Genomic DNA, 57,671 nt, shown 5'->3' with positions numbered 1-57,671 from the left:
CGCCGGCACGGGCCACCGATGTGATCGGGGTGGGCCGGGCTCTGCGCCGCGGGCGGTCGCTGGTCAACTGCGAGGCCGACATCGTCGACCCGGACGGGCAGTTGCTTGCCAAGGCCCTCGCAACTTACAAGGTCGGATAGGTCCTGTCCCTCCGCGAGAAGACGCGAAAGCTCCCGCACGCTCGGCGTGTCGGGAGCTTTCGCGTCTTCTCGCGCTACAGGGTGACCTCTTCGAGCTTGCCGGTGGCAACGTCGAAGATGAACCCACGCAACGAGGTGTGCTTGGTGACGAACGGGCTGTTCTCGATGCGCCGCAACGACTGCCGGACGTCCTCGGCCAGATCCGGGAAAGCCTCGGCCGCCCACGGCGGCTTGACCCCGGTCTCCTCCTGGATGCTGCGCTTGAACTCGTCGTCGGTGAACGTCAGCATGCCGCAGTCGGTGTGGTGGATCAGGATGATCTCTTGGGTGCCCAGCAACCGCTGGCTGATCGCCAACGACCGGATCGCATCGTCGGTGACGACTCCTCCGGCGTTGCGGATGACGTGCGACTCGCCCTCCTTGATGCCCAGCACGCGATAGACGTCGATGCGGGCGTCCATGCACGCAAGCACTGCGATGTGTTTGCTCGGCGGCAGCGGCAATGGCCCCTTGAAGTCACTCGCGTAAGTGGCGTTGTTGGCCAGGTAGTCATCGGTAACCGTCACGCAGGTCTCCCTCAGTTCGCAGGACCGGATCTGCCAGCGGCCGGGCATACCAGCCAGAAGCGACGTGGATTTTAACAAGGTGATAGGCGAATTACACGGGTGCGGATCAGCGGGATCGCAATAGCTCCGAGCGCTACCCTGTCCCAATGCGGCACGGGAGTCGGACATGACGCGATTTCTCGCGCGCCGCTTGCTCAAGTACATCGTGCTGCTCGCACTGGCCACTTTTCTGACCTATTGCCTCACCTCCTTCGCGTTCCGGCCGTTGGACAGCTTGATGCAGCGCAGCCCGCGCCCGCCACAGGCCGTCATCGATGCCAAGGCTCACGACCTGGGTCTCGACCGGCCAATCCCGATCCGCTACGTGAACTGGGTTTCGCACGCCGTACAAGGCGATTTCGGCAAGACCATCACCGGCCAACCCGTGGCCACCGAACTGGGCCGCCGGATCGGAGTGAGCTTGCGGCTGCTCGTCATTGGATCGGTCGTCGGGACGTTACTGGGCGTGGCGCTGGGCGCTTGGGGCGCGATTCGGCAGTACCGACTCAGCGACCGCGCCGTCACGATGTTCGCGTTGCTGGTGATCAGCACGCCGACTTTCGTGATCGCCAACCTGCTGATCATGGGAGCGCTACGGATCAACTGGGCGTTGGGTATCCAGCTTTTCGACTACACCGGGGAGACATCACCGGGTGTAGCCGACGGAACCTGGGCCGCATTGGGTGACCGGCTGAAACACCTGGTGCTGCCATCGCTCACGTTGGCATTGGGTGCGGCCGCGGGTTACAGCCGCTACCAGCGCAACGCGATGCTCGACGTGCTCGGCCAGGATTTCATTCGCACCGCACGCGCCAAGGGATTGACCCGCCGCCGCGCATTGGTCAAGCACGGACTGCGCACCGCACTGATTCCGATGGCCACGCTATTCGCCTACAGCGTGGCCGGACTGGTGGCCGGGGCGGTGTTCGTCGAGAAGATCTTCGGCTGGCACGGCATGGGTGAATGGGCGATCCGGGGCATCGCCACCCAGGACACCAACATCGTTGCGGCCATCGCACTGTTCTCCGGCACCGTCGTATTGCTGGCCGGTCTGCTCTCCGACATCTTCTACGCGGCACTGGACCCTCGGGTGCGCGTCTCATGACCACGGTCCAGCAGATCGAGGAGACCGAGGCGACCTTCACTTCGCGCCGCACTCTGGTGCTGCGGCGGTTCCTGCGCAACCGGTCGGCGGTGGGCGCGCTGCTGGTGCTGATACTGCTCTTCATTGGCTGCTACACGCTGCCCGGGTTGCTGCCGTACTCCTACCAAGACCTGGATTTCAGTGCGCTGCTGCAACCGCCCAACACCCGCCATTGGTTGGGAACCAACGCCCTGGGCCAGGACCTGCTGGCCCAGACGTTGCGGGGGATGCAGAAGTCGATGCTGATCGGCGTCTGCGTCGCGGTGATCTCCACCGGAATCGCCGCGACCGTCGGATCGATCGCGGGCTATTTCGCGGACTGGCGCGACGGGGCGCTGATGTGGCTGGTCGACCTGATGCTGGTGATCCCCAGCTTCATCCTGATCGCGATTGTCTCCCCGCGTACCAAGAACTCGGCCAACATCTTCATGCTGGTCCTGCTGCTGGCCGGTTTCGGCTGGATGGTCAGCTCACGAATGGTGCGCGGTCTGACCATGAGCCTGCGCGAGCGCGAATTCATCCGCGCCGCACGGTATATGGGCGTCTCCAGCCGCCGAATCATTACCGGGCACGTGCTGCCCAACGTGGCGTCCATCCTGATCATCGATGCGGCGCTGAACGTCGCGTTCGCGATTCTCGCCGAAACAGGCTTGAGCTTCCTGGGTTTCGGGGTCCAGCCGCCGGACGTATCCCTGGGCACCCTGATCGCCGACGGCACCCAGTCGGCGACCACGTTCCCGTGGGTATTCCTGGTGCCGGCCGGGGTGCTGGTGCTGATCCTGGTGTGCGCCAACCTGACCGGTGACGGCTTGCGCGACGCATTGGATCCCGGCGCGAGCACCCTGCGGCGGGGTGGCGAATGAGCCCATTGCTGGAGGTGACCGACCTGGCCGTCACCTTCCCGACCGACGGCGCCCCGGTCACCGCGGTGCGGGGCATCAGTTATCACGTCAACCCGGGTGAAGTCGTGGCCATGGTCGGCGAATCGGGCTCAGGGAAGTCGGCCGCGGCAATGGCAGTGGTCGGCCTGCTGCCCGACTACGCCCAGGTGGGCGGTTCGGTGCGCCTGCAGGGCACCGAACTATTGGGGCTGGCCGACGACGCCATGTCGCGGTTCCGCGGCAAGTCGATAGGCACCGTCTTCCAGGACCCGATGTCCGCGCTGACCCCGGTTTACACCGTCGGCGACCAGCTCGCCGAGGCGATCCGGGTGCACCAGCCCGAGGTCGGCAAGAAGGCGGCGCAGCAGCGCGCGGTGGAATTGCTTGAGTTGGTGGGCATCTCGCAACCGCGACAACGCGCGCGAGCGTTTCCGCACGAGCTCTCCGGGGGTGAACGGCAACGTGTGGTGATCGCCATCGCCATCGCCAACGATCCCGACCTGTTGATCTGTGACGAACCAACCACCGCCCTGGATGTCACGGTGCAGGCGCAGATCCTGGAAGTACTCAAGAAGGCGCGCGACGTCACCGGCGCCGGCGTCCTGATCATCACCCACGACCTGGGTGTGGTCGCCGAGTTCGCTGACCGGGCGCTGGTGATGTATGCCGGGCGGGTCGTGGAATCGGCTGGCGTGAACGACCTGTACCGGGATCGCCAAATGCCCTACACGATCGGGCTTTTGGGCTCGGTGCCGCGCCTCGACGCCGCGCAGGGGACTCGGCTGGTGCCGATACCCGGCGCTCCCCCGTCGCTGGGCGGCCTGGACCCGGGCTGCCCGTTCGCGCCGCGCTGTCCGCTGGCCATTGACGAATGTGTCGCCGCCGAACCGGAGTTGATCGAGGTGGGCGCCGGTCACCGGGCCGCGTGCATCCGTACCGACCAGGTCGTCGGGCGCAGCGCCGCCGACATCTACGGCGTGAACGTCGATCGCGGCGGTGCTCAACCCGACGGCGCGACGATCGTCGTGCGCGTGCGCGATCTGGTCAAGACCTACCCGCTGACCAAGGGCGTGGTACTGCGCCGCAGGGTCGGGGAGGTCCGGGCCGTCGACGGCATCAGCTTCGATCTGCTGCAAGGCCAGACGGTAGGCATCGTCGGCGAATCCGGTTCGGGCAAGTCGACCACCTTGCACCAGATTCTGGAACTTGTTGCGCCGCAATCGGGCTCGATTGAGGTGCTGGGTGCGGACGTGTCGACGCTGAACACCGCAGGCCGGCGGGCGTTGCGGCGCAATATCCAGGTGGTATTTCAGGACCCGGTGGCCTCGCTGGACCCGCGGCTGCCGGTCTTTGAACTACTGGCCGAACCGTTGCGGGCCAACGGGTTCAGCAAGGGCGACACCAACGCCCGGGTGGCCGAGTTGCTGGGCATCGTAGGACTGGGCCGCGCCGACGCCAACCGCTACCCCGCCGAGTTCTCCGGCGGCCAGAAGCAGCGCATCGGCATCGCTCGCGCGCTGGCCTTGCAGCCCAAGATACTGGCCCTCGACGAGCCGGTGTCCGCACTGGATGTCTCGATCCAGGCCGGGATCATCAACCTGCTGCTCGACCTGCAGGACCGGTTCAGCTTGTCGTATCTGTTTGTGTCACACGATCTTTCGGTGGTCAAGCATCTCGCTCACCAAGTGGTGGTGATGTATCGCGGCACGGTGGTCGAGCAGGGCGACAGCCAGGAGGTGTTCGCCAATCCCCAGCACGAGTACACGCGCCGCCTTTTGGCGGCTGTCCCGCAACCGGAGCCGGGCCATGCCTGACCGCGGCCGGTGGTGGAAGACGCTGGCGGTGACGCTCAGCACGGTGGTGGCTTTGTCCGGTTGCTCGACCGATATCCCGACGACGCCGTCGGTCAGCGGAAGCGCGGTTTTGGGCACCAGTAGCGACATCAACCCGCAGGATCCGGCCACGCTGCGCGAGGGCGGCGACCTGAGGCTGGCACTCAGCGAGTTCCCGGCCAACTTCAATATTCTGCACATCGACGGCAACAGCGCCGAAACCGCCGGGATGCTCAAGGCCACGATGCCCAACGCGTTCACCATCGCGGCGGACGGTTCGACGACGGTCAACACCGATTACTTCACCAGCGTCGAACTCACCGGAACAGATCCGCAGGTGATCACCTACACGATCAATCCCAAAGCGGTCTGGTCCGACGGCACCCCGATCACCTGGCGCGACATCGCCAGTCAGATACATGCGATCAGCGGCGCGGACAAAGCGTTCGAGATCGCCTCCACCGGAGGCGCCGAGCGCGTCGCCTCGGTGACTCGCGGTGTCGACGACCGACAGGCCATCATGACCTTCGCCAAGCCGTACGCGGAGTGGCGGGGCATGTTCGCCGGGAACGGCATGCTGCTGCCGGCTAGTGTGACCGCGACCGCCGAAGCCTTCAATACGGGCTGGCTCGACAGACCCGGTCTGTCCGCCGGCCCGTTCATCGTGTCCAACCTGGACCGGGCCAAACAGCGAATCACGCTAACCCGCAATCCACGTTGGTGGGGCCGGACGCCGCGACTGAATACAATTACCTACCTGGTGCTCGACCCCGCTGCGTCCTTGCCCGCGCTGCAGAACAACACGATCGACGCCACGGGCGTCGGCTCACTCGACCAGCTGATCATCGCCGAACGCACCAAGGGCATCTCGATTCGCCGGGCGCCGGGGCCGAGCTGGACGCACTTCACCATGAACGGCGCAAAGGGATCAATCCTGGCCGATCCTGCGGTGCGGTTGGCGGTGTGCAAGGGGATCGACCGAAGAACGATCGCCGAAGTCGCGCTGCACGGCCTCACCAGTTCGCCGGTACCGCTGGACAATCACGTGTTCGTGGCCGGGCAGGCCGGATATCAGGACAACAGCCTGCCCTATGACCCCCAGCAGGCGAACCGCGACCTCGATGCACTGGGCTGGAAACGCAACGGCGAGTTCCGGGAGAAGAACGGGCAGCAATTGGTGGTTCGGTTACTGTTCTACGAATCGCCGAACGCCAAAGTGTTCACCCAGGTGGCCCAGCACAGCCTCGCGCAGATCGGGGTCAAGCTGGAACTCCAAGCTCGTTCTGGCAGTGGGTTTTTCAGCAACTACGTCAACGTGGGTGCATTCGATATCGCGCTGTTCGGCTGGCAGGGTGACGCGTTCCCATTGTCCGGGCTCACCCAGATCTACGCGTCTGACGGGGACAGCAATTTCGGCAAGATCGGTAGCCCACAGATCGATGCCGCCATCGAGCGCACACTGGCCGAGCTCGATCCCGCCAAAGCCCTCGCGCTGGCCAACGAGGTGGACCGGCTGATTTGGGCCGAAGGGTTCAGCCTGCCGCTGATCCAGTCCCAGGGCACGGTCGCGGTCCGCAGTGATCTGGCCAACTTCGGCGCGCGCGGGTTGGCCGACCTCGATTACACGGCGATCGGGTTCATGCGCTGACCCGGCGGCGGCGTACGGGCACCGCCGCCTCGACGGTGGCCGCCACGTCGATCGCCTTCCATAACAACCGCATCGGCAGGCGCGGCGGCAGCGCGTCGAGCTCGTCCGCCCGCCGGGCCAGCCCGTTGAAGTCGCCCCGGCAGACGGCGGCCGCGATGGCCAGGGCCGCGGGTTCACGGAAGTCCAACGCGGCGTGCCCCATGGTGGGGAGTCGCAGCAGGATCGCGTTGGGCAGCAGGGTCGCCACGCGTTCGGCAACGGCCATTGGTGTGACGAGGTCGCGTCCCCCGGCGATCACCACCGTGGGCCAACCGAACCGGGGCATCTCGGCCACCAGATCAAATGGTTCGGCCTCGAAAGACACTGTGGTGTCCATGGTTTCGGCCATCGCTACCGCGGGATCGAGCGGCAGCTCATCGGGCTCGGCGGCGTAATCGAGTTCGCGGAGCGCGATGCGATTGACCAGGTCGGGTTCATACCGGTACGGCGCCTTACGGCTCACACCCATGGTGGTCACCCGAACGATCGCCCGCCACAGCATCTTTCGCCCGGTGAGCAGCAGGTTGATCTGGTGCTCGAGCATGGCGACCCCGCCGTAGCCATAAATTGTGGCAGCGATCTGCCCGGCCGTCGGCGTCATCACCCCGTTATCCACCAGCCGGCGTATCTTCGGCGCCAACTTCCTGGTCTCCGGCGTGTCCCCGTCCAGCAGCACGCGACGCAACGCATCGCGGACCGAGGCGATGTCGTGATGTGAGAGCACCGGCGAATCCAGGATCATCGCGTGGACCCGGCCGGGATGCCGGACGCCTACCCCGGCCGCGATGTAGCTGCCGTAGGACGAGCCGAAGATGACGGCGGAGTCCACCTGGGCGTCGTCCAGCACCGCGGCCACGTCGTCGACCACCTGCTCGATGGTCAGCGCCTGCGGGGCAGGTCGGCGCCGGAATCGTCGTGCCGCGACATCCCCACCCCGCGGTGTTCGATCATGATCACGTCGAGTCCTGCGGCGGCGGCGCGCCGGCGAAACGCCTGGTAAAGCCGCATGGACGCGACGCCCGGCCCGCCCGGTATGACCACCAGCGGATGCGCCGACTTGTGACCAGTGCGCACGTAGTAGAGATCGAACTGCTCGTCGCTGCCCGGCGAGACCGGTCGGCGCACCGGACGCACCCCGGGCAGCTTTGCCAACTTGTTGTGTACCCGGCGCCGTTTGGCGTTCATCGTCATCGTCAGCGCCCCCTCATGGGTGCCATTCTGCCGATGGTCAACCGCGGATCAAGTCGGCGGCCTTCTCTCCGATCAAGACCGAGGGAGCGTGGGTGTGCCCGCGGACCGTGCTCGGCATCACCGAGGCATCGGCGACGCGCAGCCCGTCGACGCCGCGCACCCGCAACTGCGGATCCACCACACTCGCCTCGTCGTTGCCCATCCGGCAGGTGCCGAGCGGGTGGTACAGGGTGTGCGAGGACGCTCGAAGGGCCAGGTCGAGCGTGGCTTCGTCGAGTTCGGTGCTGTCGCGCGGTCGCACCACCTGCCCCAGCACGTCCCGCAGCGAGGGGGCCTTGGCGATCTCGGCGCACATATGCAGTCCGGCCATCATCGCGGCACGGTCCAAGCCGCCAGGATCGGACAGATAGCGCGGATCGATGATCGGCTTGTCGTGCGGATCGGCGGAGCGAAGCGTGATCTGTCCGCGGCTTTCCGGCGCAACCAGGATGGGCCCGAACACCACCCCGTGGCCGGCGGCGGGGATCAGGGCCTCGTCGTAGAACGGTGCCGGCGCAAAGATCAATTCAAGGTCGGGCAGCTCGAGATCAGCCCGGCTGCGGACGAATCCGTACGCCTCGCCCACGTTGGAGGTGAGCATGCCGCGCCGCCGCAGCAGATAGCTGAGGAGTTGTTTGGCTTTTTCGGCGCCGAACAGGCTGTCGTCATCGACGTCGAAACCCAGGGGTGTTACCAGGTGATCGAGCAGGTTCTGTCCCACCTCCGGCGCGTGGTGGACGATTTCGATGCCATGCTCGGCCAGGTGTTCGCGGTCGCCGATTCCCGACAGCATGAGCAGTTGCGGGCTGTTGACCGCGCCGCCGCACAGCACCACCTCGCGGCGCGCGTACACCACCGATGTGTGACCAGCGCGCTCGTACTCGACGCCGACCGCTCGGGTGCCGTCGAAGACGACCCGTGTCGCCGTCGCCTCGGTGAGCAGGGTGAGGTTCTGCCGGCTCATCGCGGGCTTCAGATACGCGTCTGCAGTGCTGTAGCGGGCACCCCGGCGCTGGGTGACGACGGTTTCGCAGAACCCCTCCGGCACAGGCGAATTGGGTTGGGCGGCCGGATACCCGCATTCACGTGTGGCGGCCAGCCAGGCGGCGGTCAGCGGGCGCGGACTGCGCTGACGGGAAATGTGCATCGGACCGGTGACGCCGCTGTCATCACCGCTGACGAAGTGCCATGCCGCGCTGACGTTCTCGATGCGACGGTAATATTCGAGGGCTTCGGCGGCGGACCATTCCGGTCCCGCCCGCTTGGCCCATTCGTCGTAGTCGGCGGCGAATCCGCGGACCCACATCATCGCGTTCATTGACGAACAGCCGCCCAGCACTTTGCCCCTGGGCCAGTAGATCTGGCGACCGTCGAGTTCGGGTTGCGGCTCGGTCAGGTAATCCCAGTCGACTTCGGTGCGAAACAACTTGGAGAAGGCCGCCGGAATGCCGATAAATCTGTTGGTGTCCCCTGGGCCGGCTTCCAGTGCCGCTACCTCGGTGGCCGGATCGGCGCTGAGCCGATTGATCACGACAGCACCGGCCGAGCCGGTACCGACCACTACGTAGTCGCGCTGAGTATCCATGACCTATCCCCGGTTTGGGCTGTGGGCCGAGTGTATGCCTGCCGGCGCGGAAGCACTACGCGCTGAGATCGATGCGATGCGCTCCCGTGACGCCGTCGTACCGGTGCGGATTGCAGGTGAGCACGAGAACCTGACCGTGGCTGCCTACGGTGTCGAATACCTGGCCCATCTTGGCCAACCGGTCCGGGTCGGTGAAGCCCAGCGCATCGTCGACCACGACCGGGACGGTGTCTTCCTTGGCAACCAGGGCCGCGCACGCCAACCGCGCCAGGATTCCAAGTTGTTCTTTGGCCCCGCCCGACAACGATTCGTAGGGCACGGTGACGCCGTCCAGCGTGCGGCTGAGGATGCACAGATCACTGTCGACTTCGATTTCGAAGGTGGGGCCGAACACCGGCCGGCCTAGCCGCTCGAGCTCTGCGCGGTAGGGCTCGACGTACCGAAGGCGGGTGGTATCGCGGTGTCGGCCCATCACGGTCCGCAGTAGGTGGGCAGACCTGGCGCGGCTGCCGACCCGGGCGTGCTCGCTAGTGGCGTGTTCGAGTTCGATCTCGGCGGCGTCGAGCTTTCCCTTTCGTCCTTCGCCGCGCAGCACTGCGAGCTCGATGCTCACCTGCCGCAACGCGTCGAGGGTCTGCGCGTGGCGGTCGCGCAGGGCCGTGACCTCTATTTCCGCTTCGGCGAGCTCGACGGCTGCCGCGTCCGGCGCGGCGGCGGCCAGGGACTGCCTGAGCTCGTCCCTGCGTCGCTCAGCGCTCTGCGCCGCCTGACGGTCGTTTTCGGCGGTTGCCGCCAGGTCGTCGTCGCTGACGGTTGACCGCTCTTGGGCCAACCGGGTGACCGCCGCGTCGAGTGCAGCGCGTTGCGTCATCACCTCGTTCTGCAGAACGGTTGCACGGGTTGTCATTTCGGCGAGCTGCTGGGCGGTGGCCGCGGCGCGTTGGCGGCTGGCATCACACTCGGCTTGCGCGGCCGCCCGGGCCGCCTCGGCCTCGTCCCGCTGTGCGCGGGCGGCGGCGGCATCGGCGGCGACCGGATCGGCGCCCGCCGGATGCTCGGCATGCAGCTGCGCGAGCCTCACCCGCAGCTGTTCGGCGTCTTCATCACCGCACAACCCGACCAGGGTCGCGGCCAACTGGTCGCGGTTGCGCTCCAGCTCGCGCCGCCGTTCGTCGACCGATCGGGCCGTCGCCAGGTCGGCGACACCACCGGCTGTTAACGCATCGGCCAGATCCTGCTGTGCGGCTTGGTGTTTCGCTCGAACATCGAGTGCGGTGGCGCCGGGGGTGACCCGCGCGGTGAGCACTCCGGTGACCTCGACATCGGTGGGACCGGTGGCGGTGATCGACAAACTTTCCCCGGTCGCCAGCGCCACTCGCCGACAATCGACAGCAAGCTCGATATCGGCCGCGGCGGTGAACTCGACTGTTGCGGAGATCAGTTCCAGTTGAGCGGCGACGCGATCGGCGGTAGCCGCGGCGTGTTCGATGCGGCGCAGCACCTCCGGCGTCAACATGATGGCGGACAACTCCTTGTCCGCCTCAACGCGCTTGTTCTCGATGTCGTCGATCTTGGCCAGCCGGGCTCTCAACCGGTCGGCCTCCTCGCGCGCGGCGACCCGATCCATGTCCCGGCGCGCGGCTTCGGTACGGTGCTGCGCTGCGGCCAGGGCCTCGACGGCGCCGGTGAGCGCGGCGTCACACGCCTGGGCCTCGCGAGCCGCCGCCGCCGCAAGCGCGGCCGCTTCCTCAGATTGCGTCACGAGAGCTGTGATAGCCGTTGCGCACGAATCAATTTCGCTGATCAATTCAAGCCGCGCGTTGTGCTTCGTGGTCGAGGCGGCACTGGTCGCGACGGCGGCGGCGGCGATCAAGGTGACCTCATGCACCTCGCCGGCCAGTGCCGCTATGCGGTCGGCGGCGGCCTGCGCGGCCGTCAGCCGGGGCTCCGCGGCGCGGCATTGCTGCGCCAGTTCGGCCGCCTGCCTGGTCAATTCGGCCTGGCAATGCACCCGGTCGTCGACCTCTGCCATTGCCTTGGTGCACTCCGACACCGCCGCTGTGGCCTCCTCCAGCCGCTTGACGGCGGCGGCCCATTCACCGGTCGGACGACCGGTCGGAGTGAAGTAGCGGGCGAACTCGGTGTCGATACGCTCGATCAGCAGCGGCTCGTTACCCGACAGGGCCGCTTCATCGCCGGCGGCCACGTCTAGCGCCCGGGACAATGCATCGCAACCGGACAAATCCACTGCGGCGGTGGACGCGGCCTGCAGTACGCGCTGGGCACGCCAAAGATCGATATCGACGGTCTCGGCCAGCATCGCGCGGACCCGTTCATGCGCCTCGTCGCCGGTGAGCTGTTTGCGGTGCGGCGCCAGCACCGTCAACTCCGTCTCACACTTCTTGTGAAACCTTTTGCGGTAAAGGAAACGATAAGGGCCGCTACTGATTTCGGCGGTCACTTCGGAACCGACGTCGGCGTTGGTCGGCTTGACCTGCTTCACATCCTTTTTGGTCGAGCGGTCCTTGGATTCCAGCAGGAGGTCGAGCGCTTCGATCATCGACGACTTGCCGATTTCATTGGCGCCGCAGACCACCACCACGCCGTGGTCGGGGAACTCGATCTCCCGGTGTGTGATGCCTCGATAGTTGGTGAGAACCAACCGGTGCAACCTCATGCCGCGCCCCGATCCGCCAGACGAAGTAGTAGCGCCAAGGCCCCCCTGGGCGTCGGCGGCTGCTTCGGCGTCCCCCCGCGCGTGCCGCGGCAACCAGCTCGTCGACCGCCGCGACCGCGAACCCACCGATACCGAGGCCGTCGAATTCACCGTCACCGGGCACCACCGTCAGTTCGGAATGGCTGTCCCACAGCCGCAATGACGCGAACAACCTGGTATACCGGTCCAGGCAGGTATCCAATGCCGCGCGGTCGGTGACCGTCAACGAGCCCTTGAGTGCCAGGCGTACGACCGTTCGGTCCTTATCGGGCAGCAGATCCAGGTTCAGGTCCAGATCGGCAACGCAGCGGCTGGTGTCAACGTCAAAGTGCAGCGTGACAAAGCGCCACCGCCCAACTCGCCGGGCTTGCACGGTGACCGCCCGATTCGGATCGTCCTCGTCGATGTCGACGATGAGGACATGGCCCGGATCTGCCTCGACGTCGTCGTAATTGGTGACCTCCGGCGAGCCCGAGTACCAGACACGCCCGGTGTCGCCGACCTGGGTACGGGAATGCTTGTCTCCGAGGGCAGCGTAGTGAATTGCACTGTCAGACAATGCTTTCTCCACCTTACCAAGCCGGATCAACGAAGGCTTATCCCGATCCGGGTCGAGCACGTCGACGCCCCCGTGCGCCACCAGCACCCGGGTGGCGCCGCCGGCAGACAGGCCGTCGAGCACCTCGGCGACCAGGTCGGTGGTGGGTGACTTCGACCGCCAAGGCGCCGCGACGATTTCCACGCCGGGGCGGACCTCGTGCACACCCGCGGCGTCAAGCACGACGACATTGTCGGGGCATTCGGCGGTGAACAACGGATTTGTGTAGACCGATGCCGCGTCCAGCGGGTCGTGGTTGCCCGGCAAGAGGTACACCGGAATTCCGATGGCGCGCATGGCTTCCAGAGACTGGCCGATGACCTGCGGTGCAAGCTGGTTGTGCTCGAAGACGTCACCTGCGACAACGACGAACTCCGCGCCCACTTCGGCGGCCAGCGCACCCAGGCCGGCCACCGCGTCACGACGCGCGGCCGAATAGCGCGGCTGCGCCTCGCCGGCAAGGAAGTGTCGGGTCATGCCCAGTTGCCAGTCGGCAGTGTGCAGGAATCGCATGGCGCGAACCCCCTTTCGTCAGCGTGGTTGTCATTGCATCGGGAGTGTAAGTGGGGGTCCCGACAAGTCCTGGGACCTCGGTCGGCAGGTCTGGCTTGTCGGGCTCGATTTTGGCGGGTTGATTCGTCCCACACTCGCCGCCACCGGCGGTTACCATCGCCCTGTCGCCGATTCGGGGGGCGACAGCTGTCGATGTGGCTCAGCTGTTGGAGGTATCGGTGTCGAACGTGACCGTGGGGCCGGTAGCTGTGATGGCTGCTGCTTCGGACTTGACGAATCTCGGCTCGACGATCAGCGCGGCCCGGGCGGCGGCGGCAACCTCAACGACCAGCGTGGTGGCCGCTGCCCAAGACGAGGTATCCACAGCGATTGCGGCGCTCTTCGGCAGCCATGGTCAGCAATTCCAGGCGATCAGCGCCCGAGTTGGGGCCCTTTACGACCAGTTCGTAGCGGCCTTGACGGGCGGCGCGGCCTCCTACGTCGAGGCTGAAGCCGCCAACGTGCTGGGGTTGATCCTTGGCGATCAGTCCGCAGCACTTGGCGCCGCAGCAGCGGCACCCGCGGCGGAAGGTGGGATATGGACGGTCTTCGAAAAGCTAGCTGAATTCCTTGGCAGAGCTGCAGGCGCACAAGTAGACCGGAACCTGTGGTTGCAGCGCGTAGGAAATGATCTGGCGAATACAGCGAGGCAGACTCGCCAGATATTAACTAGCGGTCTGCAGCTCGCCGCAAAGGACGGCATTAAGGTCTTTACCGACGGGAAGGACTTTCTTGTTTCCGGAGGCAAATTTGCGGGCCTCTATTCGGCCGAGCGATTCATTGAAAGGTTCGAAGATCCGCGTTGGCTCAGTGAAGTCCCCTGGCGGCGAGACTTTACCATCGACTTTGACCCGCAATATCTGAGAAGCCTCGTGGGACCAGAGGTCCAGGTGTTTGCCCGCGGCGAGGGGCTCGCCCAAAGCTACTTTACGAAGGTCGGCAACGAGATCTACCAAATCGAAACCGACGTCCAAGGCCAAGTTATCAGCCAGATCAATAAGACCACCGAACTGCTATCCAGGAACCTATTTGCAGATGCATCACTTTTAAGGGAAGTGGTCAAGGACGCCAATCGAGTGATTGCGGAAGCAGCGCAAGAGTCCCTGAGACAAACAGAAGAAGCATCAAGACGACTAGCAGAACAAGCCTTTAAACAAGCCCAGGGAGTTATTGAAGAAGCCCGACAAGAATTCTTCAGACAAAACAGGATGTATTTCTGATCAATTGAGCGGGCAGCTGGTCGGCGCAATGGCTTGCCGGTGTCGACCGTGGTGATTCCAGGAAGCCCTGGACTCAGCCATGCACGTCACTACCCGTACTCCGAAGACGACCATGGGGCCGTAGCGGCGCCGGATCGGCACTAGCTAACGTTTGTCCGATGGACGAGCGGCACCTCAACCTTGTCTTGATGCGGCACGCGAAATCGGCCTACCCCAGCGGGGTGTCCGACCACGATCGACCGTTGGCGCCACGGGGCACCCGAGAGGCCGCGCTGGCCGGCGACTGGCTACGCGCCAATCTGCCCGCCATCGACGCGGTGCTCTGCTCCACGGCTACCCGGGCCCGGGAAACCCTGGCGTCCACCGGAATCGACGCGCCCGTGCGCTACGCCGTGCAGCTTTACGGCGCCACACCCGGTGTCGTCATCGAACAGATCAACACCTTCGATGACGAGGTGAGCACCCTGCTCGTCGTCGGCCACGAACCTACGACGTCCTCGTTGGCGCTCATGCTTGCTGATGAGGACAGCAGCAGCACCGCTGCCGCGGAAGACATCGCGGAGAAATACCCCACCTCAGGCATTGCCGTGCTCAGCGTCCCCGGCCGCTGGTCACAGCTGGCGCCCGGCGGCGCGGCGCTGGTCGACTTCCACGTGCCGCGCTAGGCGTGATCGGCGAAACCCGATCCCCCGCTAGGCGTTCGTGGCCAGCGTCAGTTCCATCAGCTTGATCGCCTGCCCGCACGCATCAATGCCAGGCGCCTGCGGGTTGATCCACCAGCCCACCACCCCTGCCGCATCGCTGGCGACACCACACGACCCGTTGGGATCATTCGGCCGCATCACGATCGAGTCGATGCCCTGGATGGAACGCGTCTCGATCTGATACTTCAGGCCCTCGGCCACCTTGCGTTCGTTACTCAGGCTGCCCTGCTCGAACCAGAACCGGGTGATGTCGATCAGGCCGGCGGGGTTGGCCGCCTGCCACCGGCAGATGGCTCCCACGAACGTGCTCTGAATGTCCAGTGGATCGGCACCCACCGTCTTGGCCAGGATGTCAGTGGTCAGGACCTCGCACTCCTTGAGGAGGTTCGGGTACTGGCGCTCGGAATTGTCGTTGCGCGGCACACCGGCCCCGCCCGCCTTGACCGGCGTGCCGCCGACCGAGCGCGAGCAACCTGTCAGCACCATCAGCACGGCGACCAGCACCGCGACCACGACTCGCATACTCCGGCGGCTCATTTCGAATTCGCAATCGATTGCCGGGTCAATTCCTTGGCGATATCGCACGGTGGCGGGAAGGGCTTCTGGCTGAAGCTCACCGACCACTCGATGAAGTCGTCCTGGAACTGGATGCCCACTTCGCACAGCGAGTCACCCAGGCTGGGCTCGTTGCCCACCGCGATGAACCCGCCGTGCCCGTTGATGTTGATGTCTTCGACGCTGGCGCGCGACAACTCCTCGGTCTTCCGCTCGCGACCGATCGGGCTGCCGCGGTACCAGGAGAAGGAGAAGTGTGGCCCCGAGATACCGCCACCGGCCAGCCACTGGCAACCCACGGAGTTCTTGGCTGTGTTGACCAGTCCGGTGATCTTGGTCAGCTGCGTCACCGCCTCGTCGGTCACGCCGCCGCACTGCGGGAAGAATGGGCCGTGTTTGCCTTCGGCGTTGCCCGGCGTCGAGGGAACCGTCGCGCCCGGCTTGCTGTCACCGGAACTCGAACACCCGGAAAGTCCGAGAAGAATAGCCACCAAGACCAGTAAAGCCATCGGGACCGTCGTCAAATTACGCCGCACCACTACCTGGCCATTCCTGAGGCTGCTGCTGCTCCCACACGATGCACTGTAGCGGCAGCCCCACGGGTCAACCACCGACACGCCACCTGATCAGGCATTTCAGCAACCCGCGCCGCACCGGCCAGGCTCGTCGGTACTGCGGGCTACCACCGGCCCGGTATGCGACAGTTACCCAATGCTCCTGGCACTGCTGCGCCAGTACATCCGGCCATACCGCCGGCTGGTAGCCGCGCTGATGGTGCTGCAGTCGATCAGCACCCTGGCCTCGCTGTATCTGCCCACGGTCAACGCCGCGATCATCGACGACGGCGTCTCGCAGGGCAACACCGCGGCCATCGTGCGGTTGGGCGGCGTGATGCTGGTAGTCACCGGCCTGCAGGCGCTGTGCGCCGTCGGCGCCACCTATCTGGGCTCCCGCACCGGGACGGGCTTCGGCCGCGACCTGCGGGCGGCGATGTTCGAACACGTCATCACCTTCTCCGAACGGGAGACCGCCCGCTTCGGAGCGGCGACGTTGTTGACTCGCAGCACCAACGACGTCCGGCAGATTGTGTTCCTGGTGCAGATGACGGCCACCGTGTTGGTGACAGCGCCGATCATGTGCGTCGGCGGCGTCGTCATGGCCATCCACCAGGAGGCCGCGCTGACATGGCTGCTGCTGGTCAGCGTGCCCGTCATGGCGGTCGCCAACTTCTGGATCATCTCGCACATGCTGCCGCTGTTCCGCAGCATGCAGCGCCTGATCGACGGCATCAACCGGGTGTTGCGCGACCAACTCTCCGGTGTCCGGGTAGTTCGGGCATTCACCCGCGAGAACTTCGAAAGGGACAAGTTCGCGAAGGCCAACTACGCGCTGTCGAACGCCGCGCTGAGCGCCGGCAACTGGCAGGCGCTGATGCTTCCGGTCACCACCCTGACCATCAACGTGTCCAGCGTCGCCCTGATCTGGTTCGGTGGGCTGCGCATCGACCGTGGCCAGATGCAGGTCGGGTCGCTGATCGCCTTTCTCGCCTACTTCGCCCAGATCCTGATGGCCGTGCTGATGGCAACGATGACGTTGGTGGTACTGCCCCGCGCGTCGGTGTGTGCCGAACGCATCACTGAGGTGCTGTCCACCAAACCTGCCGTCCAGAGTCCCCAGCAGCCCGACTTCCCCCAGCGGGGAATCACGGGGGTGGTGCGGCTGGACGGCGTCACGTTCACCTACCCCGGCGCGGACTTCCCTGTGCTGCAGGATATTTCGTTCACCGCGCGGCCGGGGACCAGCACCGCGGTCGTTGGCAGCACCGGGTCGGGCAAGTCGACGCTGGTGTCGCTGATCTGCCGGCTCTACGACGTCAGCGACGGCAGCGTGACCGTCGACGGCGTCGATGTCCGCGACTACGACACCGAGCGGCTCTGGTCGGCGATCGGCCTGGTACCCCAGCGCGGCTACCTGTTCAGCGGCACCGTCGCGGACAACCTGCGCTATGGCGCCGCCGACGCCACCGATGAGCAGATGTGGGATGCATTGCGTGTCGCCGGGGCGGAGGATTTCGTGCGCCCGCACGGGTTGCAGATGCGCGTCGCTCAGGGCGGGATCAACTTCTCCGGCGGGCAGCGTCAACGGCTGGCGATCGCGCGGGCGGTGATCCGCCGCCCCGCCATCTACTTGTTCGACGACGCGTTTTCCGCGCTCGACGTGCACACCGAGGCGCGGGTGCGCCGCGCGCTGCGAGAGGAAGCCGCCGACGCAGCTACAGTCATTGTCACGCAACGCATTTCGACTGCAGCCCAGGCGGATACGGTAATCGTCGTGGATGACGGGAGAATCGTCGGGTGCGGCAGCCACCAGTCACTACTAGTCGACTGCCCCATTTATGCCGAGTTCGCCGCCTCGCAGTCGGTGAACACCGTCCTCGGCGGTGCGCAATGACCGCGCCGATGAACGCCCGGCCGCGCGGGGCCGCGCCGGCGCCGCCCAATATGCGCTCACGCGATTTCCGGGGATCGGCAGCGCGGCTGATACGCCGGCTGGCCCCACACCGTCGGCTGAGCCTCGGGGTGATCGCGCTGGGCATCGCCGGCACCGGGATCGGCGTCGTCGTCCCTCGAATCCTGGGCCACGCAACGGATCTGCTGTTCAACGGCGTGATGGGACGACAATTGCCGGCCGGCATCACCAAAGCACAGGCCGTCGCGGCCGCAAGGGACCGCGGCGACAACACCTTCGCGGACCTGCTGTCCGGGATGCACGTGGTGCCGGGCGAAGGCGTGGACTTCGGTGCGGTGTTGGGCACATTGGCACTGGCGCTCGGTTTGTATGTGCTTGCCGCTCTGTTGCTTTGGTCGCAAGCCCGGCTTTTGAACGTCACGGTGCAGCGGACCATCACCAGGTTGCGGGCCGATGTGGAGGACAAAGTGCACCGCCTGCCGCTGTCGTATTTCGATCGACAGCCGCGGGGTGAACTGCTCAGCCGGGTCACCAACGACATCGACAACATGCAGGCGTCGCTGTCGATGACGATCAGCCAGATGGTCACGTCGATCCTGACGGTGGTGGGGGTACTGGCGATGATGGTGTGGATCTCGCCGCTGCTGGCCCTGATCACGGTGCTGACCGTGCCGCTGTCACTGTTGGTCACACGAGCGATCACCCGGCGTTCGCAGCGGCTGTTTGTGGCGCACTGGACCAGCACCGGGCGCCTCAACGCCCATATCGAAGAGACTTACAGCGGCTTCACGGTGGTCAAGACGTTCGGCCACCAGGCCGCCGCGCGCGAACAGTTCCGCAAGCTCAACGGCGACGTCTACCGGGCCAGTTTCGGCGCCCAGTTCTTCTCCGGCCTGGTGGCACCAGCGACGGGGTTCATCGGAAACCTCGGCTATGTCGGAGTCGCCGTAGTGGGTGGCCTGCAGGTCGCGACGGGGCAGATCACCCTCGGCAGCATTCAGGCGTTCATCCAGTACGTCCGGCAGTTCAACACTCCGGTGGGCCAAATCGCCGGGATGTACAACACCCTGCAGTCCGGCGTGGCCAGCGCCGAGCGTGTCTTCGACCTGCTCGACGAGCCCGAGGAGGCCTCCGAACAACGCTCGACCCCGGCCGAGACGGGATCCGGCCGGGTCGAGTTCGATCATGTCGGCTTCGGCTACCAACCGGGCCTCCCGGTGATCCACGACCTGTCCCTGGTGGCCGAACCCGGCAGCACGGTGGCGATCGTAGGGCCGACCGGCGCCGGGAAAACCACGCTGGTCAATCTGCTGATGCGGTTCTACGAGGTCGACTCCGGCCGCATCCTCCTCGACGGCGTCGACATCGCCACGCTGGATCGGCAGGCGTTGCGATCGCGGATCGGCATGGTGCTGCAGGACACCTGGTTGTTCGACGGCACGATTGAGGAGAACATCGCCTATGGACGGCCCGAAGCCACCGCGGACGAGATCGTCGCGGCGGCGAAGGCGGCCTATGTCGACCGGTTCGTGCACAGCCTGCCCGCCGGCTATCGGACCCGGGTCAGCGGCGATGGCGGCAACATCAGCGTCGGGGAAAAGCAGTTGATCACGATCGCTCGGGCGTTCCTGGCTCGGCCCCAGCTGCTGATCCTGGACGAGGCGACCAGCTCGGTCGATACCCGCACCGAGTTACTGATCGCCCGGGCGACCCGAGAACTTCGCCGTGATAGGACGAGTTTCATTATCGCCCACCGTCTTTCGACCATCCGTGACGCCGACCGGATCGTCGTGGTGGATGCCGGCCGGGTCGTCGAGCAGGGCAGCCACGCCGAATTGATCGCCCGGCGCGGCACGTACTACGAAATGACGCGCGCCTGATTCGACTCGGCATCACCGGTCGCTCGTTAAGCTCGGCAGTCGGCCAACATTAGGAGATGCCGATGAAGCTTTCGCCTCGCACCGTTGCCGCCGCCGCGCTTGCGATCGTCGTCGCCCTGATCGGGGGCTGTGGTTCCAACGGCTCCGACGGCGCCAAATCTCCCGGAAGCACAGCTAACGTCACCAACGGCGAAGCCGCAACACTGCTCAAGCAGGCCGCCGACGTGATGCGCAAGGTGACCGGCATGCATGTCAAGGTGGCGGTCCAAGGCGATGTGCCCAACATCCGCGTTACCAAGCTCGAAGGTGACGTCTCGAACACGCCGCAGACCGTCGCCACCGGAGTCGCCACAGTCCAGGTCGGCGAGAAGAGCGAGGAAGCCAAGTTCGTCTACGTCGACGGTCACCTCTACTCCGACCTCGGACAGCCCGGCTCCTACACCGACTTCGGCAACGGCGCTTCGATTTACAACGTGTCCGTTCTGCTGGACCCCAATAAGGGTCTGGCAAATCTGCTGACCAATTTGAAGAACGGGTCGGTGGCCGGCAGCCAGCAGGTGAACGGCGTCGCAACCACCAAGATCACCGGAAACTCCTCCGCGACCGATGTCGCGACCCTTGCCGGTACCCGTTTGACCGACGAAAGTGTCTCGACGGTGCCGACAATCGTCTGGACGGCCTCGGACGGCTCTTCCCACCTCGTCCAGATTCAGATCAATCCGACCTCGAACACCTCGGTGACGCTGACCATGTCCGATTGGGGCAAGCAGGTCACCGCCACCAAACCCGTCTAGCGCCGGCTCCTGGAAAGGACTTTCCCATGACGACGAAGACCACCCGTCGGCGACGGCTAGCCAGCGCTGTCGCCCGCGTGGCTGCCGCCGCCGCCGTGACCGTCGCACTGGCTCCCACCGCGCAGGGCGCCGATACCTACGGCGCTATCGCTTACTCCGCCAACGGTTCGTGGGGACGATCGCACGCCTACCCGACCAAGGCGGCCGCCGAGGCGACGGCGGTGAAGTCCTGTGGTTACTCCGATTGCAAAGTGCTGACCACCTTCACCGCGTGCGGCGCGGTCGCGGCCAAAGACCGCGAATACCAGGGCGGTACGGGGCCCGACCTGAGTGCCGCCATGAAGGACGCCCTGAGCAAGCTCAGCGGCGGATACGTCGACACGTGGGCCTGTAACTGACGCGTCGAGATCGCTCCAAGAATTCGTAAAGATAACGAATAGGCCAACGTCAGAACCTTTTCTCAACGAGCCACTCCGCCTCCCGCGGGATGGCGAACCACTGAGAAAAGGACGAGACGATGAAACGCTTCACCATCCCCTCGGTGGCTAAGACCGCCCTCTTCGCCACCGTCTCCGCCGCCGTCGCGCTGGGACTCGCCGCACCGGCCGAGGCTTTCCCCACCAGGTCCGGAACGACCATGTACGGCGACCCGGCGGCCGTCGCCAAGTACTGGCGCCACCAGAAGTACGACGACTGCGCCATCATGTCCGGCGCCGACGTGGTGGGTCAGATCACCGGCGACCTTCCCTCCGAGCGGTCCATCATCAAAGTCGCCCAGAACACTCCGAGCGTCGTGCACCCGGGTTCGATCTACCTCAAGCCGGCCGACAAGAACGACCCGAACTCGGGTATGGGCACCAACCCGGGTGACCTGCCAACCCTGTTGGCGCACTATGGAATTCATGCTGCGAACACCGACGCGGACAACGCAGGCAAGACCGGCCTGGCCACCGGAATGGAAGCTCTCGAGGAATACCTGGGCAGCGGCCGCGCAGTGATCGTCGGGCTCAACGCCGAGATGATCTGGAACCAGCCGGTCGAGAACACCGGCGCCGATGGAGAACCCCGGGCCGACCACGCCGTGGTGGTGACCGGTGTCGACACGGCCAACGGCATCGTGCACCTCAACGACAGCGGCAGCCCGAAGGGCAAGGACGAGCAGATTCCGATGGCCGTCTTCGTCAAGGCGTGGGCCACCAGCCACAACTTCATGACCGTCACCGACGAGACACGCAAAGTCTCTTAGCGCCAGGGCATTTGACGGTAACCCTTTCATTGAGACATCGAAAAGGTCTGCCTCGCAACCCTTTTGCACCACCCTTCGCGGAAGAGAAAGAACGAACGACATGACGAACAGGATCGCCAAGACCACCGTGCTGACACTGGTGGCCGGCGTCGTCACCCTGGGCTTGGCCACACCGGCCGCGGCCTCCGCGGGCGGCATCATGTACGGCGACCCAGTCGCGGCGGCCAAGTGGTGGCGCTACCAGACATATGACGACTGCGTGCTGATGGCCAGTGCCGATGTGGTCGGTCAGATCACCGGCAGCGAGCCCACGGAGCAGGACATCATCAATGTCGCGCAGTCGACACCCAGCACCGCGCACCCCGGCTCTATCTACATCACGCCGGCCGACGGCCAGCACCCGGACTCGGGCAACGGCACCAGCCGCAGCGACATCCCGACGCTGCTGGGGCACTACGGCATCGGCGTGACGACCACCGACGCGGACCGGGCCCCGAAAAGCGGCATCGCCACCGGTATCGATGCCCTCAAGCAGTACCTCGGCAGCGGTCACGCGGTAATGGTCAGCGTCAACGCCGAAATGATCTGGGGTGACCCGATTGAGAACACGGACGACGACGGCAACCCGGTATCTGACCACTCCGTGGTGGTCACCGGCGTCGACACCGCCAAAGGCGTGGTGCACCTCAACGACAGCGGTACCGCCAAGGGACGCGACGAACAACTACCCCTGGACCTGTTCACCAGGGCATGGGCAACAAGCCACTACTTCCTCGTCGTCACTGACGGGAAGGTCAAATGAGAACCGCAAACCCCTGCGGAACAACACATTTGGCGCCAGCCGCCGATAATCGTCTTGGCGGGGCGGCGTTTGAGTCACCGACCTGTCGGTCTCGGATCGCCCAGGATGCACCAACTTCCCGCCACTATGCCGCAGAATGACAGACGCACCCCATAGACAAGACCCATATGGACCAGGAAACAATGACGAGAAGGGCGCCGTACTGGCACCTCGCTATCCGAAGGCATCGGAAGGCCGCGGAGGACCCTGAATGGCTGGTAGCGCAATGACGGACACACGTCTCGAGTTCGGCGTGCTCGGACCACTGGAGATGAAGATCGACGGCACGCTGGTGCCGTTGGGCACACCCAAGCAACGGGCGGTGCTGGCCATGCTGGTCATCAACCGCAACCGGCCGGTCGGGATCGACGCACTGATCACCGCCCTGTGGGAGGAATGGCCGCCGTCCGGCGCGCGGGCCAGTATCCACTCCTACGTGTCGAATCTGCGCAAGCTGGTCAGCGGTTCCGGCGCCGACCCCCGCGTGGTGCTGGCCGCGGCGCCGCCGGGGTACCGGCTCACCATCCCCGAAACCACCTGCGATCTGGGCCGATTCATCGCCGAGAAGACAGCAGGCGTGCACGCCGCGGCGGCCGGCCGGTTCGAGCAGGCCAGTCGCCACCTGTCGGCGGCGCTGGGCGAGTGGCGCGGTCCGGTGCTAGACGACCTGCGGGACTTCCAATTCGTCGACTCCTTCGCCACCGCCCTGGTCGAGGACAAGATCCTTGCGCACACCGCCAAGGCGGAGGCCGAGATCGCCTGTGGGCGAGCGTCGGCGGTCATCACCGAACTCGAGTCGCTGACGGTGGAACATCCCTACCGGGAACCGCTGTGGGCGCAGTTGATCACCGCCTACTACGTCAGCGACCGCCAGTCGGATGCGTTGAACGCCTACCGCCGGGTCAAAACCACGCTCGCCGACGACCTGGGCATCGACCCCGGTCCGACACTGCGCGCGCTGCACGACCGGATCCTGCGCCAGGAACCCTTGGACGCGAAGCAAAACGCCAAGGTCACTGCCGTCGGCACAGTCACGGCGCTTGACCAGCGCACCAACGCCGCGCGCCAAAAGGTGGCCGCCTACCTGCACGAAATCGCCACGGGCCGCGACTACCCGTTGCGCTCGGCGGCCACCCGGATCGGCCGCCTCAGCGACAATGACATCGTTCTGGACAGCGCGAACGTAAGCCGTCACCACGCCGTCATCGTCGACACGGGAACCAACTTCATCATCAACGACCTGCGGTCATCGAACGGCGTTCATGTGCGGCACCAACGGATCCGGGTGGCCGCGACGATCAGCGACGGCGACCACATCGGAATCTGTGATCACGAGTTCACCTTCCGGATTGCCGCGCAGACGCAAGCCTGACGTTTGCCCGCTGAGTGTCAAAGCGCGCTCGGCGCAACGCGATTCCGGGCCACTTTTGGCTGCTCCGGCGGTGTCACACCCAGCGGGATGATCGGCCCGCACAGCGCAATTTCCGCGCGATGACGACCACCGCCCAGTCGGCCGCCTTATTGGCAAGCGCCCACCGTGCCGATTACCGTCATGGTTGCTGTACCCGTGGTTGCGTTCGATGCGGTACGTGGCGGCTGTTGATAGTGTCGGCGGGATTCGGGTTGGTGGAGGAGGAGCGGCGATGAGCGAGGCATCAGACTCGCGGGTGGGCACGACGTTCGGGCCCTACCATCTCAAGCGGTTGCTGGGCCGCGGTGGGATGGGCGAGGTCTACGAGGCCGAGCACACCGTCAAGGAATGGACCGTGGCCGTCAAGCTGATGACCGCCGAGTTCAGCAAGGACCCGGTATTTCGCGAGCGGATGAAGCGCGAAGCCCGCATCGCCGGCCGACTGCAAGAACCCCACGTCGTGCCGATCCACGACTACGGCGAGATCGACGGCCAGATGTATCTGGAGATGCGCCTGGTCGAAGGCACCGACCTGGACAGCGTCCTCAAGCGCTTCGGCCCGCTGACCCCGCCGCGCGCGGTGGCCATCATCACCCAGATCGCCTCGGCGCTGGACGCCGCCCACGCCGCCGGCGTCATGCACCGCGACGTCAAACCCCCCAACATCTTGGTCACTCGCGACGACTTCGCCTACCTGGTCGACTTCGGCATCGCCAGTGCCACCACCGACGAGAAGCTGACCCAGCTGGGCACCGCGGTAGGCACCTGGAAATACATGGCGCCCGAACGGTTTTCCAACGACGAGGTCACCTACCGCGCCGACATCTACGCCCTGGCCTGCGTGCTCTACGAATGCCTGACCGGTGCTCCGCCGTACCGCGCCGACAGCGCGACCACTCTGGTCACCGCACATCTGATGGACCCGATTCCGCAGGTGAGCAGCCAACGTGCCGGCATCCCCAAGGCCTTCGATGCGGTGATCGCCCGCGGCATGGCCAAAAAGCCCGAAGACCGCTACGCCAGCGCCGGGGACTTCGCCCGCGCCGCTCACGACGCGCTCAGCGACCCGGACCAGGACCACGCCGAGAACATCCTGCGCCGCAGTCGCGAGTCCACGCTGCCCGGCACCGCAGTGACCCCGCCGCCGTCCGGCCCCGGCAGCGGCCCGCTGCCGAGTGCTCCGCAGTATTCGCCGCCGCCGGCCTACGGTGACCCGATCGGGTCGGGACCGTTGCAGCGCCAGGGCCCGCCGAGCCAGCCCTCCTGGGGGCCGCCGGCCAGCGGGCCGATTCCGAGCCAGAGCCCGCCCCCGCAATCTCCGCAGTACTTCCACAGTGGTAGCTGGGGCGGCACGCCGCCCGGCGGCCAGCCACCAACCGGTTCCGCCGCCTGGAACCAGGGCGGTCAACCGCCGGGCGGTAAACGCAACCCCTGGCCCATCGTGGCGGCCGCCGCGGCGGTGGTGGTCGTTCTCGTCGTCGCCGGCATCGGTATCTGGTATGCCACGAAGCCAGGCGACAACCACAACGCGGACGACACCACCACAACGTCCCCGTCCAGCACGACTACCACCACCGCGAAGAGTTCGCCGACCACGACTCCCGGCGGCAGTCCGCAGAGCAAGCTGCTATCGATGCTGCCTTCGGGCTATCCGTCCGGGACGTGCACACCCACGACGCCTAAGCCGAACAGCGTCTGGACCAACACGATCGCCATGCTCGACTGCGGTCAGAACACCAACCAGGGCGGCCCGAGTCGCGCGATCTACGGCTTGTTCCCGAACCTGGCCACGTTGAAGTCCGCTTTCAACGACGACATCGCGGCCGTCCAATTGACGAATTGCCCGGGAGAGGGACCGTCCCCGGACGGGTGGCACTACGACCGGGATCCGACTGTGACGGCGGGGATGATCGCCTGCGGCACCTACAAGAACCACCCGAACGTCATCTGGAGCAACGAAGGCAAGTTGATGCTGAGTGACGTGTTCGGAGATCCCGCTACCCTCGAAGACCTGCACAATTGGTGGGCCAAGTACGGCTGACCAAACCAATTGGCAGACCGTTGTTTTGGCTCCCTGGCGCTCCAAATGGCAGGTAGGGCAACGGTATTGAGAGCTGGCGGGCGAGCCTTGGTTGGGGGTATCAGCGATGGGCACTGCGCCGGACTCGCGTGAGGGCTCTACATTTGGGCCCTACCGACTGAAACGACCGCTGGGCCGGGGCGGAATGGGCGAGGTCTACGAGGCCGAACACACCATCAAGGGTTGGACCGTCGCGGTCAAGCTGATGTCGGAAAGCGTCAGCAAGGATCCGGTGTTCCGCGAGCGGATGAAGCGCGAGGCGCGCATAGCCGGGCGGCTGCAGGAACCCCACGTGGTACCCATCCACGACTACGGTGAGATCGACGGTCAGCTGTTCTTGGAGATGCGCCTCGTAGAGGGCACCGACCTCGACAAGCTGATCGCCCGCGAAGGTCCGCTGCCGCCGTCCCGGGCGATCGCGATCATCACCCAGATCGCTTCGGCGCTGGACGCCGCGCACGCCGCCGGCGTCATGCACCGCGACGTCAAACCCCCCAACATCCTGGTCACCCGCGACGACTTCGCCTACCTGGTCGACTTCGGCATCGCCAGCGCCACCACCGACGAGAAGATCACCCAGCTGGGCACCGCCGTCGGCACCTGGAAATACATGGCGCCCGAACGGTTCAGCAACGACCAGGTGACCTTCCGGGCCGACATTTACGCGCTGGCTTGTGTCTTGTACGAGAGCCTCACCGGTAGCGCGCCGTACCAGTCCGACAATGCCGGCGTCCTGATCAGCGCCCACATGAACAATCCGATCCCCCGGCCGAGCGCCGCCCGGACGGGAACGCCGCGAGCGCTGGACGCGGTGATCGCTCGCGGCATGGCCAAGAAACCGGCCGATCGGTATCCCAGCGCCGGTGGGCTGGCCCTCGCCGCGCAGCAGGCGCTCAGCGAACCCGACCAGGACCAAGTTGCCGACATCGTGCGGCGCAGCCAGGAAGCGGTCCTGCCGCCACCACCCGTCGAGCCCCGGAAAGCCGGGCACCGACCCGCCCCGCCCCCGCCTCGACCGGCCCCGCCACAGCCTCCACCGGCCCCGCCACAGCCTCGACCGGCCCCGCCGCAGCCTCGACCGGCAATGCATCCCGGCCCGTCCGGTCCGATCCCGCGCCAGCCTGGCGTGCCAGCAGCGCCGCCCGGTTACCCGGCGCGCAGCCCGGTCCCCTTCGGAGGCTTCCAAGGCGGTCCGCCGCCGCAACAACCTTTCGCCGGGCCGATGCCTTGGCACCCGGCGCCGCCGCGGCGCCGCAACACGTGGGAAATCATTGCCGCAGTGGTTGCGGTCATCCTGATCCTGATACTGGTCGTGCTCGGTATCTACGCGGCCGCCGAAGCCTCCGGCACCACGACGACGACACTCTCTCCGCCCGGCAAACCTGTGACTCGTAGCGCTCCGGGGCCCGCAAGAGGAATGATTCGGGGCAGCTTGGTCGGCATACCGGAGGCTTTGCATGGACGACACGGCGGGGACGGCGGTTTCTGAGCTGGCGCGCCTGGAGCTGCGCGGGGGTGGTCGGACGTGGCGGGTGACGCCGGATCGGGTGTGGACGCTGGGGCGTTCCAGTGAGGTGGATATCCGGTTGGAGAATCCGCGGATCTCGCGGGTGCATGCGGTGTTGGAGCCCTCGCCGGGGGGGTGGGTGCTGGTCAATCGCAGCAGTAACGGGATGTTCGTGGCCGGGCAGCGGGTGGAGCGGTTGACGATCAGCGGGCCGGTGGGTGTGGTGTTGGGGTCGGTGACCTCCGGGGAACTGCTCGAGGTGCAGCCATTGGGCAACGAGACAGCGGCGGTGGGGCCGCCCTCGATCGGGGAGGTGACCACCCAGGTGGTGCAGGTGCCGCTGCCCCCCGCTGCGCCGAGTGAGGGCGGTGACGGTTTGGAGGCCACCTCGGTGCTCGACATCAGTGGCCCAGTGCCAGCACCTGGGGGGCAGGTCGGGGGGCAGACCGGGTCGGTACGGACCCCGACCGCGGTACACACCATGGACGCGGTGGTGGTCAGCATCGGGCGCGCCCCGGAGAACACCGTGGTCCTCAACGACCTGCTGGTCTCGCGACGACACGCCTTGCTGCGCCGCTCGGGTCAGCGCTGGGAGTTGATCGACAACCACAGCGCCAACGGCACCTACGTCAACGGCACCCGCATCACCCGCGCGGTGATCGGACCCGACGACATCGTGGGCATCGGCCACCAACTGCTGCACCTATCCGGCGACCGGCTGGTCGAATACGTCGACACCGGCGACATCTCCTATGAAGCCACCCACCTAGGCGTGCAAACCCCCAAAGGCAAAACCCTGCTGGCCGATGTCAGCTTCGTGCTGCCCCAACGCAGCTTTTTGGCCGTGGTGGGCCCCTCAGGGGCCGGCAAATCCACCCTGCTGGGCGCCCTGACCGGATTCCGCCCGGCCACCGCGGGCACCGTGCGCTACGACGAGCGCGACCTCTATGACAACTACGACGAACTGCGCCACCGCATCGGTTTCGTCCCCCAAGACGACATCCTGCACACCCCGCTGACCGTGCGCCGCGCCCTGAACTACGCCGCCCAACTACGCTTCCCCCACGACGTCAGCGCCGCCGAACGCCAACAACGCATCGACGAAGTCCTCACCGAACTCGGCCTGATGACCCAAGCCGACCAACGCATCGACAGCCTGTCGGGCGGACAACGCAAACGCACCAGCGTGGCCCTGGAACTGCTGACCAAACCCTCCCTGCTGTTTTTGGACGAACCCACCTCCGGGCTAGACCCCGGCTATGAGAAATCGGTCATGCAAACCCTGCGCAGCCTGGCCGACGACGGGCGCTCGGTGGTCGTGGTCACCCACAACATCGCCCACCTCAACATGTGCGACCGGCTGCTGGTCCTGGCCCCCGGCGGCCGGCTGGCCTACTTCGGCCCACCCCAACAAGCCCTGGCCTACTTCAACTGCACCGACTTCGCCGACCTGTTCATCCTGCTCGAAAACGACACCACCACCGACTGGACCGCCCGCTACCACGACTCCCCCTTCCACGCCGCCTTCACCCCCCAACACCACCCCACCCCACCCACCACCACCATCACCACCACAACGACGAGCGGCAAAGCGAAAACCCCCGCCCAGCAAAGCCCCCTGGCCCAATTCACCATCCTGTGCCGGCGCTACCTCGCCGTCATCGCCGCCGACCGCCAATACGCCCTGTTCCTGCTCGCCCTGCCCCTACTACTGAGCCTGTTCACCTACGCCGTCCCCGGCGACGCCGGCCTCTCCCTGGCCAAAGCGATAGAGAAGGTGTCAACCCAGCCGGGCCAGCTGTTGGTATTGCTGATCATCGGTGGCGCGCTGATGGGGTGTGCGACCTCGATCCGCGAGATCGTCAAGGAACAGGCCATCTACCGGCGCGAGCACGGCATCGGCCTCTCCGGCAGCGCCTACCTCGCCTCCAAACTCGCTGTGCTGGGCGCGATTACGAGTGCACAGGGACTGATTCTGGGTTTTCTGGGCGTCGCCTTCTTGCCGCCACCGGACCAATCGGTGGTGCTGCCGTGGCCGCGGTTGGAGATCGCGGTCGCCGTGCTGGCGGTCACCGTCGTGTCGATGATCGTGGGGCTGCTGATCTCGGCGCTGATCGGCAACGCCGACCGCGGCATGCCGCTGCTGGTCCTGGTGGTGATGGCCCAACTCGTGTTGTGCGGCGGAATGTTCGGGGTAGACGACCGGGTTCCGCTCGAGCAACTGGCCTGGCTGTCCCCGTCCCGCTGGGCCTACGCCATGGCCGCGTCGACGGTAGACCTCAACGACCTGCACCGCACCGCCGGCGGCGACCAGGATCCGCTGTGGGACTACGACATCGGTAGCTGGTCGGTCGCCGCCGCGGCCTGCGCCGCGCAGGCGATCGGGTTGGTGATCCTGATCGTGCTCCGGTTGCGCCGCATGGGTCCGCAACGCAGGGCTAAGAATTAATGGACGGAATTAATGGACGGCGGAATTTGCGGACGGCACATCTAGCGCGCGGCTGTTGATAATGTCTGCCACATTGCGGGTTGACTGGGAGGATCAGCGATGAGCGATACGCAGGACTCGCGGGTGGGCACGACGTTCGGGCCCTACCATCTCAAGCGGTTGCTGGGCCGCGGTGGGATGGGCGAGGTCTACGAGGCCGAGCACACCGTCAAGGAATGGACCGTGGCCGTCAAGGTCATGACCGCCGAGTTCAGCAAGGACCCGGTTTTCCGCGAGCGGATGAAGCGCGAAGCCCGCATCGCCGGCCGACTGCAAGAACCCCACGTCGTGCCGATCCACGACTACGGCGAGATCGACGGCCAGATGTATCTGGAGATGCGCCTGGTCGAAGGCACCGACCTGGACAGCGTCCTCAAGCGCTTCGGCCCGCTGACCCCGCCGCGCGCGGTGGCCATCATCACCCAGATCGCCTCGGCGCTGGACGCCGCCCACGCCGCCGGCGTCATGCACCGCGACGTCAAACCCCCCAACATCTTGGTCACCCGCGACGACTTCGCCTACCTGGTCGACTTCGGCATCGCCAGTGCCACCACCGACGAGAAGCTGACCCAGCTGGGCACCGCCGTGGGCACCTGGAAATACATGGCGCCCGAACGGTTTTCCAACGACGAGGTCACCTACCGCGCCGACATCTACGCACTGGCCTGCGTGCTCTACGAATGCCTGACCGGCGGCCCACCCTACCGCGCCGACAGCGCCGGAATGCTCGTGACGGCGCACCTGATGAACCCCGTCCCGCAGGTCAGCACGCAGCGCGCCGGCATCCCCAAGGCCTTCGATACGGTGATCGCCCGCGGCATGGCCAAAAAGCCCGAAGACCGCTACTCCAGTGCCGGAGACCTGGCCTTGGCCGCTCACGAAGCGCTGAGCGACCCGGACCAGGACCACGCCGAGAAGATCGTGCGCCGCAGCCAGGAAGCCACGCTGCCGACTCCGCCGGCGGCGGGCTCACCGCCGACCATGGCGGCCACCATGGCGGCGCCGCAACCGCCGCCCGCGCCGGCAAGCATGCCGCAGTACGGTCCGGGCCAGTCCGGACCACTGCCGCAGCAGCACCCATCCGGACCCGGCGGCTGGGGGGCGCCAAGCGGCCCCATTCCCAGTTCGAGTCCACCCCCGCCGCAGTACCAGGGCGGCGGCTGGGGCGGCGGCCCGCCCGGGACACCGGCACCTCCGCAACATTCCGGCCCGGCGTGGCACCAGGGCCAGCCCACGAAGAAGCGCAGTCCCTGGCCCATCGTTGCCGCTGTGGGCGCCGTGCTGGTTCTGATCGTGGGCGGGCTGGGCATCTGGATCGCGACTCGGCCGGACGATAAGCCGAAGAAATAGCCCATTTCCGAGGAACGGCTGAGCTCGCTGCTATTGAGCGCTTCGGAGATCAATTCCGTGATGGGCTCGGCGACGATGACACCCGGGAAAGCCATCACCACCGTGGACAACACCGCGATGACCCTGTCGATCCCGGACTGCCAGGGTGCGATGTACACCAGCCAGGGCGCGGTGTACGCCGGTAGCGGCTATACCGGACTCAGCGGACTGGTGTTGTCCGAGCCCGGCGACGACTACGACCACTGGGTCAACCAGGCCACGATCAGCTTCCCCACCGCCGCCAAAGCCGAGGCCTTCATGGACACCTCGCTGAGCAAGTGGAAGAACTGCGCGGGCAAGACGGTCACGGTCACCAACAAGGGCAAGACCTACCGGTGGACATTCCACGAGGTGGACGGCTCTCCCCCGGAGATCAGCGTGCTGGACGTCCAAGAGGGTGCCAACGGCTGGGAGTGCCAGCGGGCGATGGCGGTGGCCAACAACATCATCATCGACATCAACGCGTGCGGGTACCAGATTACCGATCAGGGCCACCGGATCGCCGACAAGATCGTCGCCAAGGTCGACAACGAGGACTAGCGATCGCTAGCCGGACAGGTCGGGTCCTTGCGCCCGTAGGTCGTCGACCGCGGACATCGCGCTGCGCAGCTTGGCCAGCCATTCCTCGGTGTGCTCGCCGACCAGCTTGACCGACCAGGCGAGCGCGTCGGCACGTGATCGCGCGACGCCGGCGTCGACCAGGGTGTCCAGAACCTGGCGTTCCGGTTGCTTGAGTCGCGTCATGACCGGAACTGCGATGTGGGTGAACAGAATTCGTTTGCCGCCGACCTCGACTCCCCAAGACACCTTCCGCCCGTAGCGGTCCTGAGCCTCCTCGGCGATCGCCATCCGCTCCGGGCGGGTCTCCTCGCGGAATCGCGAGACCCGGCCCTCGGCGCGAGCGGGAATCTCGTCGCCCTCGCCGGCCTGCACGGCCGCCAGCTTTCCGACCACCGTGATTTCCTCGCGGTCGACGGTGACGGTCGGATCCCCGTCGAACCAGTCCTCCGGCAGCCGTCCGCCGAACCAGTCCGCGGCATCGCTGGCGTCAGGTTGTTCTGCTTGTTGCCAGCCGCCGGGGCGCCCGCCGCGTCGGCCATGGTGATGAAGTTTCATGATTACATCATTACAGCGTTACACCGATTACAAAAGAGTGTTCGCCGCCGGCGAATCCGCGCGTTCACCCAACGGTCGCCGACCGTTGCTATCGGGCCTGCACAGTTGTATTTTTGGTAGCGAAGCAGGCCCGGAAGCGACCGAATCTAAAGAGCCGGAAGACGGGTAAAAACCGGCCGCGTCAGACCCGCGTAAGACGGAGTCAGCAACGCCCCGCAGAGTCGCGCCGGGCCTGCCCATGTGTGCAGGCGGTTAGTCTTGGGCGCCTCGCCTGACCCGGTAAAGCTTCGATTCGCCCTTGATTCCCTTCAAACGTCGCCCGCCGGCGAACGACCACTCGAAACCGGCGTCATCGCCCCGCTCCTTCAAGGCATCCTTGACCGACTCGGCGACGAGCACCGTGCCAGGTCGCGCCGCGCCGGTGACCCGGCTCGCCGCATTGACCGGACTGCCGAACCAGTCGCCGGCCCGGCTGACGGCCATTCCGGAAGCGGCGCCGGCGCGCAGCCGCGGAAATGCGTCGTCGGTATCAACCATTTCAACCAGCTTCAAGACCGTGTCCAGCAACGGTGCCGGATCGGAGCAGATCAGCATCACCGCGTCGCCGATGGTCTTGATGAACCGGACCGGCGGCGTGGTGAGATCCCGGGCCAGCTCGGCCAGGCGGCCCGCGAGCTGACTCAACTCCTCGGCCGAGACCGCCTCACCGAGCTTGGTGAATCCGACGAGGTCGGCGAAGGCGACGGTGACCGGGCGGGCGCCCGGCAGCGGCTTGCCGGCAGCGCGCTCGCCGGCGTTGACCGCTTCGGTCTCCATCATGTGGCGCAGGTGCAGCAGCAGCATCTCCTGGATCATCGGGCCGAGCAGCGGCGCCAGTTCGCCCACCAGCGCCTTGGATCCCTGCGCAATCTGCAGCTCGGTGGCGCCGGGTCGCAGGATGGCCGCCAGCGCGGCGTAGCGCATGACCTCGGCTGCGTGGGAGAGCCCGTCGGACAGCACCCGCACCACGGCAAGCACTTGTTCGGGATCCACTCCCAGCTCTACGAACCGCTGGGCGTAGGCGGCGGCCTCACCATCGGCACGCATGTGAATCGCGGCGTCGGGGTCGTCCACGCTGGCCAGGCCGACGGCCCGCTGGACGCGCTGCAGCAGCTCCAGATCGATGCCGTGCCGTTCGCTGATCTCCCGCGCCGACACGTAGGTGCCGTCATCGCCGATCAGATGCCGAGACGCCAATAACAGGGGCGGGTTGGTGCTTCGGATCTCTTCAGCGCTAATGCCTTGTTCGAGTAGCCACTTCACCAGCTCCGCGCGCTCGGCGCGCGCCGAGCCTTCCAGACCCTCGAGGAGGTCGTCGATATTCGGCTCCGGCTGTTCCACCACCTGTCCCACGTTAGAGTGCCCGCCCGTCATCATGTGGAGGTGATGGGCACACCGCTGCTGCAGGGACTGCCGCCAGTCGTCGACGCCGACGCCGGCGTGCTGATCCTGGGCTCCTTCCCCAGTGTTCGGTCGCTGGCGGACGGTCAGTACTATGCCAACCCGCGCAACGCGTTTTGGCCGATCGTTACTGAGGTTCTCGGGTTCGATTGCACCGCACCATATTCCCGGCGCGTGGCGGCACTGCAGAAAAGCGGCGTGGCCTTGTGGGATGTGCTGCACAGCTGCCGTCGCGCCGGTAGCGCGGACTCCGCGATCGACCCGAAGTGTCTGGTGGTCAATGACTTCGGCGCGTTGTTCGCCGAATACCCGGCGATCACCCGGGTGTACTTCAACGGCGCGAAGGCGGCCGACCTCTTCGAGCGGCTCGTGCGGATAACCCCGCCGGGGTTCACCTTCACGCGGCTGCCGTCGACCAGCCCGGCCAACGCGATCCCGAGGGAGCGAAAGCTGGCCGCCTGGAAGGTGATCGGCCAGTCCGGCTGATCAGGACACCGGCGGGCGCCGGTGCGCCCATGGTCGGGCGGCTTCGATCTGCGCGGACAGCGACAGCAGCGTGGCCTCGTCGTAGGGCCGACCGATGAGTTGCACCGACATCGGCAGCCCTTCGTCGTCAAAATCCCACGGCACCGAGGCGACCGGTTGTCCGGTGAGGTTCCAGATCTGCTGGTACGGAACCCGTTGCGCCACAAGCATCAGCGTGGACACACCGCCGCGGCGCTGGTAGGCGCCGATCCGGGACGGCCCCGTCGCGGTGCCGGGCGTGACGACGACGTCGACGTCTTCGAAGATCGCTTGAATGCGGGCATTCAGCCCCGCTTCGGCGTTGCGCAACGCCGCCATCCGTCGATCCGAAAAGAACGAGCCAAGGTGCGCAATGGCGCGGGTGCGCTTTTCGAGCAGTTCCGGATTGGCCTGTGCGTCCGCGTCATCGCAGATGCCGCGCAGAAATCGGGGCAGATAGTTTGCATACAGCGAGGCCGGATAGTACGGATCCCGGATGACCACCTCGTGGCCGAGATCGCGCAGCAATGCGCCCGCCTGTTCGAGGGCTATCAGCTGCGCCTTGCCGACTCTGACCGGCAACGGTGTCGGCACCTTGGTGCTCAACGCGATTCGCAACTGGCCGGGCGGGCGTGTCGCCGCAGTGACAAACTCGGCTTCCGGGCCGGGCACCGTGCTGGTCGCATCCAGGATCAGCGCCGCATCCATCACCGATCGCGTGATCGGGCCGTTGACGCTCAAGCCCTGCCACGCCCCGTCGTGCGGTTCCAGCGAGATCCGGTCCCGGTGCGGCTTCAGTCCGAACAACCCGCACCACGTGGCCGGGATCCGGATGGAGCCACCGCCGTCGGATCCCAGCGCCACCGGAGCCAGACCGGCGGCGACCGCCGCAGCGCTGCCGCCGCTACTGCCCCCGGGCGTACGACGAAGATTCCACGGATTACGGGTGGCCCCGAACGTCATCGACTCGGTGAACGGCATGATCATCAGCTCCGGCACGGCGGTCTTACCGATGATGACGGCGCCCGCGGCGCGCAGCCGGCGGACCACCTCAGCGTCGTCGGTCACCGCCGGTCCGTGCGCTGCGCTGCCGTACGTCGTTACCTCACCGGCGACGTCGATGTCGTCCTTGATCGCGATCGGCACCCCCAGCAGCGGTCGCCGCTCGCCGGCGTCGATGCGCCGTTGGGCGATGTCGGCCTCGCGACGAGCGCCGTCGTAGCGCACCACGCGGTAAGAGCGGAGTTCGCTGTCGAGTCGCTCGATCCGTTCGAGGTAGACCTCGAGTAGCACCGGTGCGGTGATTTCACCGTCGGCCAGCATGCGCGCCTGTTCGGCCGCGCCGGCGAACGCGAGATCGCTAGGGTCCACTGCCGCAGCGTATCCCGCCCAGCCGCGACGCCCGCACGACCCGTACCGTGGCGATATGTCCTGCGTGTTCTGTGCGATCGCGACCGGCGAGGCCCCGGCCATCCGAATTTTCGAAGACGACGGCTACCTGGCGATCCTCGACATCCGACCGTTCACCCGGGGCCACACGTTGGTGGTGCCCAAAAAACACAGCGTTGACCTGACCGATACCCCGGCGGAGACGCTGGCCGGCATGATCACCATCGGCCAACGGATCGCGCGGGCGGCGCGCGCCACCGAACTGGCCGACGCGACGAACATCGGAATCAACGACGGTCGCGCGGCCTTTCAGACCGTGTCGCACATTCACCTGCATGTGCTCCCCCGGCGCGAGGGTGACAAGCTCTCGGTCGCCAAGGGGTTGTTGCTGCGCCGCGATCCGGATCGGGAGGAAACCGGCCGGATCCTGCGGCAGGCGCTCGCCGGCATCGACGCCGGCCAGTAGCCGATTCGGGCACCGGATCCGGGCCCGTAATAACGCCAGACGGCCGAGCAGCGGTTTATCCTGAGTGGACGCGCGGTGAAGCTCCCTTCTACTTCGCCTAGGTGTGCGTGCGTGCGAGCTGGAGCGGGCTAATGAAGCGCTGGACGGGACGACCGCGCCCGCTGTCCGGGCTGACCCGAGGGATCGGTTTGGCCGTCTTCGCCGGATACGGTCTGGCGGCGGCGCTGGTGGGCGCCTCGTCGTGGTTCGATTGGCACGGCCCGTATGCGACCCGTCCGGTCATCGGAGTCGTGACGGTGATCGGCCTGGTGTTCGCCAGCGGATGCGCCGGACGGGCGGCCCGTCACGCGCAGGGGCGCCGCAGCGCCGGCTGGCTGGCCATGTCCGTGGCTCTCGCCGGGTGGGCGGTCGGCGAGGTCATCTGGTCGGTCTATGACGTGCGACCGGAACTCGACCACGCCAGCCATCCGGCATCGGCCGAGATCGTGCTGCTGCTGTACCCGCTCGGGGCATTCACCTCCTTGCTGTTGCTTTCTGGTCCGGTCGGGCACAACTTCCGGCGCCTGTTCCTCGACGGCGTCATCGTCGCGACGTCGCTGTTCGTGGCGTCCTGGGTGTTCGTCCTGGACCGGTTGCTGCGCGAGGCGAGCGCCTCCGGGCCGACCACCCTGGTGCACATCTTTGCCGACGTGGTCCTGATGACGACGGCGATCCTGGCGCTGTCCCGGGGCCGCCCCGGCGGGCAACTGAGTGTCAACCTCGTTGCGGGTGCGGTCGTCACCATCGGTGTCGCCGACATCCTGGTGGTGTTCCAGACCGGGGTGGGCAGCTACCACACCGGCGAATTGGTCGACGTCAGCCGGGTGGCCGGGTTGGGCATGCTGGCACTGGCCGGCCTGATCAGCGTCAACGAAACTCCCACGGCCTCGACACAGGAGACGTCCTCACGGCTACGCCTGTGGTTGCCGTACATCCCGGTGCTGCTGGCGGCCGCGGTCGGGTTGGGCCACGCGCTACGCCTGATGCGGCACGGGCCGCTGCTGATCGGGGCGGGAATCCTGGTGGCTGCGGTGCTGGCCCGGCAGTTCGTGGTGCTGGTGGAAAACCAGGGCCTGCTCGCCGAGGTGGCCCGGGAAGCCTTCCGGGACAGCCTGACCGGCCTGGCCAATCGCGCCAACTTCCTGCATCAGCTGGAGCAAGCCGTCGCCCGCCGCGGCGCGGACGCCGCACCCATCGCAGTGATGTGCCTGGACCTGGACAACTTCAAGTCAGTAAACGATGCACTCGGCCACCCCGCCGGCGACGAGCTGCTGGTGCGGGTGGCGGGGCGGTTGACCACCGCCTTGGGCGAGGTTGGCACCGTCGCGCGGTTGGGCGGGGACGAATTCGCCGTGTTGATCGAGGGCCCCGTCGAAGATGCCGAGGCCGCGGCGCAGCGGGTCCTGGGATCCTTCGAGACCCCTATCGTGATCGACGGTGTCCCCTTGGCGGTCCGGCCGAGCATTGGGTTCACGGTGGCCACCGCCGAGTCGAGCTGCACCGTGGACGAATTGCTACGCCATGCCGATCTGGCCATGTACGCGGCCAAACGTGAAGGCGGACAATGCATCCGCAGCTTTGTGCCGGATCTGCCGCTGCCTTATGCGCTGCCCGAACTAGCCGGATCGGCGGACTTCAAAAGCAACCTGGAGAACGAATTCGACAGCGGCCGGATCCACCGGGGCGCCTTCGGCGCCGCGACCAGCTCGGCCAATATCACGGCACTCGCGCGCACCATCAGGCCGCCCGCGCCGGCACCCAGGCACTCTCCCGACCAGCCGCCCAATGTTCGATGGCCACCGGTGTGGGTTCGGATTTCTTTGGTGTGCTTGGCGATTGGGGTGATCGTATTTGCACAGTCCTGCCTACCGGACCCACGTGCCGATCACAGCCCGTTCTTCGCCGACGTCTTGTACCCGGGGCTTAACCTGTTCGCCGCGGCACTGATCGCGATCCGCGCATACCGGGTCAAAGCTGACCGCGCGGCATGGACGGTCATCGCGATCGGCATGGTGTGCTCCGCACTCGGTGACGTCCTCTACGTCCGGTTCGTGCCGGACGGACAATCCCCGTCCATCGCGGACCCGGCGTATCTGGCCTTCTATCCCCTCGCCTATATCGGTCTGCTGTTGCTGATGCGGACCCGCCTCAAGCGGGTTCCCGTCCCGGTCCGCCTGGACTCGGTGGTGTGCGGGTTGGCAATGGCCGCGGTAGCCGCGGCGCTAGCCGCCGGACCCATCCACGCGGCCACGGTCCGGGCGCCCGCCACCGTTCTCGTCGGCCTGGTCTATCCCTGGGGTGATCTGGTACTCACCGCGCTGGCGGCCGGGATGATACCGATCTTGGGTTGGCGCAGGGAATTTCGCTGGGGCCTGCTCGTTGCCGGGTTCCTGATGATCGCGGCCGCGGACACCGCGTACCTGTTCGAGACCTCGGCCAGCGATTACCGGGTCGGCACCATGCTCGACGCATTCTGGCCCACCTCGTCGCTGCTGTTGGCGATGGCCAGTTGGGCACCCTGGTCGTCGGCGCCGCCCCTGCCCAGGCGCGGACTGGGTTCCTATGTGACGCCGGTGACGTGCACCGTCGTGGCACTTGCCGTTACGGCCGTGGGCCGCCACTCCGCGATCGCGCCGACGCTCGCCGCGCTTAGCCTGGTCGCTGTCGCCGCCCGGTTCTCGGTGACCTTCCGCGACGTGAGCATCCTGGCGGAGACCCACAAGCAGGCCATGACCGACGAGCTGACCACCCTGCCCAACCGGCGCTCGCTGGCCACCGCGCTGACCGAGGTGCCCGTCGATGCACCGGCGAGCCCGCTCGTCGGGCCGGCTGTCAGCAGAGCGCCGGCTCGTCGCGCCTTGCTGCTGTTGCAGCTTTACGAGTTCGACGAGATCAACGATTCGGTCGGTTACCACTTCGGCGATGAGTTGTTGTGCCAGATCGCTAATCGGCTGTCCCACAACGTGCGTCGCGACGATCTGTTGGCCCGCGCCGGTGATGACGAGTTCGCGGTGTTGCTCGCCGAGGGCGCGGACCTGATCGCCGCACGCGCGCAGGCCGGCCGGTTGCTGGAGGCATTGAACGAGCCGTTTGCGCTGGACCCGATGACCGTTCAGGTCGACGGGCGAATCGCGATCGCGCTCTATCCCGACCACTGTGATCATCCGCAGGAACTGCTGACCCGTGCCGAGATGGCGCTTCCGCACGCCAGGTCCGCCAAAAGCAAGATCGCCGTGTACGACTCGGCATTCGAGCTGTACCGGGACAACGACCCCAACCTCATCGAGGAGCTGCGCGCCGCGCTCGTCGACGGTACCGAGCTGACCTGTCACTACCAGCCCAAGATCAACGCCGCCGACGGCAGTGTGCACAGCGTCGAGGCGCTGTTGCGCTGGCACCATCCCAGCCGGGGGTTACTGCTACCTGAGGAATTCCTTCCGGCGGCCGAACGCGCCGGCCTGATGCGCAAAGTGGCCAACCGGACCGTAAACCTCGCCCTCGAGCAGGCCCGCTCCTGGCGGGAGCAGGGCATGCCGCTGACCGTCGCGGTGAACCTGTCCACGACGAATCTGCTCGACCTGGACCTGGTCAGCACGATAGAGCAGCTGCTGCAGACCCACGGGCTGCCCGCCGACGAGCTGATCATCGAGATCACCGAGAGCACGCTGGTCGACTCCGCGCGGTCCCGCAGCACCGTCGCGGCGTTGCAGCGCCTGGGCGTCCGTATCTCGTTGGACGACTACGGCACCGGCTGGTCTTCGCTGGCGCGACTGCAGGACGTTTCGGTCGACGAACTCAAGCTCGACCGCATCTTCGTGGCGCGGTTGGCCCAGGATCCGCGCTCGGTGGCGATCGTGCGATCGACGGTGGCGCTGGCGGCCAGCCTCGGCGCGGACCTGGTGGCCGAGGGAGTCGAAGACGAGTCGACGCTGCGTGCGCTGCGGCAGTATGGCTGCACGATCACCCAGGGGTTCGTCCACAGTCCGCCGCTACCAGCGGAGGAGTTGCAGCGCTGGATCAGCACGCACGCACCGGCTGTGACACGGACGGACTAGCTAGAACAGCTCCTTGGCCAGCAGCTCCAGCGTCGCCACCCGGGCCGGCGCGGTCGCGGGATCGGTGCCACGGCGTGCCGATGCCACCGGATGCACCATCACCTCGTCGACGTCGAACCGTTCGGCAAGGGCCCGTAACTGTTCGGCAGCCTCGGAGGGCGAACCGACAACGGCCCGCGCCAACCCGCCGTCCACGATGTGCTGCTGCGCGGGTGTCAACCGGGCCAGTTGGGCGTCCTCGACGAGCTGCACCGGACCCAACGGTTGCCCGGTCCGCAGCCGGGCCATCATCTGCAGGTTCGGCAGCATCAATTCGATTGCCTCGTCCCGTGTTTCGGCGACGACGGCGTTCGCCGTCAGGAAGGTCACCGGCTCGGAGGCCAGGTCGCTGGGCCGGAAATGTTTGCGGTAATGCTCCAGCGCCTCTTCGGTGCCCCGGCCGGAGAAGTGGTGGGCGAACACGTAGGGCAGCCCCTTGGCGGCAGCCAGCTGCGCCGAGTACATCGAGGATCCCAGCAGCCACAGCCGGGGTTCGCTGGCCGCGGCCGGGGTCGCCTTGAGGGTGTAATCCCCCGAGCGCAGCGGCACCCGCACACCGCGCGTGCCCATCAGGGCGACGACGTCGTCCAGGTAGGCGGGGAAGTTCTCGATGTCGCGATCGTCGCGACCGCCGCGCAGCGCATACGAAGTGACCGGGTCGGACCCGGGCGCGCGACCGATACCCAGGTCGATACGGCCGGGCGCGGCGGCCTCCAGCAGGGCGAACTGTTCGGCCACCGCCAACGGCGCGTGGTTGGGCAGCATCACTCCGCCCGAGCCGAGCCGCAGGTGGTCGGTTTGCGCGGCCAGATAGGCGATCAGTACCGGCGGGCTGGTGGCGCCCACCGAGGGCATGTTGTGGTGTTCGGCGACCCAGTAGCGCGTGTATCCCAACCGGTCGGCGGTCTGCGCCAGCGACACCGTGGCCGCAAGCGCGTCGGCGGTCGATTGGTCGGAGCGCACCGGGACCAGATCAAGAACTGAAAGACGCACGTTGGCAACAACAACTCTGCCCGCGAGAAGCTTCCCCGCAGGCCCGCCTCAGTAGTTGAGCGGGGTGATCGAGTTGATGATGAGTTCGAACTGTTCCTGGGAAATGGGCGCGCCACCGGGAATGTTGTCGCTCGCCAGGAACTGGGTGCGCTCGGCGTAGCCGTGGAATCGCTTGAAGTAGTTGGAGAAGGCCAGACCATGGTCGAGCAAACCGCCGTACCGGGCCACCTTGAGCTCGCCAGCCAGAATGTAGGCGCCCAACAGCGCGACGCTGGTTCCCTGCCCGGCCAACGGCGAGCAGCAGTAGGCGGCGTCGCCCACCAACGCCACCCGTCCGATCGACCAGTGATCCATCACGATCTGCGACATTTCGTCGAAGTAGAAGTCCGGCGCCGAGCGCATGTACTCCAGCAGCTGCGGACGCACCCAGCCATCGTCGGCCATCCGCCGTTCCACCTCGGCGACCTGAGCCTCGGTGTCGCGGTAGTCGAGCTGCAGCTCGGTGTCCATGAAGCCCAGCATCGCGCGGGCCTCGGTGTTGTCCCGCGCGCTATAGACGCCGGCCATGCTGGTGTCGCCGTAATGCCAGGTCTGCCAGTAGTCCAGGTCCAAAAAGTTGGGCACGGTGAAGATCGCGGCGTACGTCCCCAGCCTCTTGATGAACCGCTCTTCGGGGCCGAACACCAGCCGGCGCACATTGGAATGCAAACCGTCTGCCCCGATGACCAGGTCGAAGCTGGCCTCGGGAGCGCGCTCGAAGGTCACTTCGGCTGCGGGTCCGAGATTCTCGATCGCGGTGATGCTGTCATCGAAGATGAACTCGGTGGTTGACCGGCACGCCTCGTAGAGCAATTCGACGAGATCGTCGCGGAGCAGCTCGATGTCGGGATTGTTGATCGGACCGCCCGTCGGCGTGGATTCGGTGTCCCGGGACAGCTCGTTGCCGTCGCGGTCCACCACCGAGGCACCCCGGATCCGCGTCTTCTTATCTTCCGCCGACGCCAGCAAACCCATGCGGTCCAGCACTGTGAGCGCCGGACCCCGCACGTCGATGGCCTGACCGCCCGGCCGCAGCCCAGGGTGGCGTTCTACCACCGTCACCGAATAGCCGTTTTGGCCAAACCAATACGCGGCAGTCAAGCCGGCGACACTGGCGCCGGACACCAAGATGCTTGTCAAGACGCGACCCCGTTCCTAGCCGATTCCCGCAAGCTGCTTCGCCTCCCGGAAGATGTCGTCAAGCATTGCCGGAGTCAACCTACCGGTGAACATATTTTGCTGGCTCGGGTGGTAGCAGCCGAGCAATCGCACGCCGGAGGGCAGCGGGGCCACCACCCCGTGGCCGAACTTCGGCTTGCGCAGCCCGGCGGCCACCGGCAGTCCCAGCGCCACCTGCCAGCCGAAGCCGCCGAGCGCGACGATCACCCGGACGTGCTCGGACACCAGGTGCCATTCGGCCGCCAGCCATTGCGAGCACGTCGTCCGCTCAGCGGGCGTGGGAGCGTTCGCCGGCGGCGCGCACCGCACTGGCGCCGAGATCCGAATCTTGTTGGCAGACAAGCCATCAGCCGCGTCAACGCTGGTCGGCTGATTCACCAGGCCGGCCCGGTACAGCGCCGCATACAACTGGTCGCCGGACCGGTCACCGGTGAACATCCGTCCGGTTCGGTTGGCGCCGTGCGCAGCGGGTGCCAGCCCGACGATGAACAACCACGGCCGCTCCGACCCCCAGCCCGGTACCGGACGTCCCCAGTAGGGCTGGTCGAGGAACGCCCGGCGTTTGACGACGGCGACCTCCTCACGCCAGCTAACCAGCCGTGGACACGCTCGGCATACGCTGACCATCGCGTCGATTTCGGTAATCGACCGTGCCTTGTGCGCGAGCGCGCCGACCTGTGCCGCGTCGGTCGCGACCGGGGTGCCCTCGGTCGCGAGGTCGCCCGGCCAGCCGCTGCCGGGGGCGACCGGCGAACCGAATGCCTGGCCGGTATTCGGATGCTTCAGCACACGAACATCCTGCATTCTGAATGGGACCGCGCAAAAATCGGTGGTTCGCACTCCGGGTTTGGCGCTACATTCAGCCGCGATATCCCATGAGAAACACCAGCCGAGCGCCGGCACTGCTGATCATGTTCGCCACGCTACTGTCGTGCGCGGGCAACGGGATCTCGCTCGTCGCGTTTCCCTGGCTGGTGCTGCAGCGTCAAGGCAGCGCCGGCCAGGCCTCGATCGTGGCCGGTGCGACGACGTTGCCGCTGCTGTTCTCGACGCTGGTGGCGGGCACCGCGGTGGACTACTTCGGCCGGCGCTGGGTGTCGATGGTTTCCGACGCCCTCTCAGCCGCCTCGGTGGCGGCCGTCCCGCTGGTCGCGTCGGCATTCGGGGTGGAAGCGGTGAACGTGGCCGTGCTGGCCGTACTCGGTGCCTGTGGCGCCGCGTTCGACCCGGCCGGGATCACCGCCCGTCAGTCGATGCTGCCCGAAGCGGCGGTTCGGGCGGGCTGGTCGCTGGATCGCATCAACAGCGTCTACGAGGTGATCCTCAATGTGGCGTTCGTGGTGGGTCCGGGGGTCGGCGGGCTGATGATCGCGACGGTGGGTGGCATCGCCACCATGTGGGTCACCGCCGCCGCATTCGCGTTGTCCATCGTGGCGATGGCCGTGCTGCGGCTCGAGGGCACCGGCCGTCCACACCACGCGACCCGGCCCCAGGGGCTGGTGTCCGGGGTGGCCGAGGGGCTGCGTTTCGTCTGGAGCCTGCGGGTGCTGCGGGCGCTGGCGCTGATTGACCTGACGGTGACGGCGCTGTACCTACCGATGGAAAGCGTGCTGTTCCCCAAGTACTTCAGCGATCGGCAGCAACCGGCGCAGCTGGGTTCGGTGTTGGTGGCGCTGTCCATCGGCAGCCTGCTGGGCGCCCTCGGTTATCTGCTGCTGGCGTCGTACGTGTCGCGCCGCACGATCATGCTGACCGCGGTGCTGAGCTTCGGCACCGCGACGGTGGTGATCGCGCTGCTGCCGCCGCTGCCGGTGATCCTGGTGCTGTGTGCGCTGATCGGGTTGGTCTACGGCCCGATCCAGCCGATCTACAACTACGTGATGCAGACCCGCGCGCCGCACCATCTGCGCGGACGGGTGGTCGGAGTGATGGCGTCGATGGCATACGCCGCCGGCCCGCTGGGCTTGCTGCTGGCCGGCCCACTGACCGATGCGGCGGGTTTACAGGTGACGTTCTTCGCGCTGGCGCTGCCGATCCTGGTCGTCGGACTGGTCTGCATCCGGGTCCCGTCGCTGCGGGAACTGGACCGCCAGCCGGAGTTCGCCGCCGAGATCCGCGCTTCGGCAGGGGACTAGCATCGGCCCGGTGAGCGCGGATCTGTTGGCCGGCCTGATCGCCGAACTACCCGAGGGGATGGTGGTCACCGATCCCGCGATCACCGACGGTTACCGCCAAGACCGTGCCCTGGACCCGGCGGCCGGAAAGCCGCTGGCTGTGGTGCGTCCGCAGCGCACCGAGGAAGTGCAGGCCGTGCTGCGCTGGGCGTCGGTCAATCGGGTGCCCGTGGTGACCCGAGGCGCGGGCAGCGGGCTGTCCGGCGGGGCGACGGCGGTGGACAACGGCATCGTGTTGTCGACGGAGAAAATGCGCGACATCACGGTGGACCCGGTCACCCGCACCGCGGTGTGCCAGCCGGGTCTGTTCAACTCCGAAGTGAAGAAGGCCGTCGCCGAACACGGCCTGTGGTACCCGCCCGACCCGTCCTCCTACGAGATCTGCAGCATCGGCGGCAACATCGCCACCAACGCCGGCGGGCTGTGCTGCGTCAAGTACGGCGTAACCACCGACTATGTCCTGGGCATGCAGGTGGTGCTGGCCGACGGCACCGCGGTGCGGTTGGGCGGGCCGCGCCTGAAGGACGTGGCCGGGCTGTCACTGACGAAGCTGTTCGTCGGCAGCGAGGGGACGCTGGGCGTCGTCACCGAGGTGACGCTGCGGCTGTTGCCGGCGCAGAACGCGTCCAGCATTGTGGTGGCCAGCTTTTCGTCGGTGGAGTCGGCCGTCGACGCGGTGCTCGGGGTCAGCGCGCGGTTGCGCCCGTCGATGCTGGAGTTCATGGACCAGGTGGCAATCAACGCGGTCGAGGATCACCTGCGGATGGACCTGGACCGCAATGCGGCGGCCATGCTGGTCGCCGGATCCGACGAACGCGGCCGCGCCGGCAGCGACGACGCCGAGGTGATCGCCACGGTTTTCGCCGAAAACGGTGCGACAGAAGTGTTTTCCACCGACGATCCGGATGAGGGCGAGTCCTTTGTGGCGGCGCGGCGGTTCTGCATCCCTGCGGTCGAGGCCAAGGGCTCGCTGCTGCTGGAGGACGTCGGCGTGCCGTTGCCGGCGCTGGGCCAGCTGGTCACCGGCATCGCGCGCATCGCCGACGAGCGGGACTTGATGATCTCGGTGATCGCCCACGCCGGCGACGGCAACACCCACCCGTTGCTGGTGTTCGATCCCGCCGACGCCGCGATGGCCGAGCGCGCGCAATTGGCGTACGGCGAGATCATGGACCTCGCCGTCGGGCTGGGCGGCACCATCACCGGCGAACATGGCGTCGGGCGGTTGAAGCGGCCGTGGCTGGCCGACTACCTCGGGCCCGAGGTGATGGACCTGAACCGGCGGATCAAGGATGCGCTGGACCCGTTGGGCATTCTCAACCCCGGGTCGGGCATCTAACTCTCCGTCTCCCCTTGCGCCGAGCGTGCATTCTGCGCCGCTTTCCCGGCGTGTTTTGTCGGGAGGCGCACACTCGAGCGTTGACAGTTGACCGATGCTGTCGTACGAATAAGACATGACATCGATATTGTCTCATCCGGTTCGGTTTCAGCTCGCCACCGCCGAGACGTGGTCCGAGCCCTGGCCGATGTACCGGGCGCTGCGCGATCACGACCCGGTGCATCACGTGGTGCCGCCGGGCCGCCCCGAACACGACTACTACGTGCTGTCGCGGCACGCCGACGTCTGGGCGGCCGCCCGCGATCACGAGACGTTCTCGTCGGCCCAAGGCCTGACGGTCAACTATGGCGAGCTGGAAATGATTGGGCTGCAGGACAACCCACCGATGGTGATGCAGGACCCACCGGTGCACACGCAGTTCCGCAAGCTGGTGTCCCGTGGTTTCACTCCCCGGCAGGTCGAGGCCATCGAGCCGAAAGTGCGTGAATTCGTCGTCGAGCGGATCGAGAAGATCCGGGCTCGCGGTGCCGGCGACATCGTCACCGAGCTGTTCAAGCCACTGCCGTCGATGGTCGTCGCGCACTATCTCGGTGTGCCCGAGGAGGATTGGGCGCAATTCGACGGCTGGACCCAGGCCATCGTCGCGGCCAATACCGCCGAGGGCGGCATCGCGGCTTCTTTGGGAACGGCCGGCGAGGCCGTCGGGACGATGATGGCCTATTTCACCGCGCTGATCGAGCGGCGCCGCGCCGAGCCGCAGGACGACACCATCTCGCACCTGGTCGCGGCCGGGTTGGGCGCCGACGGCGACGTCGCCGGCATCCTGTCGATCCTGGGGTTCACCTTCACCATGGTCACCGGCGGCAATGACACCGTCACCGGAATGCTCGGCGGCTCAATGCCGTTGCTGCACTCGCGGCCTGATCAGCGTCGGCTGCTGGTGGATGACCCCGAGCTGATCCCGGATGCGGTCGACGAGCTGCTCCGGCTCACCTCGCCGGTGCAGAACCTGGCCCGCACGACCACCCGCGACGTGACCATCGAGGGCACCACCATTCCGGCCGGACGGCGGGTGTTGCTGCTGTACGGGTCGGCCAACCGGGATGAGCGCCAATACGGCGACGACGCTGCCGAACTCGACGTCACCCGCCGGCCACGCAACATCCTGACCTTCAGCCACGGCGCCCACCACTGCCTGGGCGCCGCCGCGGCGCGGATGCAATCCCGGGTGGCGCTCGGCGAATTGCTGAGCCGTTGCCCCGACTTCGATGTCGACGTGCCCGGCATCGTCTGGTCGGGCGGCGCCTACGTCCGGCGGCCGTTGTCGGTCCCCGTCAGAGTGGCGGGCTGATGCCGGGTGACTGGCTAGCCGAGCACCGCACCGAGGCCGCCGCTGACCGAATCCTCGACGCTGCCGAGGCGCTGTTTACCGAACGCGACCCGGCAACCATCGGCATGAACGAGATTGCCAGGGCCGCCGGATGTTCCCGCGCGACGCTGTACCGGTATTTCGACAGCCGGGAGGCGCTGCGCATCGCCTATGTGCACCGGGAGACGCATCGCACCGGCCGTCTGATCCTGCAGCGGATCGACGCCGTGCAGGACCCACACGAGCGGTTGATCGTCGGCATCACCGAGACCTTGCGGATGGTTCGCGATAGCCCGCCGCTGTCGGCGTGGTTCGGCACGGCCCGCCTGCCGATCGCGGGTGAGCTGGCGAGTCACTCCGACGTGATCACCGCGATGGTGGCTTCATTCTTGGGTTCGTCGGGCCCTGACGACCCGGCCGCCGTCGAGCGCCGGGCCCGCTGGGCGGTGCGGGTGATCATCTCGCTGTTGATGTTTCCCGGTGCGGACGAGGCGCAGGAGCGGGCAATGATCGAGGAGTTCGTGGCGCCGGTCGTGGTGGCGAGAAGACGTGAAAGCCCCTATTCCGCTACGGAATAAGGGGCTTTCGCGTCTGCTCGGCATACCGGGGTGACGGCCGTCGCAATCTCCCCCGCTCGCACGGCGACGTTGGACAGCAGCGACGACGCCAGACCGTGCGTGTGTTCGACCGAACCGTTGAGGAAGATGTCTCCGGGGGCGCCTGGTTTCGCCACCAGCCGGTAGTCCCGGGTGACGGCGGGCCGGCCGGTCGAGTCGAACTCGTAGCGGCTGGACAGCTCACCCAGGAAACCCCGGATATCCAGCGGGGCGTAGCCCGTTGCGTAGATCACCGCGTCGCAGTCCAGGGTCTCCTGCCCATGGCTGACCAGGTGCGAGATGGTCAACAGCACGCCACTTGAATATTCTTGGGCCGCAATTGCTTCGGACGCATTATGGATGATCAGCCGCCGTCTCCCGCTGACCCGTTCGGCGTATTCCCGCGAATAGAGGTCCTCGATCAACTCCAGGTCGACCGCCGAGTAGTTGGTGGAGCGGTGATAGTCGAGCAGACGCTTGCGTAGCGGCTCGTCGGCCGCATAGAACTCCTCGACTGCCGACGGGTCGAAAATTCGGTTGGCATACGGATTGTCGTCGGCCTGGCTGTACCCGTAGCGGGCGAAGACCGCATGCACTTCGGCATCCGGATATTGCCGATGCAGGTAACCGACCACCTCGGCGGCGCTTTGGCCGGCACCGACCACCGCGAATCGTCGGAAAGCCGACTGCCCAAGCCCGGCCAGTCCATCAAGCAGCGTGTGACTGTGCCACTGTCGTGCGGTCCTGGCCACCCCGTCCGGCAGCACCGGCGCCAAGCCGGTGCCCAATACCAGCGTGTCCGCGCGGATCACCCAGTCGGAGGCGGTCCGCACCACGAAACCGGTTGCCTCGGCTGACACTTCGACGACCCGCTGACCGTAGCGCACATTGACCACATCCTGGGCCACAACCCGCGCCGCCGCCCACTCCAGATAGTCGTGAAACTCCAGCCTGCTGGGAAACAGCGTGTGTCGGCCGATGAATTCGACCAACCGGTCCTGCCGGCTCAGATAGTTCACGAAGGTGAAGTCACTCTGCGCGTTACGCAGTGTGACAAGGTCTTTGAGGAACGGCACCTGCATCCGGGCGCCGGGCAACAGCATTCCCCGGTGCCAACCGAACCGCTGCTGCGCTTCGGCGAACACCGCGTGCACACCGCGCTCGGCGAACACGATGGCCAGGGCGAGATTCGACGGTCCGAAACCGATGCCGAGTAAATCCGTTCGCTCAGGAGTGGACATGAGCGCGGGTCAGCCGTTCCAGGTACCGCTCGTGCATCATCGACCGATTGATCAGTACCACGAAGTCGGCCATGTCGAAGTCCGGATCATAAGATGGCTCGCCACAGATCATGCCGCCGACCCGCAGCGATCCCTGCACCATCGGCGGAACCCGCACCCGCCCCGGGTCGGGCAGCTCGTCGAGGCTCAAACCGTTGACCCGCACCGGGTTTCGCGGAGTCACCCGGTACTGCGGGGGCGCCGGCCGCACCCGGAACGCGGTGTCCCGGACACCGCGCACCAACGCTCCGCGCGACCCGCCGCCCTCCATCCGGACCGACAGGCACCCGACACCCCACTCGTGGCCGGTGATCTCCTGGTAGCGCAGGATCCCGGCCCACAGCAAACCCATCACCGCGCCGTTGCGATGGTCGGCGTGCACGCTGGCCCGGCCGAGTTCGACCAGGCTGGAACGCAAGTCGTTCACACCGCCGATGTCGAAGATCGTGTCCGCGAATATCCCCCCGGCCGCCTTTGCACCGTCGGGCGGCAACAACCGGTAGCAACCGACCACCTGCCCGGTCGCGGCGTCCTTGGCCAGCAGGTGGTCGCTGTGCGGATCGAACTGGTCGACGTCGATCATCTGCCCGGTCAGCGAACCGCGGATGGCCTGCGGCAGCGTCGCACCCATCTCTTCGGCAAACGTCTGATAGCGCAAGCGTTGGGCGGCCTCAATGTCGGCCGGATCCGTCGAGATCACCACGCTGTAGCGGCCGGTATCGGTCGCCGGAATCAGGATCGCGTCACCCAACATGGTATTGCGAAGACTACCCCGCGGCGACGCTCAGCAAATCAGGAATCCGACGCCGGACCGGGCCCGGAATCCCGCGCGCCAATGCCGATCAGAATCGCCGCGGCCACGGCCGAAACCGTCGCGGCGATGGCCGCGGCGACCAAGGCAGCTTGCATGCCGGCGGCGCTGGCCTGGCGGGCAGCGCGGGCGATCGCGGGCAGTGCGGGCCGCAGGCTGTCCGGCAGAAAGTCCAGCACCCTTAGGCCCGCACCCGCCGACAACCGGTCGACGAGTTGCGAGACCCCGGTCTGGCTGCCGCCGCGTAGCGCGGCCAGGCCATCGGTCGCCGAGTCGGCCGCACGACGGCTGAACAGCGCGCCCAATCCGGCGACCCCGGCCAGGATGCCGACCTGGCGGACCGTGCTCACCGCGCCGGTCGCCATCCCGGCATCGGCGGCCGGCACGAATTGCAGCGCGATGTCTGACGTCAACGCGAACAACCCGCCCAGCCCGAGACCGGCCACGATGGAACCGGCGATGAAGTGGGTCCACTCGGTGTCCGCGGTGACACCGGTCATCAGCCACAGGCCCACCGCGATCAGGACGACCCCGGCGGGTATCGACATCCAGGCCGGGAAGAAGCGGGCTCCAGTCATGGCCAGCGGGGCGCCCAGCACGCAGGCGACGGTCAGCGGAAGCGCGCGCAAGCCGGTCTGAAATGGGCTGTAACCCAATGTGTTCATCAGGTACAGAGCCAGGTAGTTGGTCGAGGCGATCAGCGTCCCGGCCGCGGCGAAGGCGGCCAGTGACACACCGGCGAAACCCGGGCGGCGCACCACCCGCACGTCCAGCATCGGGGCGCCCACCCGCGATTCCCACCAGCCGAAGAACACCATCCCGACCAGGCAACCCGCGCCGAGGGTCACAATCAGGGGGTCGGTCCAGCCACGGTGGTTGCCCTCGATCAACACATACACCCCGGCGAAAAGGGCCGCCGAAAACACCGTCGTGCCGAGAAGGTCGAGCGGGCGGCTCTGTGCCGCTTGGGTTTCCGGGACAAAGCGCACTGCGAGCGTCAGGGCCAGCATCCCGATCGGCAGATTGATCAAGAAGATGGATTCCCAACCGAATGCACCGACCAGCGCGCCGCCCAGCAGCGGACCCACGGCAGCGGCTGCGCCCATCACGCCGCCGTAGATGGCGATCGCGATGCCCCGGCTCCGCTGTTCGGGGAAGGCAGCGCCCACCATCGGCAACGACACCCCGAGCAGCACCGCCCCGCCCGCTCCCTGCACCGCCCGCGCCAGGTTGAGCGAATCGATGCTGCCGGCCAGGGCGCAGCCCGCCGATGCGACGGTGAACACCACCATGCCGATCAGGTAGAGCCGGCGGCGGCCGAGCCGGTCGCCCAGCGTGGCAGCGGTGAGCAGCAGGCCCGCCATCGGCAGCGCGTACGCGTCCACCACCCACTGCAGCCCGCTCAGTTCGGCGTCGAGCGACGCCTGGATGTTGGCGAGGGCGGCCGAGACGATGGTCATGTCGAGCAGCAGCATGAACACGGCCAGGCAGACGGCGGTCAGGGTCAGCCGCGGATGAACCGAGGTGCCCGGCTCCCGGACAGACACCGGCTAACCGTCCTTGACGCGGGTGAAGCGGTGCAGCAACCAAGCCAGCGGAATGGTGACCACCAGCGTCGCGACGAACAGGTACAGCATCGGTCCGGTGTAGACGTGAGCCCGCACGATGTAGACCATCGCGAATTCCATCGTCACCAAGTGGATCAGGAAGATCTCGTAGGAGATCTCACCAAGCCATACCATTGGCCGGCTGGCCAGCAGCCGCGAATACCAGCCGCGGTCCCCCAACCCGAGCGGCGCCACCGCCAACGTGGCGATCACCGCGTAGAAACCGGTCTTCCACAGCGCCTCGGGCAGCGACGCCGGTGAGGTGGTCGGCGCGCCAGCGATCGGGGTGGAAACGATGAAATAGCAGATGATGGCGAGCGGAATGGCGGCGGCCGCATAGCAGCGCACCTCCATCGCCTGCAGCACGGCCAGCAGCATGCCGCCCAGGAACCAGGCCAAATAGGTCGGCAACCACAGCCGGGCGCCGTCGGGAAAGAAGTGATCGGTGTGCACCAGGACCAGCCAGCCCGGACTGATCAACGTCAACGCCGCAATCGCGGCCAGCAGCAACTTCGGTTGCCACCGGCGTCGGCAGACCAGCACCAGCAACACGTATGCCAACAGCGGCAGCACCACATAGAACGCGGCTTCGACGGCCAGACTCCACATCTGGGTCAGCCCCTGGTGCAGATACTTGCCCAGGTAGCCGTCGGTGTAGATCTGGGTCAAGGTGAGGTTGCGGACCAGGCCCAGCCAACTGTGGCCGGGGTTGGGTCCGGCCTCGCGGTAGTGGTACAGCACGTAGGCGAACAGCACGGTGATGAGGTAGGCGGGCATGATGCGCCGAACTCGGTGCCAGGCATAGCGTTTCACCGAGGGCCAAGGCCTGCCGGTCGCCGCTGATTTAACCCAGGGGCGGAACAGCAGGAAACCGGAGAGCACGAAGAAGATCGGCACCCCGATCTCCATGCGGGCTCCGACCAGCCCCCAGTAACCGTGGGTGTACTTGCCGGTGGTGTAGGCGGCGTGGGTGCCGACCACCAGCAGGGCGGCCACGGCACGTATGCCGGTCAGCGACGCGACCCGATCGACGTGGGAGGTCTGCTCGAGACCGCCTTGCGCGTCTCGTTCTTCGGAAATGGTCATCAGCTGTGTTTCCGGCGTGGTCTGCCACCGGGGTCGCGGGGCGTTCGGCGATTCGGCTTGTCGGAGCTGCGATCGGGCCGCAGATTGATCAGCACTCCCGAGATACGGGTTTGGTCAAGCTTTTTCAGCGTCGCTTTGGGCAGCTTGACCGGGAGCTCGACCAGGGAGAAGTCGGGGCCGATGGCGATATGACCGAAATCGCTTCGGTGCAAGCCACCTTCGTTGGCGATAGCTCCGACGATCGCACCGGGGCCGATCTTGTGCCGCTTGCCCACATCGACCCGGTAGGTCGTGAAAGACCGTGCCTGTCTCGGTTTTTCGGGCCGGTCCCGACGCTGGTCGCGGTCACGGGAGTCCCGTCGTTCCGGCGGTGGGTCGGGCGCGAGCAGGAACGCCTCGCCGTCGCGTGACTGCAACGCCAGTGCCGCGGCGATGTCGGCCATCGGCACGTCGTGCTCGCGTTCGTAGTCCTCGACGAGCCGGCGGAACAACTCGATTCCCTCGCCGCCCAGCGCCTCGGTGATGGAATCGGCGAATTTCGCCACCCGCTGGGCGTTGACGTCTTCGACGGTCGGCAACGGGGCCTCGGTGAGAGCCTGGCGGGTGGCCTTCTCGATCGCCTTGAGCAGGTGCCGTTCCCGAGGCGAGACGAATAGCAACGCGTTGCCCGAGCGCCCGGCGCGGCCGGTGCGCCCAATCCGGTGCACGTAGGACTCGGTGTCGTGCGGAATGTCGTAGTTGAGCACGTGCGAGATCCGCTCGACGTCCAGGCCGCGAGCCGCGACATCGGTGGCGACCAGGATGTCCAACCGACCGTCACGCAGGGCGGCAATGGTGCGCTCGCGCTGGCCCTGCGGGATGTCACCGTTGATCGCGGCCGCCGAAAGACCGCGGGCGCGAAGGCGTTCGGCCACTTCCTCGGTGGCCTGCTTGGTACGCACGAAGACGATCATCGCCTCGAAAGGCTCGACCTCGAGCACGCGGGTCAGTGCATCCATCTTGCGCGGCCCCGCAACCTGGATGTAGCGCTGCGTAATGTTTTCGGCCGTCGCGGTTTTGGCCTTCGACGTCACTTCCAGCGGGTCGTGCAGGTACTTCGTGGTGATCTTCCGGATGGCCGGCGGCATGGTCGCCGAGAACAGCGCTACCTGTTTGTATTCAGGAGTTTCGGCCAGGATCCGGTCGACCTCTTCGGCGAAACCCATGGTGAGCATCTCGTCCGCCTCGTCGAGTACCAGATAGTCCACCCTCGACAGGTCCAGCGTGCCGCGTTCCAGGTGGTCGATCACCCGGCCGGGCGTCCCGACCACTACCTGCGCGCCCCGGCGCAGGCCCGCCAGCTGCACCCCGTAGGAAGCCCCGCCGTAGATGGGAAGCACATTGAGTCCTCGCAGGTGCGCCCCGTAGCGGCTGAACGCCTCTGCCACCTGCAGGGCCAACTCACGCGTGGGCGCTAGCACGAGCGCCTGGGTGACCTTGCTGGCGACGTCAATCCTGGACAGGATGGGCGTCGCGAAAGCGGCCGTCTTGCCGGTGCCGGTCTGCGCCAGGCCCACAACGTCCGACCCAGCCAGCAGGGCCGGGATGGTGGCGGCCTGGATGGCCGTCGGCGATTCGTAGCCGACGTCAGCGAGCGCCCGCACCACATCCGGATGAATATGCAGGTCGGCGAAGGTCTCGGGGGGCGTCTCGGACGCGTCATCAGGGTTAGCCATCGGACTTTGAAGTCTAGAGCGTGCCGGAGCGGTGGCCGTGCCTGCGGCACGCGCCGGGACGGACCACGGTACCGTGCCCGGTGTGTGGTTGCCCTCTAGCCATGCCGCGCCACTGGTCGCGATGTCGGCAGTGGCATTGGCAGCGGCGTTAGCCGGATGTGGTTCCGGAGACTCGACTGTTGCCAAGACGCCGCAGGCCACCAAGCCGCCGACGACCGCGCCAAGCACCTCGGACCCGCAGACCTCGGTAGCTGCCCCACCTCCGAGCAGCACTCCACCGCCGGATCCGTGCGCGGTCAACCTGGCCTCGCCGACAATCGCCAAGGTGGTCTCTGAACTACCCCGAGATCCGCGCAGTCAGCAGCCCTGGGACCCCGAGCCGCTGGCCGGTAACTACAACGAGTGCGCACAGCTGTCGGCGGTGATCATCCGAGCCAACACCAACGGCGGCAATCCGACCACCCGGGCGGTGCTCTTCCACCTCGGAAAATTCATCCCGCAGGGTGTGCCCGACACCTATGGGTTCACCGGCATCGACCCTGCGCAGAGCACCGGGGACACCGTCGCGCTGACGTCCTCGAACGCCGTCGGCTTGAACAGCATGGTCAGATTCCGGTGGAACGGCAGCGGGGTGGAGTTGATCGGCAACAGTCGCGGCTGAGTCCCAGCTGCTCGTCACACCCCTGTCCTACAGTTGCTGCTGTGTTCGTCACCGACGACAGCGTCATCTACAGCGCCTCGGATCTCGCGTCCGCGGCGCGGTGCGAATACGCCCTGCTGCGGGGCTTTGATGCCAAGCTGGGTTGGGGTCCCGCCACGCCCACCGATGATGAAATGCTCGTTCGCACTGCGACTCTCGGCGAGGAGCATGAACGCCGCCGGCTTGACCGGCTGCGCGCGGAGTTCGGCGGTGAGGTCGTGGTCATCGGGCGGCCCGCCTTTACGCCTGCCGGGCTGATGGCCGCCGCAACGGCCACTCGGCGGGCCATCGCGGGTGGCGCCCCGGTGGTGTACCAGGCGGCGATGTTCGACGGCCGGTTCGTGGGTTTCGCCGACTTCCTGGTCCGCGAGGACGATCGCTACCGGGTCACCGACACCAAGCTGGCCCGCTCGGCCAAGGTCACCGCGCTGTTGCAGCTGGCGGCCTACGGTGACGCGCTGGCCGCGGCAGGCGTGCCGATCGCTCCGGACGCCGAGCTGGAACTGGGTGACGGCACAGTGGTGCGCTACCGGCTGGAGGAGCTAATCCCGGTCTACCGGTCCCAACGGGCTCAGCTGGAACGGCTGCTCGACGAGCACTATGCAGTAGGGCGCGCGGTGCGTTGGGACGACGACGGGGTGCAGGCCTGTTTCCGTTGTCCACTGTGCGTCGAGCAGGTGCGGGCGGCCGACGATTTGCTGCTCGTCGCCGGTATGCGAGTCACCCAGCGGGAGAAGCTGATCGAGGCGGGCATCGGCACGGTGCGGGAGCTCGCCGAGCACACCGGCACCGTGCCGACCATGTCCGTCAACGCGTTCGGCAAGCTGGCGGCACAGGCCAAGCTGCAGATGCTGCAGCGGGCCACCGGTAAGCCGCAGTTCGAGGTCATCGACCCGCAGCCGCTGGCCCTGCTGCCCGAACCGAACCCGGGTGACCTGTTCTTCGACTTCGAGGGTGACCCGCTGTGGACCGCCGATGGCCGGGAGTGGGGCCTGGAGTATCTCTTCGGTGTGCTGGAGGCCGGGCCGGCCGGAGTCTTCCGTCCGCTGTGGGCTCACAGTCGCAATGACGAACGCGCCGCCCTCACCCAATTCCTGGCTTTGGTGGCCAAGCGTCGCCGCCGCTATCCCGACATGCACATCTACCACTACGCGCCATACGAGAAGACGGCGCTACTGCGGCTGGCGGGACGCTACGGCGTCGGTGAGGACGAGGTGGACGACCTGCTCCGCAACGGTGTCCTGGTCGACCTGTATCCGTTGGTACGCAAGAGCATTCGGGTAGGCGCGGAATCCTTCAGCCTCAAGGCGCTGGAACCACTGTATATGGGCGACCAACTGCGCTCCGGCGACGTCACCACCGCCACCGATTCGATCACGTCCTACGCGCGGTACTGCGAACTGCTGGCCGAAGACCGCGCCGACGAGGCGGCTACCGTTCTCAAGGAGATCGCCGAATACAACCACTACGACTGCGTGTCGACCCGCAAGCTGCGGGACTGGCTGGTTATCCGCGCCTTCGAATCCGGCGTTACGCCCCTGGGTGTGCAACCGGTTCCCAACCAGGACACCATCAAAGACCGGGACCAGCTCGCATCGACGTTGCGAAAGTTCACCGGCGACGCGGCCGTCGATGACCGCACTGCCGAGCAGATGGCGGTGGCGCTCATCGCCGCCGCCCGCGGCTATCACCAACGCGAGGACAAGCCGTTCTGGTGGTCACATTTCGACCGGTTGAACTATCCCGTGGACGAGTGGTCGGACAATACCGATGTTTTCGTGGGTGAGGCAGCCGTCGACGTCGACTGGCACACCCCTCCGCGGGCCCGCAAGCCGCAGCGGCGGGTGCGCCTGACCGGGGAGCTGGCGCGCGGCGACCTCAACAGGCATGTGTACGCGCTTTACGAACCGCCCGCTCCGACGTCTATGACCGACGATCTCGAGCGCCGGGCGGCTGCACACGCCGAGGTCATCGGATTCGACGACCCGAACTCGCCCAGCGAAGTCGTCATCATCGAACGAGCAGGCAAGGACGGCAACACTTTTCAACAGTTGCCGTTTGCGCTCACCCCTGGAGCGCCGGTACCGACGAAGCCGCTGCGAGCATCGATCGAAACGACCGCGCAAGCAGTTGCCGCGGAGTTGCCGCGACTGCCCGCACCGCCTCGCTCGACCTGCTGCT

41 protein-coding genes and 4 pseudogenes (1 of these 45 running past the window's edge) are annotated in these 57,671 nt (G+C 66.6%); 27 read left to right on the top strand and 18 right to left on the bottom strand.

Annotated features, from left to right (window positions below; translation table 11 throughout):
* Positions 1-140: the 3' end of a PaaI family thioesterase gene (locus BN972_RS11570; RefSeq protein ID WP_036357770.1), read on the top strand. 277 nt of this gene lie to the left of the window's left edge; the window shows 140 of its 417 coding nt (coding positions 278-417); its start codon lies beyond the left edge, outside the window; the stop codon is at positions 138-140.
* Between the two features lie 74 nt (positions 141-214).
* Here the strand turns inward: BN972_RS11570 and BN972_RS11565 are convergent, their stop codons facing one another.
* The gene (locus BN972_RS11565; protein ID WP_036360676.1) at positions 215-706 is read right to left on the bottom strand and encodes a beta-class carbonic anhydrase; all 492 of its coding nucleotides are present in this window, start codon (positions 704-706) and stop codon (positions 215-217) included.
* Positions 707-872: 166 nt separating this feature from the next.
* Here BN972_RS11565 and BN972_RS11560 point away from each other — a divergent pair, with 166 nt between their 5' ends.
* Genes BN972_RS11560 through BN972_RS11545 form a run of 4 tightly spaced genes read left to right on the top strand, consistent with a single transcriptional unit; the run spans position 873 to position 6,250 of the window.
* Positions 873-1,850 (top strand): ABC transporter permease, encoded by a 978-nt coding sequence (locus BN972_RS11560; RefSeq protein WP_036357767.1) that lies wholly within the window; start codon positions 873-875, stop codon positions 1,848-1,850.
* Positions 1,847-2,752 (top strand): ABC transporter permease, encoded by a 906-nt coding sequence (locus tag BN972_RS11555; RefSeq protein ID WP_036357764.1) that lies wholly within the window; start codon positions 1,847-1,849, stop codon positions 2,750-2,752. Before BN972_RS11560 ends, BN972_RS11555 begins: the two co-directional genes overlap by 4 nt.
* A complete protein-coding gene (locus BN972_RS11550; RefSeq protein ID WP_036357761.1) occupies positions 2,749-4,584 on the top strand; it encodes a dipeptide ABC transporter ATP-binding protein in 1,836 nt (611 codons plus the stop codon). The genes BN972_RS11555 and BN972_RS11550 overlap by 4 nt, the downstream gene beginning before the upstream one ends.
* On the top strand, positions 4,577-6,250 hold the full coding sequence (locus BN972_RS11545; RefSeq protein WP_051545380.1) for an ABC transporter family substrate-binding protein: 1,674 nt from the start codon (positions 4,577-4,579) through the stop codon (positions 6,248-6,250). Before BN972_RS11550 ends, BN972_RS11545 begins: the two co-directional genes overlap by 8 nt.
* Here the strand turns inward: BN972_RS11545 and BN972_RS11540 are convergent.
* From BN972_RS11540 to BN972_RS11525, 4 genes and pseudogenes are all read right to left on the bottom strand, one after another.
* Positions 6,240-7,480, bottom strand: a pseudogene (locus BN972_RS11540) (alpha/beta hydrolase). The gene BN972_RS11545 and the pseudogene BN972_RS11540 sit on opposite strands and share 11 nt — an antisense overlap.
* Before the next feature lie 37 nt (positions 7,481-7,517).
* The gene (locus tag BN972_RS11535) at positions 7,518-9,104 is read right to left on the bottom strand and encodes a GMC family oxidoreductase (RefSeq protein ID WP_036357758.1); all 1,587 of its coding nucleotides are present in this window, start codon (positions 9,102-9,104) and stop codon (positions 7,518-7,520) included.
* Positions 9,105-9,159: 55 nt separating this feature from the next.
* Positions 9,160-11,781, bottom strand: a complete 2,622-nt coding sequence (locus tag BN972_RS11530; protein ID WP_036357755.1) for an AAA family ATPase — start codon at positions 11,779-11,781, stop codon at positions 9,160-9,162.
* Positions 11,778-12,931 (bottom strand): annotated as a pseudogene (locus BN972_RS11525) (metallophosphoesterase family protein). Before BN972_RS11525 ends, BN972_RS11530 begins: the two are co-directional and overlap by 4 nt.
* Positions 12,932-13,149: 218 nt before the next feature.
* Between BN972_RS11525 and BN972_RS31010 the strand changes: the two are divergent.
* The gene (locus tag BN972_RS31010) at positions 13,150-14,190 is read left to right on the top strand and encodes a PE family protein (protein ID WP_080696930.1); all 1,041 of its coding nucleotides are present in this window, start codon (positions 13,150-13,152) and stop codon (positions 14,188-14,190) included.
* Between the two features lie 158 nt (positions 14,191-14,348).
* Positions 14,349-14,855, top strand: a complete 507-nt coding sequence (locus tag BN972_RS11515) for a SixA phosphatase family protein (protein ID WP_036357752.1) — start codon at positions 14,349-14,351, stop codon at positions 14,853-14,855.
* Between the two features lie 27 nt (positions 14,856-14,882).
* On the opposite strand, the gene BN972_RS11510 is transcribed toward BN972_RS11515, so the two are convergent.
* Positions 14,883-15,416, bottom strand: a complete 534-nt coding sequence (locus tag BN972_RS11510) for a DUF3558 domain-containing protein (RefSeq protein ID WP_051545376.1) — start codon at positions 15,414-15,416, stop codon at positions 14,883-14,885.
* Between the two features lie 11 nt (positions 15,417-15,427).
* Positions 15,428-15,958, bottom strand: coding sequence for a DUF3558 domain-containing protein (locus tag BN972_RS11505; protein WP_390176205.1), 531 nt, complete (start codon positions 15,956-15,958; stop codon positions 15,428-15,430).
* A 202-nt stretch (positions 15,959-16,160) separates the two neighbouring features.
* Here BN972_RS11505 and BN972_RS11500 point away from each other — a divergent pair, with 202 nt between their 5' ends.
* The 11 genes and pseudogenes from BN972_RS11500 (at position 16,161) to BN972_RS11450 (ending at position 32,094) form a co-directional block, all read left to right on the top strand.
* On the top strand, positions 16,161-17,900 hold the full coding sequence (locus BN972_RS11500) for an ABC transporter ATP-binding protein (RefSeq protein WP_036357746.1): 1,740 nt from the start codon (positions 16,161-16,163) through the stop codon (positions 17,898-17,900).
* Entirely contained in the window at positions 17,897-19,798 is a 1,902-nt protein-coding gene (locus BN972_RS11495; RefSeq protein WP_036357743.1) for an ABC transporter ATP-binding protein, read from the top strand. Before BN972_RS11500 ends, BN972_RS11495 begins: the two co-directional genes overlap by 4 nt.
* Positions 19,799-19,860: 62 nt before the next feature.
* On the top strand, positions 19,861-20,592 hold the full coding sequence (locus BN972_RS11490; protein ID WP_036360669.1) for an LppX_LprAFG lipoprotein: 732 nt from the start codon (positions 19,861-19,863) through the stop codon (positions 20,590-20,592).
* A 26-nt stretch (positions 20,593-20,618) separates the two neighbouring features.
* Positions 20,619-20,990 (top strand): DUF4189 domain-containing protein, encoded by a 372-nt coding sequence (locus BN972_RS11485; RefSeq protein WP_036357740.1) that lies wholly within the window; start codon positions 20,619-20,621, stop codon positions 20,988-20,990.
* Between the two features lie 119 nt (positions 20,991-21,109).
* Positions 21,110-21,838, top strand: coding sequence for a cysteine peptidase family C39 domain-containing protein (locus BN972_RS11480; protein ID WP_036357738.1), 729 nt, complete (start codon positions 21,110-21,112; stop codon positions 21,836-21,838).
* A gap of 100 nt (positions 21,839-21,938) precedes the next feature.
* A complete protein-coding gene (locus BN972_RS11475; RefSeq protein ID WP_036357734.1) occupies positions 21,939-22,640 on the top strand; it encodes a C39 family peptidase in 702 nt (233 codons plus the stop codon).
* Between the two features lie 250 nt (positions 22,641-22,890).
* Positions 22,891-24,051 carry an ATPase/transcriptional regulator EmbR gene (embR, locus tag BN972_RS11470; RefSeq protein WP_036357731.1) on the top strand — a complete coding sequence of 387 codons (1,161 nt, stop codon included), beginning with the start codon at positions 22,891-22,893 and terminating at the stop codon, positions 24,049-24,051.
* A 271-nt stretch (positions 24,052-24,322) separates the two neighbouring features.
* On the top strand, positions 24,323-26,131 hold the full coding sequence (locus BN972_RS11465) for a serine/threonine-protein kinase (RefSeq protein WP_036357729.1): 1,809 nt from the start codon (positions 24,323-24,325) through the stop codon (positions 26,129-26,131).
* A gap of 106 nt (positions 26,132-26,237) precedes the next feature.
* A pseudogene (locus BN972_RS11460) lies at positions 26,238-27,566 on the top strand (serine/threonine-protein kinase); the annotation flags it as partial.
* A gap of 61 nt (positions 27,567-27,627) precedes the next feature.
* Positions 27,628-30,126: an FHA domain-containing protein gene (locus BN972_RS11455; protein ID WP_036357726.1), complete on the top strand. Its 2,499-nt coding sequence runs from the start codon at positions 27,628-27,630 to the stop codon at positions 30,124-30,126.
* A gap of 99 nt (positions 30,127-30,225) precedes the next feature.
* Positions 30,226-32,094: pseudogene (locus BN972_RS11450) on the top strand (serine/threonine-protein kinase PknH/PknJ).
* A 6-nt stretch (positions 32,095-32,100) separates the two neighbouring features.
* Here BN972_RS11450 and BN972_RS11445 read toward each other — a convergent pair.
* Together BN972_RS11445 and BN972_RS11440 are read right to left on the bottom strand one after the other, a co-directional pair.
* Entirely contained in the window at positions 32,101-32,670 is a 570-nt protein-coding gene (locus tag BN972_RS11445; protein WP_036357723.1) for a hypothetical protein, read from the bottom strand.
* A 252-nt stretch (positions 32,671-32,922) separates the two neighbouring features.
* A complete protein-coding gene (locus BN972_RS11440; RefSeq protein WP_235192437.1) occupies positions 32,923-34,053 on the bottom strand; it encodes an adenylate/guanylate cyclase domain-containing protein in 1,131 nt (376 codons plus the stop codon).
* A gap of 42 nt (positions 34,054-34,095) precedes the next feature.
* Here BN972_RS11440 and BN972_RS11435 point away from each other — a divergent pair, with 42 nt between their 5' ends.
* Entirely contained in the window at positions 34,096-34,596 is a 501-nt protein-coding gene (locus BN972_RS11435) for a DNA-deoxyinosine glycosylase (protein WP_036360665.1), read from the top strand.
* Here the strand turns inward: BN972_RS11435 and BN972_RS11430 are convergent, their stop codons facing one another.
* Positions 34,597-35,985, bottom strand: a complete 1,389-nt coding sequence (locus BN972_RS11430; RefSeq protein WP_036357715.1) for an amidase — start codon at positions 35,983-35,985, stop codon at positions 34,597-34,599.
* Between the two features lie 55 nt (positions 35,986-36,040).
* Here BN972_RS11430 and BN972_RS11425 point away from each other — a divergent pair, with 55 nt between their 5' ends.
* Entirely contained in the window at positions 36,041-36,469 is a 429-nt protein-coding gene (locus BN972_RS11425) for an HIT family protein (RefSeq protein WP_036357713.1), read from the top strand.
* A gap of 131 nt (positions 36,470-36,600) precedes the next feature.
* Positions 36,601-40,563 carry a bifunctional diguanylate cyclase/phosphodiesterase gene (locus BN972_RS11420; RefSeq protein WP_080696816.1) on the top strand — a complete coding sequence of 1,321 codons (3,963 nt, stop codon included), beginning with the start codon at positions 36,601-36,603 and terminating at the stop codon, positions 40,561-40,563.
* Here the strand turns inward: BN972_RS11420 and BN972_RS11415 are convergent, their stop codons facing one another.
* Genes BN972_RS11415 through BN972_RS11405 form a run of 3 tightly spaced genes read right to left on the bottom strand, consistent with a single transcriptional unit; the run spans position 40,564 to position 43,617 of the window.
* The gene (locus tag BN972_RS11415; RefSeq protein WP_036357710.1) at positions 40,564-41,595 is read right to left on the bottom strand and encodes an LLM class flavin-dependent oxidoreductase; all 1,032 of its coding nucleotides are present in this window, start codon (positions 41,593-41,595) and stop codon (positions 40,564-40,566) included.
* Between the two features lie 48 nt (positions 41,596-41,643).
* Positions 41,644-42,774, bottom strand: a complete 1,131-nt coding sequence (locus BN972_RS11410) for an FAD-binding protein (RefSeq protein ID WP_036357706.1) — start codon at positions 42,772-42,774, stop codon at positions 41,644-41,646.
* 15 nt (positions 42,775-42,789) lie between these two features.
* Positions 42,790-43,617: a uracil-DNA glycosylase gene (locus BN972_RS11405; protein ID WP_036357703.1), complete on the bottom strand. Its 828-nt coding sequence runs from the start codon at positions 43,615-43,617 to the stop codon at positions 42,790-42,792.
* A 71-nt stretch (positions 43,618-43,688) separates the two neighbouring features.
* Here BN972_RS11405 and BN972_RS11400 point away from each other — a divergent pair, with 71 nt between their 5' ends.
* From BN972_RS11400 to BN972_RS11385, 4 genes are all read left to right on the top strand, one after another.
* Positions 43,689-44,948, top strand: coding sequence for an MFS transporter (locus tag BN972_RS11400; protein WP_036360661.1), 1,260 nt, complete (start codon positions 43,689-43,691; stop codon positions 44,946-44,948).
* 10 nt (positions 44,949-44,958) lie between these two features.
* Positions 44,959-46,326, top strand: coding sequence for an FAD-binding oxidoreductase (locus BN972_RS11395; protein ID WP_036357700.1), 1,368 nt, complete (start codon positions 44,959-44,961; stop codon positions 46,324-46,326).
* A gap of 115 nt (positions 46,327-46,441) precedes the next feature.
* On the top strand, positions 46,442-47,677 hold the full coding sequence (locus tag BN972_RS11390) for a cytochrome P450 (protein WP_036357697.1): 1,236 nt from the start codon (positions 46,442-46,444) through the stop codon (positions 47,675-47,677).
* The gene (locus BN972_RS11385) at positions 47,677-48,273 is read left to right on the top strand and encodes a TetR/AcrR family transcriptional regulator (protein WP_036357694.1); all 597 of its coding nucleotides are present in this window, start codon (positions 47,677-47,679) and stop codon (positions 48,271-48,273) included. Before BN972_RS11390 ends, BN972_RS11385 begins: the two co-directional genes overlap by 1 nt.
* Here the strand turns inward: BN972_RS11385 and BN972_RS11380 are convergent.
* From BN972_RS11380 to BN972_RS11360, 5 genes are read right to left on the bottom strand one after another with little or no spacing between them, the layout of a single operon-like run.
* The gene (locus BN972_RS11380; protein WP_036357691.1) at positions 48,255-49,532 is read right to left on the bottom strand and encodes a lysine N(6)-hydroxylase/L-ornithine N(5)-oxygenase family protein; all 1,278 of its coding nucleotides are present in this window, start codon (positions 49,530-49,532) and stop codon (positions 48,255-48,257) included. The two genes, BN972_RS11385 and BN972_RS11380, sit on opposite strands and share 19 nt — an antisense overlap.
* Positions 49,519-50,325 carry a GNAT family N-acetyltransferase gene (locus BN972_RS11375; protein ID WP_036357688.1) on the bottom strand — a complete coding sequence of 269 codons (807 nt, stop codon included), beginning with the start codon at positions 50,323-50,325 and terminating at the stop codon, positions 49,519-49,521. Before BN972_RS11375 ends, BN972_RS11380 begins: the two co-directional genes overlap by 14 nt.
* Before the next feature lie 38 nt (positions 50,326-50,363).
* Entirely contained in the window at positions 50,364-51,890 is a 1,527-nt protein-coding gene (locus tag BN972_RS11370; protein WP_051545625.1) for a DHA2 family efflux MFS transporter permease subunit, read from the bottom strand.
* Positions 51,891-51,932: 42 nt separating this feature from the next.
* Positions 51,933-53,075: an acyltransferase family protein gene (locus tag BN972_RS11365; protein ID WP_036357686.1), complete on the bottom strand. Its 1,143-nt coding sequence runs from the start codon at positions 53,073-53,075 to the stop codon at positions 51,933-51,935.
* Positions 53,075-54,790: a DEAD/DEAH box helicase gene (locus BN972_RS11360; protein WP_036357683.1), complete on the bottom strand. Its 1,716-nt coding sequence runs from the start codon at positions 54,788-54,790 to the stop codon at positions 53,075-53,077. Before BN972_RS11360 ends, BN972_RS11365 begins: the two co-directional genes overlap by 1 nt.
* Positions 54,791-54,863: 73 nt before the next feature.
* On the opposite strand from BN972_RS11360, the gene BN972_RS11355 reads away from it, so the two are divergent.
* On the top strand, positions 54,864-55,451 hold the full coding sequence (locus BN972_RS11355; RefSeq protein ID WP_036360657.1) for an LppP/LprE family lipoprotein: 588 nt from the start codon (positions 54,864-54,866) through the stop codon (positions 55,449-55,451).
* A gap of 41 nt (positions 55,452-55,492) precedes the next feature.
* Positions 55,493-57,671, top strand: a 2,179-nt coding sequence (locus BN972_RS11350) for a TM0106 family RecB-like putative nuclease (RefSeq protein WP_099051074.1), incomplete at its 3' end; no start/stop codon positions are given.

Source organism: Mycobacterium asiaticum DSM 44297 (genome assembly GCF_000613245.1).
In the GTDB taxonomy this organism is placed as follows: Bacteria; Actinomycetota; Actinomycetes; order Mycobacteriales; family Mycobacteriaceae; genus Mycobacterium; species Mycobacterium asiaticum.
This window is presented reverse-complemented; position numbering and strand designations above follow the sequence as displayed.

Bases quoted from the DNA above. Each gene is read 5' to 3' on its own strand.
- BN972_RS11385 (WP_036357694.1), top strand. From the start codon at position 47,677: ATGCCGGGTGACTGGCTAGCCGAGCACCGCACCGAGGCCGCCGCTGAC.
- BN972_RS11390 (WP_036357697.1), top strand. From the start codon at position 46,442: ATGACATCGATATTGTCTCATCCGGTTCGGTTTCAGCTCGCCACCGCC.
- BN972_RS11425 (WP_036357713.1), top strand. From the start codon at position 36,041: ATGTCCTGCGTGTTCTGTGCGATCGCGACCGGCGAGGCCCCGGCCATC.
- BN972_RS11455 (WP_036357726.1), top strand. From the start codon at position 27,628: ATGGACGACACGGCGGGGACGGCGGTTTCTGAGCTGGCGCGCCTGGAG.
- BN972_RS11515 (WP_036357752.1), top strand. From the start codon at position 14,349: ATGGACGAGCGGCACCTCAACCTTGTCTTGATGCGGCACGCGAAATCG.
- BN972_RS11480 (WP_036357738.1), top strand. From the start codon at position 21,110: ATGAAACGCTTCACCATCCCCTCGGTGGCTAAGACCGCCCTCTTCGCC.
- BN972_RS11485 (WP_036357740.1), top strand. From the start codon at position 20,619: ATGACGACGAAGACCACCCGTCGGCGACGGCTAGCCAGCGCTGTCGCC.
- BN972_RS11380 (WP_036357691.1), bottom strand. From the start codon at position 49,532: ATGTCCACTCCTGAGCGAACGGATTTACTCGGCATCGGTTTCGGACCG.
- BN972_RS11400 (WP_036360661.1), top strand. From the start codon at position 43,689: ATGAGAAACACCAGCCGAGCGCCGGCACTGCTGATCATGTTCGCCACG.
- BN972_RS11465 (WP_036357729.1), top strand. From the start codon at position 24,323: ATGAGCGAGGCATCAGACTCGCGGGTGGGCACGACGTTCGGGCCCTAC.
- BN972_RS11420 (WP_080696816.1), top strand. From the start codon at position 36,601: ATGAAGCGCTGGACGGGACGACCGCGCCCGCTGTCCGGGCTGACCCGA.
- BN972_RS11495 (WP_036357743.1), top strand. From the start codon at position 17,897: ATGACCGCGCCGATGAACGCCCGGCCGCGCGGGGCCGCGCCGGCGCCG.
- BN972_RS11530 (WP_036357755.1), bottom strand. From the start codon at position 11,781: ATGAGGTTGCACCGGTTGGTTCTCACCAACTATCGAGGCATCACACAC.
- BN972_RS11555 (WP_036357764.1), top strand. From the start codon at position 1,847: ATGACCACGGTCCAGCAGATCGAGGAGACCGAGGCGACCTTCACTTCG.
- BN972_RS11560 (WP_036357767.1), top strand. From the start codon at position 873: ATGACGCGATTTCTCGCGCGCCGCTTGCTCAAGTACATCGTGCTGCTC.
- BN972_RS11375 (WP_036357688.1), bottom strand. From the start codon at position 50,325: ATGTTGGGTGACGCGATCCTGATTCCGGCGACCGATACCGGCCGCTAC.
- BN972_RS11545 (WP_051545380.1), top strand. From the start codon at position 4,577: ATGCCTGACCGCGGCCGGTGGTGGAAGACGCTGGCGGTGACGCTCAGC.
- BN972_RS11405 (WP_036357703.1), bottom strand. From the start codon at position 43,617: ATGCAGGATGTTCGTGTGCTGAAGCATCCGAATACCGGCCAGGCATTC.
- BN972_RS11510 (WP_051545376.1), bottom strand. From the start codon at position 15,416: ATGCGAGTCGTGGTCGCGGTGCTGGTCGCCGTGCTGATGGTGCTGACA.
- BN972_RS11490 (WP_036360669.1), top strand. From the start codon at position 19,861: ATGAAGCTTTCGCCTCGCACCGTTGCCGCCGCCGCGCTTGCGATCGTC.
- BN972_RS11360 (WP_036357683.1), bottom strand. From the start codon at position 54,790: ATGGCTAACCCTGATGACGCGTCCGAGACGCCCCCCGAGACCTTCGCC.
- BN972_RS11500 (WP_036357746.1), top strand. From the start codon at position 16,161: ATGCTCCTGGCACTGCTGCGCCAGTACATCCGGCCATACCGCCGGCTG.
- BN972_RS11505 (WP_390176205.1), bottom strand. From the start codon at position 15,958: ATGGCTTTACTGGTCTTGGTGGCTATTCTTCTCGGACTTTCCGGGTGT.
- BN972_RS11475 (WP_036357734.1), top strand. From the start codon at position 21,939: ATGACGAACAGGATCGCCAAGACCACCGTGCTGACACTGGTGGCCGGC.
- BN972_RS11550 (WP_036357761.1), top strand. From the start codon at position 2,749: ATGAGCCCATTGCTGGAGGTGACCGACCTGGCCGTCACCTTCCCGACC.
- BN972_RS11365 (WP_036357686.1), bottom strand. From the start codon at position 53,075: ATGACCATTTCCGAAGAACGAGACGCGCAAGGCGGTCTCGAGCAGACC.
- BN972_RS11535 (WP_036357758.1), bottom strand. From the start codon at position 9,104: ATGGATACTCAGCGCGACTACGTAGTGGTCGGTACCGGCTCGGCCGGT.
- embR (WP_036357731.1), top strand. From the start codon at position 22,891: ATGGCTGGTAGCGCAATGACGGACACACGTCTCGAGTTCGGCGTGCTC.
- BN972_RS11435 (WP_036360665.1), top strand. From the start codon at position 34,096: ATGGGCACACCGCTGCTGCAGGGACTGCCGCCAGTCGTCGACGCCGAC.
- BN972_RS11445 (WP_036357723.1), bottom strand. From the start codon at position 32,670: ATGAAACTTCATCACCATGGCCGACGCGGCGGGCGCCCCGGCGGCTGG.